General features: G+C 63.1%; 50 protein-coding genes (1 of these 50 only partly in view). 28 read left to right on the top strand and 22 right to left on the bottom strand.

The genetic code is table 11. The annotated features are described in order from the left end of the window. The 7 genes in view from AC1RQ9_RS02030 to uraH are tightly spaced (at most 18 nt apart) and all read left to right on the top strand, a layout consistent with a single transcriptional unit that may run on beyond the window. Window positions 1-66, top strand: partial view of an AtzE family amidohydrolase gene (locus tag AC1RQ9_RS02030; RefSeq protein ID WP_485985370.1) — the final stretch only. 1,308 nt of this gene lie to the left of the window's left edge; only the last 66 of its 1,374 coding nucleotides appear in the window; its start codon lies off the left edge, out of view; its stop codon occupies window positions 64-66. Next, the gene (locus AC1RQ9_RS02035; RefSeq protein WP_485985371.1) at window positions 66-1,658 is read left to right on the top strand and encodes a gamma-glutamyltransferase family protein; all 1,593 of its coding nucleotides are present in this window, start codon (window positions 66-68) and stop codon (window positions 1,656-1,658) included. Before AC1RQ9_RS02030 ends, AC1RQ9_RS02035 begins: the two co-directional genes overlap by 1 nt. Continuing rightward, a complete protein-coding gene (locus AC1RQ9_RS02040; protein ID WP_485985372.1) occupies window positions 1,652-2,923 on the top strand; it encodes an allantoate amidohydrolase in 1,272 nt (423 codons plus the stop codon). The genes AC1RQ9_RS02035 and AC1RQ9_RS02040 overlap by 7 nt, the downstream gene beginning before the upstream one ends. Then, window positions 2,920-4,149 carry a pyridoxal-phosphate-dependent aminotransferase family protein gene (locus AC1RQ9_RS02045; RefSeq protein ID WP_485985373.1) on the top strand — a complete coding sequence of 410 codons (1,230 nt, stop codon included), beginning with the start codon at window positions 2,920-2,922 and terminating at the stop codon, window positions 4,147-4,149. Before AC1RQ9_RS02040 ends, AC1RQ9_RS02045 begins: the two co-directional genes overlap by 4 nt. 18 nt (window positions 4,150-4,167) lie before the next feature. Next, on the top strand, window positions 4,168-5,079 hold the full coding sequence (gene puuE / locus AC1RQ9_RS02050; protein ID WP_485985374.1) for an allantoinase PuuE: 912 nt from the start codon (window positions 4,168-4,170) through the stop codon (window positions 5,077-5,079). Between the two features lie 8 nt (window positions 5,080-5,087). Continuing rightward, window positions 5,088-5,603, top strand: a complete 516-nt coding sequence (gene uraD, locus AC1RQ9_RS02055; RefSeq protein ID WP_485985413.1) for a 2-oxo-4-hydroxy-4-carboxy-5-ureidoimidazoline decarboxylase — start codon at window positions 5,088-5,090, stop codon at window positions 5,601-5,603. Further along, entirely contained in the window at window positions 5,600-5,956 is a 357-nt protein-coding gene (uraH, locus tag AC1RQ9_RS02060; protein ID WP_485985375.1) for a hydroxyisourate hydrolase, read from the top strand. Before uraD ends, uraH begins: the two co-directional genes overlap by 4 nt. Window positions 5,957-6,135: 179 nt before the next feature. On the opposite strand, the gene AC1RQ9_RS02065 is transcribed toward uraH, so the two are convergent. The 5 genes from AC1RQ9_RS02065 to AC1RQ9_RS02085 all read right to left on the bottom strand — a co-directional run bounded on the left by AC1RQ9_RS02065 (window position 6,136) and on the right by AC1RQ9_RS02085 (window position 12,759). Continuing rightward, window positions 6,136-7,164, bottom strand: a complete 1,029-nt coding sequence (locus AC1RQ9_RS02065; protein ID WP_010514358.1) for an isocitrate/isopropylmalate dehydrogenase family protein — start codon at window positions 7,162-7,164, stop codon at window positions 6,136-6,138. Window positions 7,165-7,336: 172 nt separating this feature from the next. Then, complete coding sequence (locus AC1RQ9_RS02070) at window positions 7,337-9,109, bottom strand: M24 family metallopeptidase (RefSeq protein WP_485985376.1); 1,773 nt, start codon at window positions 9,107-9,109, stop codon at window positions 7,337-7,339. A gap of 22 nt (window positions 9,110-9,131) precedes the next feature. Continuing rightward, window positions 9,132-9,650, bottom strand: coding sequence for a GNAT family N-acetyltransferase (locus AC1RQ9_RS02075; RefSeq protein WP_193733775.1), 519 nt, complete (start codon window positions 9,648-9,650; stop codon window positions 9,132-9,134). Then, entirely contained in the window at window positions 9,643-10,545 is a 903-nt protein-coding gene (locus AC1RQ9_RS02080) for a 50S ribosomal protein L11 methyltransferase (RefSeq protein WP_193733776.1), read from the bottom strand. The genes AC1RQ9_RS02075 and AC1RQ9_RS02080 overlap by 8 nt, the downstream gene beginning before the upstream one ends. Beyond that, window positions 10,546-12,759, bottom strand: coding sequence for an ATP-dependent helicase (locus tag AC1RQ9_RS02085; protein WP_485985377.1), 2,214 nt, complete (start codon window positions 12,757-12,759; stop codon window positions 10,546-10,548). It abuts the gene before it with no gap. A gap of 86 nt (window positions 12,760-12,845) precedes the next feature. Here AC1RQ9_RS02085 and AC1RQ9_RS02090 point away from each other — a divergent pair, with 86 nt between their 5' ends. After that, window positions 12,846-13,523, top strand: a complete 678-nt coding sequence (locus AC1RQ9_RS02090; RefSeq protein WP_485985378.1) for a JAB domain-containing protein — start codon at window positions 12,846-12,848, stop codon at window positions 13,521-13,523. Between the two features lie 6 nt (window positions 13,524-13,529). Here AC1RQ9_RS02090 and AC1RQ9_RS02095 read toward each other — a convergent pair whose 3' ends face one another. Continuing rightward, window positions 13,530-14,222, bottom strand: a complete 693-nt coding sequence (locus AC1RQ9_RS02095) for an HAD hydrolase-like protein (protein WP_485985379.1) — start codon at window positions 14,220-14,222, stop codon at window positions 13,530-13,532. A gap of 82 nt (window positions 14,223-14,304) precedes the next feature. On the opposite strand from AC1RQ9_RS02095, the gene AC1RQ9_RS02100 reads away from it, so the two are divergent. After that, the gene (locus AC1RQ9_RS02100; protein WP_193733779.1) at window positions 14,305-14,976 is read left to right on the top strand and encodes a JAB domain-containing protein; all 672 of its coding nucleotides are present in this window, start codon (window positions 14,305-14,307) and stop codon (window positions 14,974-14,976) included. On the opposite strand, the gene AC1RQ9_RS02105 is transcribed toward AC1RQ9_RS02100, so the two are convergent. The 3 genes from AC1RQ9_RS02105 to AC1RQ9_RS02115 are packed head-to-tail and all read right to left on the bottom strand — an operon-like array spanning window position 14,977 to window position 16,856. Beyond that, entirely contained in the window at window positions 14,977-16,119 is a 1,143-nt protein-coding gene (locus tag AC1RQ9_RS02105) for a 5-(carboxyamino)imidazole ribonucleotide synthase (RefSeq protein ID WP_485985380.1), read from the bottom strand. Next, on the bottom strand, window positions 16,116-16,631 hold the full coding sequence (gene purE, locus AC1RQ9_RS02110) for a 5-(carboxyamino)imidazole ribonucleotide mutase (protein ID WP_485985381.1): 516 nt from the start codon (window positions 16,629-16,631) through the stop codon (window positions 16,116-16,118). The genes AC1RQ9_RS02105 and purE overlap by 4 nt, the downstream gene beginning before the upstream one ends. A gap of 24 nt (window positions 16,632-16,655) precedes the next feature. Beyond that, complete coding sequence (locus AC1RQ9_RS02115; RefSeq protein ID WP_010507587.1) at window positions 16,656-16,856, bottom strand: YdcH family protein; 201 nt, start codon at window positions 16,854-16,856, stop codon at window positions 16,656-16,658. A 160-nt stretch (window positions 16,857-17,016) separates the two neighbouring features. On the opposite strand from AC1RQ9_RS02115, the gene AC1RQ9_RS02120 reads away from it, so the two are divergent. Continuing rightward, window positions 17,017-17,187: a YdcH family protein gene (locus AC1RQ9_RS02120; RefSeq protein ID WP_193733781.1), complete on the top strand. Its 171-nt coding sequence runs from the start codon at window positions 17,017-17,019 to the stop codon at window positions 17,185-17,187. A gap of 43 nt (window positions 17,188-17,230) precedes the next feature. Here AC1RQ9_RS02120 and AC1RQ9_RS02125 read toward each other — a convergent pair whose 3' ends face one another. From AC1RQ9_RS02125 to rpmE, 3 genes are all read right to left on the bottom strand, one after another. Beyond that, window positions 17,231-17,818 (bottom strand): DUF1013 domain-containing protein, encoded by a 588-nt coding sequence (locus AC1RQ9_RS02125; protein WP_141262305.1) that lies wholly within the window; start codon window positions 17,816-17,818, stop codon window positions 17,231-17,233. Between the two features lie 249 nt (window positions 17,819-18,067). Beyond that, complete coding sequence (locus AC1RQ9_RS02130; protein ID WP_485985382.1) at window positions 18,068-18,604, bottom strand: Hsp20 family protein; 537 nt, start codon at window positions 18,602-18,604, stop codon at window positions 18,068-18,070. A 186-nt stretch (window positions 18,605-18,790) separates the two neighbouring features. Continuing rightward, window positions 18,791-19,021: a 50S ribosomal protein L31 gene (rpmE, locus tag AC1RQ9_RS02135; RefSeq protein ID WP_010507580.1), complete on the bottom strand. Its 231-nt coding sequence runs from the start codon at window positions 19,019-19,021 to the stop codon at window positions 18,791-18,793. 250 nt (window positions 19,022-19,271) lie between these two features. Between rpmE and mscL the strand changes: the two genes are divergently transcribed. Both mscL and AC1RQ9_RS02145 read left to right on the top strand, forming a co-directional pair. Further along, window positions 19,272-19,787, top strand: coding sequence for a large conductance mechanosensitive channel protein MscL (gene mscL / locus AC1RQ9_RS02140; RefSeq protein ID WP_193733783.1), 516 nt, complete (start codon window positions 19,272-19,274; stop codon window positions 19,785-19,787). 156 nt (window positions 19,788-19,943) lie between these two features. Further along, on the top strand, window positions 19,944-20,372 hold the full coding sequence (locus AC1RQ9_RS02145; protein ID WP_485985383.1) for a hypothetical protein: 429 nt from the start codon (window positions 19,944-19,946) through the stop codon (window positions 20,370-20,372). Between the two features lie 108 nt (window positions 20,373-20,480). On the opposite strand, the gene secF is transcribed toward AC1RQ9_RS02145, so the two are convergent. Together secF and secD are read right to left on the bottom strand one after the other, a co-directional pair. Further along, window positions 20,481-21,431 (bottom strand): protein translocase subunit SecF, encoded by a 951-nt coding sequence (secF, locus tag AC1RQ9_RS02150; protein ID WP_193733810.1) that lies wholly within the window; start codon window positions 21,429-21,431, stop codon window positions 20,481-20,483. Window positions 21,432-21,444: 13 nt separating this feature from the next. Next, complete coding sequence (secD, locus tag AC1RQ9_RS02155) at window positions 21,445-22,995, bottom strand: protein translocase subunit SecD (protein ID WP_193733785.1); 1,551 nt, start codon at window positions 22,993-22,995, stop codon at window positions 21,445-21,447. Window positions 22,996-23,269: 274 nt separating this feature from the next. Here secD and AC1RQ9_RS02160 point away from each other — a divergent pair, with 274 nt between their 5' ends. Next, window positions 23,270-24,274, top strand: a complete 1,005-nt coding sequence (locus AC1RQ9_RS02160; RefSeq protein ID WP_485985384.1) for a Gfo/Idh/MocA family protein — start codon at window positions 23,270-23,272, stop codon at window positions 24,272-24,274. Here the strand turns inward: AC1RQ9_RS02160 and AC1RQ9_RS02165 are convergent. From AC1RQ9_RS02165 to AC1RQ9_RS02175, 3 genes are all read right to left on the bottom strand, one after another. Next, window positions 24,262-26,088: an ABC-F family ATP-binding cassette domain-containing protein gene (locus tag AC1RQ9_RS02165; RefSeq protein WP_485985385.1), complete on the bottom strand. Its 1,827-nt coding sequence runs from the start codon at window positions 26,086-26,088 to the stop codon at window positions 24,262-24,264. The genes AC1RQ9_RS02160 and AC1RQ9_RS02165 overlap by 13 nt on opposite strands. Before the next feature lie 50 nt (window positions 26,089-26,138). Beyond that, window positions 26,139-27,518 carry an alpha,alpha-trehalose-phosphate synthase (UDP-forming) gene (locus AC1RQ9_RS02170; protein WP_193733788.1) on the bottom strand — a complete coding sequence of 460 codons (1,380 nt, stop codon included), beginning with the start codon at window positions 27,516-27,518 and terminating at the stop codon, window positions 26,139-26,141. A 128-nt stretch (window positions 27,519-27,646) separates the two neighbouring features. Then, window positions 27,647-28,387 (bottom strand): response regulator, encoded by a 741-nt coding sequence (locus tag AC1RQ9_RS02175; RefSeq protein ID WP_193733789.1) that lies wholly within the window; start codon window positions 28,385-28,387, stop codon window positions 27,647-27,649. 127 nt (window positions 28,388-28,514) lie between these two features. Between AC1RQ9_RS02175 and AC1RQ9_RS02180 the strand changes: the two genes are divergently transcribed. The 11 genes from AC1RQ9_RS02180 (at window position 28,515) to thiL (ending at window position 39,908) form a co-directional block, all read left to right on the top strand. Continuing rightward, window positions 28,515-29,003: a sigma-70 family RNA polymerase sigma factor gene (locus AC1RQ9_RS02180; protein WP_485985386.1), complete on the top strand. Its 489-nt coding sequence runs from the start codon at window positions 28,515-28,517 to the stop codon at window positions 29,001-29,003. 106 nt (window positions 29,004-29,109) lie between these two features. Then, entirely contained in the window at window positions 29,110-29,673 is a 564-nt protein-coding gene (locus tag AC1RQ9_RS02185) for a sigma-70 family RNA polymerase sigma factor (protein ID WP_485985414.1), read from the top strand. A 145-nt stretch (window positions 29,674-29,818) separates the two neighbouring features. Next, window positions 29,819-30,001, top strand: a complete 183-nt coding sequence (locus AC1RQ9_RS02190) for a hypothetical protein (RefSeq protein WP_227672783.1) — start codon at window positions 29,819-29,821, stop codon at window positions 29,999-30,001. A gap of 3 nt (window positions 30,002-30,004) precedes the next feature. Continuing rightward, the gene (locus AC1RQ9_RS02195) at window positions 30,005-31,807 is read left to right on the top strand and encodes a sensor histidine kinase (RefSeq protein ID WP_193733791.1); all 1,803 of its coding nucleotides are present in this window, start codon (window positions 30,005-30,007) and stop codon (window positions 31,805-31,807) included. Between the two features lie 98 nt (window positions 31,808-31,905). Continuing rightward, window positions 31,906-33,618, top strand: coding sequence for a thiol reductant ABC exporter subunit CydD (cydD, locus tag AC1RQ9_RS02200; RefSeq protein ID WP_485985387.1), 1,713 nt, complete (start codon window positions 31,906-31,908; stop codon window positions 33,616-33,618). Beyond that, window positions 33,615-35,312: a thiol reductant ABC exporter subunit CydC gene (cydC, locus tag AC1RQ9_RS02205; RefSeq protein ID WP_485985388.1), complete on the top strand. Its 1,698-nt coding sequence runs from the start codon at window positions 33,615-33,617 to the stop codon at window positions 35,310-35,312. Before cydD ends, cydC begins: the two co-directional genes overlap by 4 nt. A gap of 134 nt (window positions 35,313-35,446) precedes the next feature. Beyond that, on the top strand, window positions 35,447-35,821 hold the full coding sequence (locus AC1RQ9_RS02210) for an OmpA family protein (RefSeq protein ID WP_193733794.1): 375 nt from the start codon (window positions 35,447-35,449) through the stop codon (window positions 35,819-35,821). A gap of 23 nt (window positions 35,822-35,844) precedes the next feature. After that, window positions 35,845-37,680, top strand: a complete 1,836-nt coding sequence (recQ, locus tag AC1RQ9_RS02215) for a DNA helicase RecQ (protein WP_485985389.1) — start codon at window positions 35,845-35,847, stop codon at window positions 37,678-37,680. A 62-nt stretch (window positions 37,681-37,742) separates the two neighbouring features. After that, on the top strand, window positions 37,743-38,249 hold the full coding sequence (gene nrdR / locus AC1RQ9_RS02220; RefSeq protein WP_193733796.1) for a transcriptional regulator NrdR: 507 nt from the start codon (window positions 37,743-37,745) through the stop codon (window positions 38,247-38,249). A gap of 72 nt (window positions 38,250-38,321) precedes the next feature. Then, the gene (gene nusB, locus AC1RQ9_RS02225) at window positions 38,322-38,900 is read left to right on the top strand and encodes a transcription antitermination factor NusB (protein ID WP_193733797.1); all 579 of its coding nucleotides are present in this window, start codon (window positions 38,322-38,324) and stop codon (window positions 38,898-38,900) included. Between the two features lie 15 nt (window positions 38,901-38,915). After that, complete coding sequence (gene thiL / locus AC1RQ9_RS02230) at window positions 38,916-39,908, top strand: thiamine-phosphate kinase (RefSeq protein WP_485985390.1); 993 nt, start codon at window positions 38,916-38,918, stop codon at window positions 39,906-39,908. An 11-nt stretch (window positions 39,909-39,919) separates the two neighbouring features. Here the strand turns inward: thiL and AC1RQ9_RS02235 are convergent, their stop codons facing one another. Further along, window positions 39,920-41,080 (bottom strand): hypothetical protein, encoded by a 1,161-nt coding sequence (locus tag AC1RQ9_RS02235; protein WP_485985391.1) that lies wholly within the window; start codon window positions 41,078-41,080, stop codon window positions 39,920-39,922. Between the two features lie 156 nt (window positions 41,081-41,236). Here AC1RQ9_RS02235 and AC1RQ9_RS02240 point away from each other — a divergent pair, with 156 nt between their 5' ends. Together AC1RQ9_RS02240 and glk are read left to right on the top strand one after the other, a co-directional pair. Beyond that, window positions 41,237-42,034, top strand: coding sequence for an SDR family NAD(P)-dependent oxidoreductase (locus AC1RQ9_RS02240; RefSeq protein WP_193733800.1), 798 nt, complete (start codon window positions 41,237-41,239; stop codon window positions 42,032-42,034). Between the two features lie 256 nt (window positions 42,035-42,290). After that, complete coding sequence (gene glk, locus AC1RQ9_RS02245) at window positions 42,291-43,259, top strand: glucokinase (protein ID WP_485985392.1); 969 nt, start codon at window positions 42,291-42,293, stop codon at window positions 43,257-43,259. A 77-nt stretch (window positions 43,260-43,336) separates the two neighbouring features. On the opposite strand, the gene AC1RQ9_RS02250 is transcribed toward glk, so the two are convergent. After that, window positions 43,337-43,807, bottom strand: coding sequence for a hypothetical protein (locus AC1RQ9_RS02250; protein WP_485985393.1), 471 nt, complete (start codon window positions 43,805-43,807; stop codon window positions 43,337-43,339). Window positions 43,808-44,155: 348 nt separating this feature from the next. On the opposite strand from AC1RQ9_RS02250, the gene AC1RQ9_RS02255 reads away from it, so the two are divergent. Then, window positions 44,156-45,856, top strand: coding sequence for a thiamine pyrophosphate-binding protein (locus tag AC1RQ9_RS02255; protein ID WP_485985415.1), 1,701 nt, complete (start codon window positions 44,156-44,158; stop codon window positions 45,854-45,856). Window positions 45,857-45,986: 130 nt separating this feature from the next. Here AC1RQ9_RS02255 and AC1RQ9_RS02260 read toward each other — a convergent pair whose 3' ends face one another. After that, window positions 45,987-46,484, bottom strand: coding sequence for a hypothetical protein (locus AC1RQ9_RS02260; protein ID WP_193733803.1), 498 nt, complete (start codon window positions 46,482-46,484; stop codon window positions 45,987-45,989). Window positions 46,485-46,659: 175 nt separating this feature from the next. Between AC1RQ9_RS02260 and thiM the strand changes: the two genes are divergently transcribed. Beyond that, complete coding sequence (gene thiM / locus AC1RQ9_RS02265; protein ID WP_485985394.1) at window positions 46,660-47,487, top strand: hydroxyethylthiazole kinase; 828 nt, start codon at window positions 46,660-46,662, stop codon at window positions 47,485-47,487. Here thiM and hpxZ read toward each other — a convergent pair whose 3' ends face one another. Then, window positions 47,488-47,877 (bottom strand): oxalurate catabolism protein HpxZ, encoded by a 390-nt coding sequence (gene hpxZ / locus AC1RQ9_RS02270; RefSeq protein WP_485985395.1) that lies wholly within the window; start codon window positions 47,875-47,877, stop codon window positions 47,488-47,490. A 29-nt stretch (window positions 47,878-47,906) separates the two neighbouring features. Continuing rightward, the gene (locus AC1RQ9_RS02275) at window positions 47,907-48,359 is read right to left on the bottom strand and encodes a hypothetical protein (RefSeq protein WP_485985396.1); all 453 of its coding nucleotides are present in this window, start codon (window positions 48,357-48,359) and stop codon (window positions 47,907-47,909) included. Between the last annotated feature and the right edge of the window lie 240 nt (window positions 48,360-48,599).

Here is a 48,599-nt window from a genome sequence, read left to right on the forward strand (position 1 = left end):
CTGCAGCGCGCGGGGCTTGCCGCCTGTCGCCCACTTGATGCGGGATATGCACGGAAGGACAGCTGATGCTGAACACGCCGCGTTCATGCCGGGGGATGGTGACATCCCCCCACCATCTGGCCAGCCAGGCCGGGCTTGATGTGCTCAAGGCCGGTGGGACGGCGCTGGAAGCCGCAGTCGCGACGGCAGCCGCGCTGGCCGTGGTCTATCCGCACATGACCGGTATCGGTGGTGACGCGTTCTGGCTGACCATGTGGCCCGATGGACGGGTGGAAACCATTGACGCCTGCGGGGCTGCGGCACAGAAGGCCGATGCCGGTTTTTACCATGCGGCAGGGCTGGATGCGATTCCGTGGCGTGGGCCGCTGGCGGCCAATACCGTGGCGGGCACCGTTTCGGGCTGGGATCTGGCACTGTCATGGAGCCACGCGATGGCGCCCGCCCTGCCACTGGGCCGCGTATTGCGTGATGCGATGTTCTATGCCGAACAGGGCGTGCCCGTTACCGACAGCGCAGCCGGGATCACGGCTGAAAAAGCTGGTGAACTGAAGGATGTTCCCGGTTTCGCGGACCTGTTCATGCCCGGCGGCAGACTGCCGCAGCCCGGCGACATCCTGCACAATCCGCGTCTGGCCAACACGTTGCGGCAACTGGCGGATGAAGGCCTGTCGAGCTTTTATCGCGGCAATGTCGCACGTGAACTGGCCGCCGACCTGCATGACCTTGGCAGCCCGCTGGCCCTTGCGGACCTGCAGGCACACAGGGCCACCCACCAGCCAGCCCTGCATGCCCGTATCAACGGGGCGGACCTGTATAACATGGCGCCCCCGACACAGGGCGTGGCATCGCTTCTGATCCTGGCGCTGTTCGACCGGCTGAAGGCGGCGAAGGCGGATGATTTCGATTACCTGCACGGGCTGGTCGAAGCGACAAAGCAGGCCTTCCGTTACCGCGATACCCATGTGGGCGATCCCGCCTACATGACCGTGCAGGCGCAGGACATCCTTGATGACCGCAAGGCACTGGACCACATGGCCGCCAGCATCGACCCCAACCGGGCCGCCCCGTGGCCATGGCCGTCACAGGCAGGCGATACGGTGTGGCTGGGCGTGATTGATTCCGACGGTCTGGCCGTCAGCATGATCCAGAGCCTGTATTTCGAATACGGATCGGGCATCGTGCTGCCGCGCACCGGCGTGGTCTGGCAGAACCGTGGCACCAGCTTCGGTCTTGACCCGCAGGGCTGGAATGGCCTGCGCCCCGGTCGCAAGCCGTTCCATACACTCAACCCCGCCGGTGCCCGTTTCGATGACGGGCGCACCATGGTCTATGGCACCATGGGGGGGGAAGGACAGCCGCAGACACAGGCCGCCATCTTCACCCGTTATGCGCGCTACGGCATGGAACTGCAGGAAGCGGTCACCGCGCCGCGCTGGCTGCTGGGGCGCACATGGGGCGAAAGCAGTGTCAGCCTGAAATACGAAGACCGCTTTGATCCCGAAGTGATTGCCCGGATGCAGGCTGCGGGCCACCAGATGGAACGCGTCGCACCGTTTTCTTCCAAGATGGGCCATGCGGGCGCGCTGGTGCGCCATGCCTCCGGCCTGCTGGAAGGGGCGACCGATCCGCGCAGCGACGGGTGTGTCGCGGCATGGTAACGCAGGCAGGCAACATGGATCATCCATCCGGCGCGCGTGCGGTCGCGCGCTGCACCGAACTGGGACGCGCGCCGTATTCGGAAATGGAAGGCGGGCTGTTCCGCCCCTATCTCGGCTCGTCCTACCGCGCCACCTGTGACCGGCTGGCGCAATGGATGTCTGATGCGGGCATGACCACGCGCATGGACGCGGCGGGCAACCTGATTGGCCGGTACGAAGGGCTTGTGCCTGACGCCCCGGTGGTGCTGCTGGGATCGCATATCGACAGCGTGCGCGATGGCGGGTTCTTTGACGGGATGCTGGGCGTAATCCTTGGTATCGAGACCGTGGCCCATTTCGCGCAATCGGGAAAACGCTTTCCCTTCGCGCTGGAAGTCGTGGGCTTTGGTGATGAGGAAGGATCGCGCTTTCCCTCCGGCATGCTGACCTCCCATGCCGTGGCGGGCGTGCTGGAAACACCGGACCCGAATATGCGTGACTGGGCCGAGACCGCGACGCTGGCCAGCGCGCTGGAAGGTTTCGGATTGGATGTGGGACGCATGCATACTGCGTCGCGCAAGGGCGATCCGATCGTGGCCTATGTCGAGGCGCATATCGAACAGGGGCCGGCGCTGGAAGCCGAAGGCCGCGCCCTTGGCGTGGTCAGCGCCATCGCGGCCCAGCACCGTTACCGCGTGACACTGCGCGGCATGGCGGGCCATGCGGGCACCGTGGCCATGAAGCTGCGGCGCGATGCGCTGGCGGGGGCTGCGGACATCATCCTTGCTGCTGAACGTGTGGGCCGCGCGGGTGCGGATGGGCTGGTGGCGACTGTCGGGTCGCTGGATGTCATGCCGGGGGCGGCGAATGTCGTGCCGGGTGAGGTGGTGTTCACCATTGATGTCCGTGCGGGGACAAATGCCACGCGCGACCGTGCGGCGCATGAAATTCTGGACATTGCCCGCGATGTTGCGGTCCGGCGCGGGCTGGAAATGGATGTGGCGCTGCAGCAGGATCTTGACGCTACGCCGTGTGATCCGGTGCTGACGGACCTTATGGAACAGGCTGTGCGCGACGTGACCCATGCACCGGCACCCGTGCTGGTCAGCGGGGCGGGACATGACGCCATGATCATGGCGCATCTGGCCCCGGTGTCCATGCTGTTCATCCGGTGCGCGGGCGGGATCAGCCATAACCCGGCGGAATCCGTAACCGATGCCGACACGGACGCCGCCCTGCGCGCGATGATTACCTTTATCGGACTTTTTGAGAGACGCTTCGGATGACCCAGACCTTTTTCGGCCAGATCAATCCTCCCGCCCGGCTGCTGATGGGGCCGGGGCCGGTCAATGCGCACCCGCGCGTGCTGCGGGCCATGGCGGCCGACATGCTGGGCCAGTTCGACCCGGAAATGACCGAATACATGAACCAGACGATGGAACTGTACCGTCAGGTGTTCATGACCAACAATCGCTGGACCTTTCTGGTTGATGGCACGGCGCGCGCGGGGATCGAGGCATCGCTGGTCTCGCTGGTGGAACCGGGGATGAAGCTGCTGATCGTGCGCGCGGGCCGGTTCGGGCTGCTTTTGTCCGAAATTGCCCAGCGCATTGGCGCCGAAATCGTGACGCTGGACATTCCGTGGGGCGAGGTTGCCACGCTGGAGCAGATTGAGGACGCGATCGTCACCCACCGCCCGCATGTGCTGGCGTGCATCCATGGCGATACCTCCACCACCATTGCCCAGCCGCTGGACGGGGTGGGCGCGCTGTGCCGCAAGTATGATGTGCTGTCCTATGTTGACACCACCGCGACGCTGGGCGGGATGGAGGTCGCGACCGACCGCTGGGGCGTGGACGTGGTCAGTGGCGGGCTGCAGAAATGCATGGGCGGTCCGCCGGGTTCGGCCCCCATCACCATTTCCGACCGCGCGGCGGAACACATTTTTGCCCGCCGCCATGTCGAGGCCGGGATCCGTGGCGCGGATACGCATGACGGTACGCGCGTGCGCATTCCGTCCAACTATTTCGACCTGGCCATGGTCATGGATTACTGGTCCGAAAAGCGCCTGAACCACCATACCGAGGCGACGACCATGCTGTATGGCGCGCGCGAAGCTGCCCGCGTGGTGCTGGAAGAAGGGCTGCAGGCCCGTTTTGCCCGCCATGGCCGTGCATCGCGCGCGGTCTGTGCCGGGCTGCGCGCCATCGGGCTGGAACTGTTTGGTGGCGACGAATACCGCATGACCAACGTCACGGGCGTGTACATTCCCAAGGGCGTGGATGGCGAAAAGGTGCGTGGCCGCATGCGCGAGGATTTCGAAATCGAGATCGGTTCCGCCTTCGGTCCGCTTCAAGGCAAGATCTGGCGCATCGGGGCCATGGGCTACAACGCGGAAAAGCACAAGGTGCTGCTGACCATCGGCGGGCTGGAAACCGTCCTGCGCCACGAAGGCCACGCTTTTGCCGCGGGCAGCGGCGTCGATGCTGCCCTTGCGGCCTATAATGCATAAGAACAGGGATACGGCGTAATGTCTGAAACAGGTGTCTATCCCCGCGATCTGGTCGGCTATGGCGGCAACCCGCCGGATGCGAAATGGCCGGGTGGCGCGCGGATCGCAGTGCAGTTCGTCATCAATTATGAAGAGGGGGCCGAGAATTCGGTCCTGCATGGTGATCGCGGGTCCGAAGCCTTCCTGTCGGAAATGATCGGGGCGCAGTCCATTCCGGGCGCGCGCGCGATTGCGATGGAAAGCCTGTATGAATACGGGTCGCGCGCCGGGTTCTGGCGGCTGCACCGTATCTTTACCCAGCGTAAGCAGCCATTGACGGTCTTTGGCGTGGCGGCCGCCATGGCGCGTAACCCGGCCGCCGTTGCGGCGATGAAGGAAGCGGGTTGGGAAATCGCATCCCACGGGCTGCGCTGGATTGATTACCAGCATGTGCCCGAAGCGGTGGAACGCGCACATATCCAGGAATGTATTGCGCTGCATGCCAAACTGACCGGATCACGCCCGCTGGGGTGGTACCAGGGGCGTACCAGCCCCCATACCGCCCGGCTGATCGCGGAAGAAGGCGGCTTTGTCTATGATGCGGATTCCTATGCCGACGACCTGCCGTATTATGACCGCAGCCATGGCCGTGCGCAGCTGATCGTGCCCTATACGCTGGATGTGAATGACATGCGTTTCGTGGCGATAAACGGTTTTACCGAAGGGGAGCAGTTCTTCAACTACCTGCGCGACACCTTCGACGAACTGTATGAGGAAGGGGCGGACAAACCGCGCATGATGTCGGTTGGCCTGCACTGCCGTGTGGCGGGCCGTCCGGGGCGGGCGCGGGCTGTGGCGCGTTTCCTTGACTATATCGCCACGCGGGAGAAGGTCTGGGTTGCGACCCGGCTGGATATTGCCCGGCACTGGCAGGCGGTGCATCCGGCATGAAAAACGTGATGGACCGCGTCAATGACGCTTCCGCCGTCAGGTTTGTGGAACTATTCGGACCGATATACGAACATTCCCCATGGATTGCCCAGCGTGCCCGCGCCCATGGCCCCTTTGCGGACATGGACGCCATGCTGGCGGCCATGCGCCATGAACTGGACCGGGCGACGGAGGCGGAAAAGATGGCGCTGATCCGCGCCCATCCCGAACTGGCGCAGCGCATGGGGGTAGATCCGACCCTGACCTCGGCTTCCGCGTCCGAGCAGGCATCCGCCGGGCTGGATCGCCTGACGCCGGAGGAATTTACGACTTTCCGCGCCCTGAATGATGCTTATGCCGCCAAATTCGGTATCCCGTTCATCATCTGTGTGCGGCGGTCGGACAAGGAAGGCATCCTGAACGGAATGCGCACCCGGCTGGAAAACACACCTGAGGCCGAACAGCAGGCCGCCCTGTGTGAAATCAACAAGATTGCCGCGCTGCGGCTGGCGGATGTGCTGGCGCGGCTGGAGCAGGAACCATGAGCACCCTTTCCACCCATGTTCTCGACCTTGTATCAGGCAAGCCCGCCGCGGGCATGGCGATCAGCCTGTGGGCGGGTCAGGACTGCCTGTTCCGTGGCGTGACCAATGCGGATGGCCGTTGCCCGGAACTGGGCCAGCAGACCGGGGACATGAAAGCTGGTGCCTATCGTCTGGAATTCAGTGTGGCGGCGTATTTCCGCAGCCGGGATGTCGCGCTGTCGGACCCGCCCTTCCTTGACGTGGTGCCCATCGCCTTTGGCATGGCGCAGGTGGCCAGGGGGGAAAAGGGGGGACATTACCATGTGCCGCTTCTGGTCTCGCCCTACGGGTTTTCGACCTATCGCGGTAGCTGAGCGGGCTAAGGGAACCATTTGAAAATAAAAAGTTTTTGGGCGCCGCTTTTTTAAAGGCGGCATTCTTTTGAAGCTTTTTGAAAAAAGCTTCACCAAAAAACTTCCTTAACAAAAAGGGGCCGTGGCATCTGATCTGCCACGGCCCCTTTTTTATTCCCCCATGATGAGGAAAAACCGTATCAGACCAGCGCCTGCTTCAGTGCTGCGGTCAGTTCGGTCGTGGTGGCCTTGCCGCCCAGATCGCCCGTGCGCACGGCACCCGAGGTGATGACCTTCTCGATGGCCTTGTCGATGCGGGTGGCCAGGTCCTGACGGCCCACATGCGCCAGCATCATGTTGGCAGCCAGCAGGAGCGAGGTCGGGTTGGCCTTGTTCTGGCCCGCAATGTCGGGTGCTGAACCATGGACGGCTTCAAACACGGCCGCCTTTTCACCAATGTTCGCACCCGGCGCCAGACCAAGCCCGCCCACCAGACCGGCGGTCAGGTCGGACAGGATATCACCGAACAGGTTGGTGGTGACGATGCAGTCATACTGCCACGGATCGGTCACAAGCTGCATGGCGCAGGCATCGACAATCCGCTCGTTCACTTCCACGCGGCCTTCATATTCCTTGGCGACCTTGCGGCCTTCTTCAAGGAACAGGCCGGTCAGCAGCTTCAGGATGTTGGCCTTGTGCACCAGGGTCACGCGCTTGCGGTTGTTCTTGACCGCGTATTCAAAGGCGTAGCGGACAATGCGGTTGCATTCCTTGCGCGTGGTGTAGCCTGCGCTGGTGGCGATGGCGTGCGGGTCATCACCATAGGGAATGTAGTTTTCCATCGCCGCGTAATACCCTTCGAGGTTTTCGCGGAAGATGACAAGGTTGATGTTCTCGAAACGGCCACCGGGCACGATCGTCTTGGTCGGACGGACATTCGCGAACAGGCCGAACTCCTGACGCAGTGTCACGTTGATGGACTTGAAGCCACCACCGACCGGGGTCGTCAGCGGGCCTTTCAGCGCAAGGCCGGTGCGGCGGATGCTTTCGATCGTTTCCTTGGGCAGCGGGCTGCCGGTGGCGTCAAGGGCTGCGACACCGCCAAGTGCCTTTTCCCATTTGAAAGGGGCGCCAACCGCATCAAGGATCTCGGTCACGGACTGGACGATTTCAGGCCCGATTCCGTCACCCGGAATCAGGGTGGCGGGAATTGTTTTTTCTGTAGACATTCTCGAACGTCTCCCTTTGTGCTTGCTACTGAAAAGCGTTTCAGCATGCGCACCGGCTTGGCGGACCCGGTTCGTTGCCGGGTGCCCCGTCGGAACTGGTTAAAAGTCCTAGGCCCCCCAGCCCCGCGTGACAATCGGGCCACCGGGCCATGACCGTGGTTTTGCAGTCACATTATCCGGCGTTCAGCGGTGCGCATGCAACGCCAAGCCATGTGCGTTCCTGACTTCCCAGATGTGGGGCGATCATTTCAAAAACCCGTGCATGATAGGCATCCAGCCAGGCAATTTCATTTTCCTGCAGGCTGGCCACATCAATCAGCCGCCGGTCGAACGGGGCCAGGGTCAGGACCTCGAATTCCAGAAAATCGCGTCCTGCCTCCGCCGTGGGGGACGGCTGGACCAGATGCAGGTTTTCCAGGCGGATGCCGAACGCACCGGGTCGGTAATAGCCCGGCTCATTCGACAGGATCATGCCCGCATGCAATTTCACGGGGCGGAAAACGGGGGAAATGGTTGCCGGTCCCTCATGCACCGACAGGTAGCTGCCAATGCCATGGCCGGTGCCATGGTCATAATCCAGCCCGCCTTCCCACAATGCATGGCGGGCAAGGGCATCCAGCGCGTGGCCGGTCACGCCGCGCGGGAAATGCGCGCGCGCCAGCGCGATATGCCCGCGCAGCACGCGGGTGAAGGCATCACGCACATCCGCCCCCGGCGCATCCGGCCCGGTCCAGACCGTGCGGGTGATATCGGTGGTGCCAAAGGGATACTGGCCGCCACTATCGATCAGGTAGACCTCGTTGGGTTGCAGCCTGCGATCGGTTTCGGGCGTGACACGGTAATGGATGATCGCGCCGTTCGGGCCGGAACCGGAAATGGCGGGGAAGCTTTCCTCCCGGTAGTCAGGGCAGGCGGCACGGAAGCGGTCCAGCTGTTCTGCCGCTGCCAGTTCCGCCGTGTCGGTTGCGTTTTCATCCAGCCAGTGCAGGAAACGGCAGATGGCGATTCCATCCAGCAGGTGGGCACGGCGGCTGCCTTCCTGTTCGGTCCGGTTCTTGATCGCCTTGGGCCACTGGCAGGGATCGCCCCTGCGGATGACCGTGGCCCCTGCATCTTCCAGTGTCTGGATGAACCATACGGCATTGCCGGCCGGATCCACCTGCACGCGTGTACCGGACAGGGCGCGCAGGCTTTCCGCCAGTGCTGCGGGCGGTGCGATCGTGACATCATCCCCCAGCCACTGCCGCGTCGTGTCGGACACCTTGGCCGGGTCGATCAGCAACGTGACGCGTCCGGTCTCATACACGATGGCGAAGGACAGGCTGAGTGGCGTGTAAGGCACGTCGCGGCCACGGATGTTCAGCAGCCATGCGATTGATGCCGGATCGCTCAGCACCACCGCCGCATCGCCCGCCTCGCGCAGGCCGCCCGCAATGGCCGCGCGCTTGTCCCGGCTGGACTGCCCGGCCCATTCCTCGGGCTGCGGGACGCAGGGCGTGCAGGGCGGGGCGGGGCGGTCGGCCCAGATCCGGTCAACCGGGTTTGCGGGCAGGGCGACCAGGTCCAGCCCCGCATCACTGAACGGGCGCAGCGCGCTTTCGCTGATCAGGCGCGGATCATAACCGATCCGGCAAGTCGCCCCGTGCCGCGCCAGCCATGTGGCGGGCGGGACGTCACGGATATGCAGCCGTTCCCATGCCTGCTTGTCCACCTGCTGGTCCATCTGGGTGATGTAGCGGCCATCGGAAAAGACGGCGGCGACATCCGGCAGCACCGCCGCCATCCCCGCGCTGCCGGTAAAGCCGGTCAGCCACGCCAGGCGTTCAGCACAGGGGGCGACGTATTCCCCCAAGTGTTCATCCCCACGGGGCAGGATAAATCCATCAACGCCCATCTGTTTCAGCACGGCGCGCAGCGCGTCGGGGCGGTTCGGGACGGTGGGCATGGGCATATCCTTCGGTAAGGGATCAGGAAACGGACATGATGCGGTACAGGAACAGAAGGTCCATCCACCGCCCGTATTTCGTGCCGCATTCAGGCAGCAGGCCTCCATGCTGGAAGCCGAAGCGTTCATGCAGCTTGCGCGACGCAATGTTGGTGGAGGTAATGCCCGCGATCATGACATGTACCTCCTCCGTCTTTGCCCGCTCACACAGGGCCTGCAGCAGGGCGCTGCCAATGCCACGGCGCTTGTAGGCCGGGGCGATGTACAGCGAATGTTCGACCGTATGCCGGTAGCCTGAAAAGGGCCGGAAGGTTTTCCAGCTACTGTAGCCCGCCACATGGCCATCGGGCGTTTCGGCCACCAGTACCGGAAACCCGCTGGCCTGACTGGTATGCAGCCAGTCCAGCCGGGCGGCGATGGTGGTTTCGTGGGTTTCCCACATGGATGTGCTATTGCGGATGGCGTGATTGACGATTTCGACTATGGCGGGAATATCCGCATCCGTCGCGTCACGGATCAGCAGGGACGCGGTATCAGCCATTGGGTTTGCGCAGGATCAGCGTGCCCCAGTCCCCTTCACGCAGGTGGCGTTCCAGCACCAGCCCGTGGCGGCGATGGGCAGCCAGCACCATGCGCACCTGTGTATTCAGCAGCCCCGCAAGGATGGCAGTGCCACCGGGCAGCAGGTTGCGCGCAAGGTCGGCCGCCATGCTGCATAGCGGGCGGGCAAGGATGTTGGCGAATACCAGATCATAGGGCGCATGGTGGCGGATGGCGGGCGTGGCCCAGCCATTGCCCAGATGGCAGTCCACCAGATTGGACAGCCCATTCATGGCCGCGTTACGGCGCGTCACGCGCACGGACCACGGGTCGATATCGGTCGCCAGCACGCGTTTGTGCAGCAGGGCGGCGGCCGCCATGGCAAGGATGCCCGACCCGCAGCCCAGGTCAAGGATACGCTGTGGCCTGCGATAGGCGACCATTTCCAGCGCGCGCAGGCAGCCACGGGTCGAGCCGTGTTCCCCCGACCCGAAGGCAACGCCCGCATCTAGCGTGATGGTGATGCGCTGGGGGCTGGTGGTGGGTTCAAGGTGCGTGCCGCGGATGGCGAAGCGCCTGCCCGCAAGCTGTTCGGGAAAGGATTCGTATGTGCGCGCCAGCCAGCCTTCGGATTCCGTGTGGCTGCGTTCCAGTTCGGCATCCACGCCACTGGTCAGGCCCGCCACGATCAGGGCGGCGCGCAGTTCGTCCTCGCCGCTGCCGGTATCCTTGACGCCTTCCACGCGCCACAGGGTCTGGCTGTCATCGACTTCAAAAATGCCGATGGTGGTGCAGACGGTGGACAGGGCGGATTCATAGGCTTCGACCGCATCAGGCGGGACCGTGACCGATATGGTTTCCAGTTCTGTGGCGTGACGCCGGGGGGAAAGGCTCATCTATACCTGCTCAACAAATGTATCGATCACCCGCTTGGGGCCTGCTTTTTCAAACGCGACTTCCAGCCGGTTTCCCTCGACCGAGGTAATGGTGCCGTAGCCGAATTTCTGGTGGAACACACGCACCCCCACCTTCATGCCCGACGTGGCGGTGGTGGACGGTGTCACGTCATGCACCCGCCGGGATGCCACCAGCGGGAAGGGCGTGCTGCCAAACACGGCGGGACGGCCAAGGAAACTGCGCCGGCTGTTGGCGGTGTCGCCGCGTGTCTCGATATGTTCCGCGGGCAGCTCCTCGACAAAGCGGCTGGGAATGGCGGACTGCCAGTTGCCGTATATGCGGCGATTGGCGGCATGGCTGATCATGGCCAGCTTGCGCGCGCGCGTAATGCCGACATAGGCCAGGCGGCGTTCCTCCTCCAGCCCCTTCAGGCCGCCTTCATCCAGCGTGCGCTGGGACGGAAAGACGCCTTCCTCCCATCCCGGCAGGAACACGGTATCGAATTCCAGCCCCTTGGCGCCATGCAGGGTCATGATACTCATGCTGTCCTCGCCCGATTTATCCTCGGTATCCATGACAAGGGCAACGTGTTCAAGGAATCCGCCAAGGTTTTCATAATCCGCCAGCGAGCGCACCAGCTCCTTCAGGTTTTCCAGCCGTCCCGGCGCATCGGGGGATTTGTCGGCCTTCCACATGTCGATATAGCCGCTGTCCTCCAGCAGGTGGTCAATGGCGACGACATGCCCCTCGCGCCCCAGCATGTCGCGCGTGGTGCCCAGCGTGCGCATGAGGGTGGCAAGCTGTTCCTTCGCCCGGCCCTTGATGTCGCCAGTGCCCAGCATCTCCAGCACGGCCGCGGTCAGCGGGATCTGGCGTTCGCGGGCGTGCATGTGCATTTTCTGCAGTCCCGTGGTCCCCACGCCCCGTCGCGGCACATTGATGATGCGTTCAAACGCAAGGTCGTCGGAAGGCTGGTTGACCACGCGCATGTAGGCGATGGCGTCGCGGATTTCGGCGCGTTCGTAAAAACGCAGGCCACCGACCACGCGGTAGGGCAGGCCAAGGGTAATCAGCCGTTCTTCAAACGCGCGGGTCTGGAAGCCCGCGCGGACAAGGATGGCGATTTCGCCCATCGGGTGGCCATCGGCGCGCAGGCGTTCGATCTCGGTGCCGACCATGCGGGCCTCATCATCCGAATCCTGCACGGAAATCACGCGCACCTTCTCGCCTTCCGCATCCTCGCGGCCGGGATGCAGGGTCTTGCCCAGACGTTCCTCGTTATGCGCGATCAGGCCCGACGCCGCGCCAAGGATCTGCCGGGTGGAACGGTAATTGCGTTCCAGCCGCACCACTTTCGCGCCTGGAAAATCGCGTTCGAAGCGCAGGATGTTTTCCACTTCCGCCCCGCGCCATGAATAGATCGACTGGTCATCATCACCCACGCAGCAGATGTTGGATGGCTGGTTGTCCCGATGGGCCAGCAGCCGCAGCCACAGGTACTGGATGGTGTTGGTGTCCTGATACTCATCCACCAGGATGTAGCGGAAGAAACGGTGATACTGTGCCAGCACATCGGGGTGTCTGCGCAGGATTTCCGTCATGTGCAGCATAAGGTCGCCAAAGTCGCAGGCGTTAAGCTGTTTCAGGCGCTGCTGGTAATCGGTATAGATCTCGGCGCAGCGTCCATTGGCGAAATCCGTGTCCTCGGCCGCCGTGATGGCGTCGGGCACCAGCCCGCGATCCTTCCACCGCTGGATCACGCCCATGATCGCCTGTGGCGGCCAGCGCTTGGTATCGATGCGGTAGGGTTCAAGCACCTGCTTGAGCAGACGCAGCTGGTCATCGGTATCAAGGATGGTGAAGCTGCTGGTCAGCCCGACATATTCCGCATGGCGGCGCAGCATGCGCGCGCACAGGGCATGGAACGTACCCAGCCACAGCCCTTCCGCCGGTTCACCCAGCAGGGCGCTGACGCGTTCGCGCATTTCACGCGCGGCCTTGTTGGTGAAGGTCACGGCCAGGATCTGGTTGGGCCGCGCGCGCCCCGACAGCAGGATATGCGCGAACCGCGTGGTCAGCACCCGTGTCTTTCCGGTGCCCGCGCCGGCAAGGACCAGCAGCGGGCCATCCGTCGTCTCGATCGCGGCCCGCTGTTCGGGATTGAGGCGGTTCAGGTAATCCGGCACACGGCCGGTGGGGATAAGGCTGTCCATGACATTATCTTCTATAGCAATCCCGCCGCCGGGTAACCAATGCTATCAATCATGGTCAGGGGAAATGCGCAGGGGGAAGCGATGGCATGAATACGCTCAGGGGAACGGGGCCGGGCGGTCACCGGGCGCGCATGCGCAGGCGTATTCGCACGGCAGGCGCGCATTCGCTGGCGGATTACGAATTGCTGGAGGTCCTGCTGTTCGCGGCCGTGCCCCGGCGCGATACCAAGCCGCAGGCGAAGGCGCTGCTGGCCCATTTCGGTGATCTTGAGGCCGTTCTGGATGCCAGCCCTTCCGCCCTGCGCGCGGCGGGACTTGGGCCACGTGGGGTGGCCGTGCTGGGGTGTCCGGTGCAGGTGGCGCGGCGCCTGGCGCATCCCGACCTGCGGGGGCAGGTGATTTTCACGGATATGGCGGCGGTAATGGCGTACTGCGACAGGCTGCCCGCGCATGATCCCGACGGGTGGCGGCTGTTCTACCTTGATTCCGCGCGGCATGTGCTGGCCGATGAAGCCGTCAGTATCGCCCCGCCCGCCGATATGTGCCGGACCGTGCTGGCGCGTGCGCTGGAACTGCATGCCGTCTCCCTGGTTGCGATCAGGGATATCGGCCAGCGCATGCCGCCAGCGGAGGGTCAGGATGCCGACCTGCGTTTCGGCCGCATGCTGGAAACCCATGCCCGCCTGCTGGGCCTGATCGTGCATGACTGCGTGGTGCGCGGCGGCGGGAAGGATGCAAGCCTGCGGACCATGATCGCGCGATAGGGCGTATCAGCCGTGCGGGTGGGCTTCGGCCGCTGCGAACTGCTGGCGGATGGCATCCAGCAGTTCGGATGGCTGGCTGACCAGCGCATCGGCACCGGCCTGCGTCAGTTCTTCCCGCGTGCCATAGCCCCACAATACCCCCAGCGCACGGACGTGGTTGGCGTGCGCGCCGCTTATGTCAAAGCGCCGGTCACCGATCATCAGCGCATCCTCGCGCCGGATGTCATGTTCACGCAGCACGGCTGCGATCAGTTCGGGCTTTTCCGCGCCGCTGTCATCGGCGCGCGCGCCCGACAGGCCATCGAAATACTGCACGAGGTTGCGCAGGTGCAGGATCTTGCGCGCAAGATGGCGTGGCTTGGATGTCGCGACAAACAGCCGCACCCCTTTAGCGGACAGGGTCTCGATCACGTTGCGCATGTGGTCGAAAACCGGGCTTTTGTGCATGCCTTCCGATTCGTAGTGCTTGCGGTAAAGCGCCATCGCTTCGTCCACCCGGTCATCGCCATAATGCGCGAGGATATGGGCGATCAGTTCTTCCAGCGGGGGGCCGACCACCCATGTCAGGTCAATCGACATGTCGGGTTCATGACCAAGGTCGCGCAGTACGGCGTAAATGGATTCCACAATGCCATCGCGGGAACGGACGATGGTTCCGTCCAGGTCGAAAAGTACGGTATGGTTTTCATGAAACGGCATGCAGGTTCATAACCTCCTTGTTCTGAGCGCATAATGCACCATCGGGACGGTATTTGTCCTGCAATTGTTGGGAAAACACCGTTTGCACGATCACACATCGCCCGAACCGGTCACACTTCCCCTTGGTGGCGGTATCAGCCGGGCGGATGACCATGCCTTCCTACAGCGCCTGATCCGCACGCTTGATCCAGCCCATCCCGCACCGGACCGGCTGGCGGCCAGCTTCCTGGCCCGTTTCGGTTCGGCGGGCATGGCGCTGTCGGCGCATGTGGGGGCGCTGGATGAAGTGGCGGGACGTGAAACCGTTCTGCCGCCCCTGCTGGCGGTGCTACGGGAGGTGGCGCTGCGCCTGTACCGCGCCCGTGTGCGGCGCACGGATCTTCTGGCGGGGCAGGCGGGACTGGAAGCCTACCTGCAGGCCTGCATGGGGCATGAAGTGATTGAACAGTTCCGCGTGCTGTTCCTTGATGAGGGCTTTCACCTGCTGGCCGATGAACTGATGGGCACCGGCACGGTCAACCATTCCCCGGTTTATCCGCGCGAAATCATGCGCCGCGCACTGAAACTGGGGGCAGGACGGCTGGTGCTGGCGCATAACCACCCCGCAGGCCAGCCGGAACCTTCATCCGCCGATATTGAAATGACCCTGCGCATCGCGCAGATCGGCAAGATCATGCAGGTTACGGTGCATGACCACATCATTGTGGGCAATGGCCGGACCCACAGCTTCCGTGCTGCGGGGCTGCTGGTCTAGTTACGCATCAGCCAACGGGCGCGCCAGCGGGCCAAGGGCGGCTTCCACCCCGAATTCCCCGGGCAGCGCGCCCTTGGGGAACAGCACGTTCACATGCCCCATCTTGCGCCCCGGGCGGGCTTCCGCCTTGCCATAATGATGCGCCAGCAGGCCGGGGGTCGTCATGATTTCAGGCCACAGGGCCATGTCATCGGGGCCGATCAGGTTTTTCATGACGGCGTCGCTGTGGCGGCCTGCGGGGGGCAGTGACAGGCCGGTCACTGCGCGCACATGCATCTCGAACTGGTCCACGGGGCAGGCATTCATGGTCCAGTGGCCCGAATTATGGGGCCGGGGCGCAATTTCGTTCACGCGCAGGCTGCCGTCGCGGTCCACGAACATCTCGACCCCCAGCAGGCCAATCAGGTCCAGCGCCGTGGCGATGCGGCGGGCAAGATCGCGGGCCTGCGCCGCAAGGTCGGGCGCGATTCGGGCCGGGGCCAGACTTATGTCCAGAATGCCGTTGCGGTGACGGTTTTCGGTTACGTCAAAGGTCACGATGTCACCGCATGCGTTACGCGCGACCATCACGCTGACCTCACAGGCGAAGCGTACCATGCCCTCAGCCACCAGCGGGTGGGGGCGCAGGCTGTCGAATGCGGTGTCCAGTTCCGACGCATCATGAATGCGGGCCTGTCCCTTGCCATCATACCCAAGGCGCGTGGTCTTGAGGATGAAGGGATAGCCCAGCGCTTCCGCCGCCCTATCCAGATCGGCGCGGTCATGCACGCCCCGCCAGGGGGCCACCGGAATGTCGTTTTCCGCCATGAAGGTTTTTTCGGCAATACGGTCCTGGCTTATGCGCAGGATACGACCGGCGGGGTGGACCGGGCGGATGCTGGACAGCAGGTCCAGACCGTCGGCGCTGATATTCTCGAATTCAAAGGTAATGACATCCACCGCATCGGCAAAGCGGCGCAGGGCGTCATGGTCGTCATACCGGCCAAGGGTAATGGCATGCGCCACCTGCGCAGCCGGGCCGTCGGCTTCCGTCGTCAGGATATGGGCGCGGTAGCCAAGGCGGGCGGCGGCAATGGCGGACATGCGGCCAAGCTGCCCGCCGCCGACAATGCCCAGCACCGAACCGGGGGCAAGCGGCGTCATCGCACCGGTTCCTGCGCCACGGCTTCCGTCTGTTTCGCCCGCCATGCAGCCAGTCGTGCGCCAAGGTCAGGGTCCGACAGGGCAAGGATGGACGCCGCCATCAGCGCCGCGTTGATCGCCCCCGCCTTGCCAATGGCCAGCGTGCCCACGGGAATGCCGCCGGGCATCTGCACGATGGACAGCAGGCTGTCCATGCCCTTGAGCGCATGCGATTCGACCGGTACCCCCAGCACCGGCAGCGCCGTCCATGCCGCACACATGCCCGGCAGGTGCGCAGCCCCCCCGGCGCCTGCGATAATGACCGACAGGCCACGCCCCTGCGCCGATTTCGCGTAGTCCGCCAGGCGGTCGGGCGTGCGGTGGGCAGAGACGATACGCACCTCATGCGCGATATCCAGCGCTTCCAGCACGGTGGTGGCATGACGCATGGTTTCCCAGTCGGACTGGCTGCCCATGATCAGCCCCACGCGCGGGAATTTCGTGCCGGAGGGTGGAAGGGGGGAAAGGCTCACGATTGCAATACTCTCGTCAGGGAATCAGGCGATACTGTCGGGGATCATGCGGCTTTCCAGCCATGTGATCTCGTCCTTCAGCAGCAGCTTGCGCTTTTTCAGCCGTTGCAGTTGCAACTGGTCCGTTACCTGCTGGGCCATGCGGCTAATGACCGTATCAAGGTCGCGATGTTCGCTGCGCAGTTCGTGCAGCTTGCGAAGAAGGGTGTCCCGATCTGTCAGCATGGCGGCTCATCTGTTAAGTGGGCATGGCGTATCCTAAGCATATCCGCCGCAAAAGGCGAAATGCCGGACATGATCCCCAGGGGCTGCAATTTTAGCATGGAAATTGCAGCATCGTCTGGTCTAGCCTGATCGGGTTGCAGTCAAGACGCTGGAGGGTTCCATGTCGTACGAAGCACGTATCAACAGCCTTAAATCCCGTCATGCGCGGCTTGATGCCCGCATTTTCGATGAAGACCGCAGGCCCATGCCCGATGAAGGCGCCCTGCGGCGGCTCAAGCTTGAGAAACTTCGTGTGAAGGAAGAGATCGAGCGCCTGGCCCGGCTGGGCTGACAACAGACCCGCCGCCCGGCCTGTCCGGGTGGCGGGATGTTGGTCAGATGCCGTGTTCGCTGTCGTCATCCAGTTCCAGCGGCGGTGGCACGGCCTGACCTTCACGCGCCAGCCGTTCATTGGCGGCGGCGACCATGGCGTTCAGGTCCGTCTGGCTGCACAGGCCCAGTGTGACCGGGTCACGCGGCTTGATGTTGGCGCTGTTCCAGTGCTGCTTGGTGCGCACCTTCTCGATGGTGTCCTTGGTGGTGCCCAGCAGCTTGCTGGTCTGCTGTTCCGACAGTTGCGGGAAATTGCGCAGGATGAAGGCAATCGCATCCGGACGGTCGTTACGCTTGGCCACCGGGGTATAGCGCGCGCCCTTGGACCGGCGGTTGATCGGGTTGGCGGGCGGCAGTCCCTTGAGGCGTTCCTCGGGGTCTTTTTCGCAACGGGTAATTTCCGCCTGGGTCAGCTGGTGGTGGGCAATCGGGTCATAGCCCCGGATTCCCTGTGCTACTTCCCCGTCCGCGATGGCCTGGACTTCAAGGGGATGCATTCCACAGTATGCGGCAATCTGGGTAAAAGTCAGCGCCGTCTTTTCAATAAGCCACACGGCGGTCGCCTTGGGCATTAAGGGCAGGGCAGTCATTCTCAGGTCCTACAGCGTGTGGCGCCACACGCAGGCACCTGAAAGGGTGTTTGAAACGGTCCCTGAAAAAGCGGGAACCGTGCGTACCTGCTGGCGCGCCAGAAACAGAAAACACTCGTGGAAGTGATATGACGGTTGCAGGCGGCAAAGGTCAAGACTTCAATCCACCCGTCCCGGATGTTTCCCATCAATAAAAACAGGGGCAGACCGGTGGCCTGCCCCTGCGGCAAATACACTATGATCGCCCGCTTATGCGGCACAGCCTGCGGGCTGTGGGGCTGCAGCGCCTGCCGTGCTTGTCCCGGCCATCCCGTCGATGGCGGGGTGAGGTGCTTCGGCCTGCGGGGTGGTATCGCCCGCCATGGCCTGGCCTGAGGAAATGGGGATACGGCGTGGCTTCAGCGCCTCGGGCACGATGTGGCGCACCGCGATGCGCAGCAGGCCGTTGGTCAGGTCCGCCTTTTCCACCACCACATGGTCAGCCAGCACAAAACGGCGTTCGAAGGCGCGCGTGGCGATGCCGCGGTGGAGCATTTCCCTGCCCTGCGTGCCGTCACTGACACGACCTGACACGATCAGGGTATTGTCCTGTACCGTCAGTTCAATGTCATCGGGGCCAAAGCCCGCGACCGCCATTGTCAGCGTGTACTGCGCATCGGACAGTTTTTCGATGTTGTAAGGGGGATAGGACGAACCGACCGGGTTCTGTGCCGCCGTATCGACAAGCTGGGCCAGACGGTCAAATCCTATGGCGCTGCGAAACAGCGGCGCGAAATCATAAGCCATGTGAAACCTCCATGAAGCAAGGTCTGGTGTCATGCGGCCCCCCGGTTGGGCGAACCGCGATTTTGGGTAATGCGCATGGACCCGCTATGGGCATCCGGCGCAGTCCAGACATGGGAATGCCCGGCCCCCTGTTCAAGGGACCGGGCATTGCCACGGACTTCAGACCTGATCGGGAGGGAGGGGGTATCAGCCCTTCTTGCGCTGGCCCAGTGCGCCGAACTTCTTGTTAAACTTGGCGACCTGGCCCCCGGTGTCCATCATGCGCTGCACGCCGGTCCATGCCGGGTGGGACTTCGGATCGATGTCCAGGCGCAGCGTATCGCCAGCCTTGCCGTAGCACGAACGGGTCGTGTATTCGGTGCCATCGGTCATGATGACATTGATTTCGTGGTAGTCGGGGTGGATGCCGGATTTCATTTCAAACACTTTCGCGCTGGGCCCACCGATGCCGACCGGGGGCGTTGTATCGGCAGGCGTATAGACGACAAGTGCCGGCAAGATCAACACCCGATGGCAAGAAAAGCCCGCCCTGCCGTCTTCAGGCCATGGTGTTACCCTGTTGCATCATGCGGGGGAATGGAAGGGCCACACGATAATATATGGTCGTCATGATGTCGCGATGTTGCTAGAGCTAGGGCGTATTCCATTAAACTAAGGATTGGCATTCATGGCGAAACTGCCGGACCACGTGCCCGAACTGCACGTCAAGGATCTTCATGTACCCGGTTGGCTGGGAGAATTCCGCTCATTTCTAATGCGCGGCAATGTGGTTGACCTTGCGGTCGGTGTGATCGTGGGCGCCGCGTTCACCGCCATCGTGAACAGCCTGGTGAAGGACGTGTTCACGCCAGTACTGGGCCTGCTGATCGGCGGTATCGACTTTACCAACCTGTTCATCACCCTGCGTGGCCCGCACATGGCGACACTGGCCGATGCGCAGAAGGCCGGGGCAGTTACGATCAATATCGGCCTGTTCCTGAACGCGGTGATCCAGTTCATCATCATCGGTTTCGTGATTTTCTGGGTGGTGAAGGCCATCAACCGCCTGACGGTGAAGAAAGAAGCCGAAAAGCCCGCGACGCCGCCCGCACCGCCGCGCAACGAAGTGCTGCTGCAGGACATCCTGGATGTGCTGAAGACGGAAGCGGCCCAGAAATCCGCTTCGACCGCGCCCAAGGCCTGATCCCACATATCAGGCTGCGGGAACGCAAAACGGGCACCCCGGTGGGTGCCCGTTTTTTTGGCGCATCCCTGACCGCCCTTGTGCCGGGGGACGGGACTGCCCAATATCCCCCGATATGGTGAAGGTGGCTGGCTTATGATTGATATGACACGATATATGCGCAGACGACTGCTGGCCCTGTCGGCAGTAGCGCTGCTGGCGGGCTGTCATTCGTCCAGCAGGGTGGACATGTCCCGCCTGCCAGCCCCGGCACAGGATTACCTGCTGATCACGTCCTATTTCATGGCCGAAGGCGGCATGGTCAGTCGCCTGCAGGATGGCGGCCTGTCGGGCCAGCAGGTGTATGACATGGCCACCTCGCTCAAATACGGCAAGAGCATGATCCTCGCTGCCCTGACCAGGCCATCACGCAAGGCGCGCCGTAATGGGCAGCAGGCAGTGGAACTGATGGTGGCGTGCACCAACCAGCCCGATCCATCCACACTGGGGGGACGGACACCGCCGAGCTGCCTGCCAAACGGTCCTGCCAGCCCTGATGCAAAAGGGCGGGGGAAGCCGCAATCGGCCACACCCGCCCATAAATAAGCGTATTGATAAATAAAGGTTTGTGGGCGCCGCCTTTTTCAAGAAGGCGGCGTCTTTATGTCAGGTCAGGTCACGCGCATCCGTTGCGTTGGCATCCCATGCCCGATTTCAGGTGCGCACGGGTGGCCGCGCGTCACGACGCAGGCGCTTTTCCCCCATCAGTAGCAGCAGCGGTGCCGCGATGAAGATGGAAGATGACGTGCCCACCACAATCCCGAACAGCATCACCCACGCAAATCCCGACAGGCTGGCCCCGCCAAACAGTGCCAGCGGCAATGCGGCAAGGAATACGGTCGATGACGTGCCCAGCGTACGGCTGAGCGTTTCGTTGATCGACAGGTCAATCAGTTCCGCCAGCGGCATGGTGCGGTATTTGCGCAGGTTTTCACGAACGCGGTCATAGACCACCACCTTGTCATTGGTGGAATAGCCAAGAATGGTCAGGATGGCGGCCACCATCACCAGATCGAATTCGAAATGCGTGATGACCAGGAAACCGATGGCCTTGGTCAGGTCCAGCACCAGCGTCACCACTGCGCTGACCGCGAACTCCCACTCAAAACGAAACCAGATATAGGCCAGGATCATCAGCAGGCTGATGCCAAGGGCCAGCATGCCGTTGCGGAACAGTTCCTTTGACACGGATGCGCCCACCGCATCCGCCCGCAGCACCTGCGCACCAGGCAGGGTGCCGATGGCATGGCGCACGGAATCGACCATGGCCTGCGTGCGGGCCTCATGATCGGGTTCGCTGTCGGGCGGCGTATCAAGGCGGATCAGCACGTCATCCGGCCCGCCAAAGGACTGCACGCCCGCGGCCGTCACGTGCTGGGCGGCAAGGGCCGCGCGGATGGCATTGAAATCCGCCGGTCCCTGCGTGCGCGCTTCCACCACGATGCCGCCCCGGAAATCCAGCCCCAGTGTCAGGCCGGGATGGAAGAACAGGATCAGCGAGGCAATGGACAGCACCGCCGATGTCGCAAGCCCGATGAAGCGGCCGCGCATGAAGTTGATTTTCGTACCACGCGGCACGAACCGGAGAAGGGGACGATCAAACATCATTCGGCGCGCCTCAGACCGGCAGGGTGCTGGGACGTGTGCGGGCGTACCAGCGCACCATCAGCATCCGGGATAGGAGAAGGGTGGTGAAAAGGGTGGTCACGATACCGATCGTGATCGTCAGCGCGAAGCCGCGGACCGGCCCGGTCCCGAAAACGAACAGCATGACATGCGCCAGCAGCGCCGTGGCGTTACTGTCCACGATCGTGCCGGTCGCGCGTTCGAAGCCTGCCTGCATGGCCTGCAGCGCGCTGCGGCCACGGGCCACTTCTTCGCGTATGCGTTCATTGATCAGGATGTTCGCATCCACCGCCATGCCCAGGGTCAGCAGCATGCCGGCCATGCCCGGCAGGGTCAGCGTCGCCTCGAACAGTGACAGGATGGCGGTCATCAGCACCAGGTTGGCCAGCAGGGCAATGTTCGCGTACCAGCCGAACCGGCCATAGAACAGCGCCATGAACGCGATCACCAGCACGAAACCGGCAGCAAGGCTGTAGCCACCCGCCCGGATCGAATCAGCGCCCAGCGACGGGCCGATGGAGCGCTGCTCGATCACGTTCAGCGGTGCGGGCAGTGCCCCCGCGCGCAGCAGCAGCGCCATGTCGGTGGCCTGCTGCGCGCTGAAGCCGCCAGTGATCTGCCCGCTGCCGCCGGTAATGGCAGTGCGGATGACCGGGGCCTCGATCACCTTGTTATCCAGCACAATGGCGAACCGCTTGCCCACATTGGCCCGCGTCACGTCACCGAATTCCTGCGCCCCGGTCGAATCGAAGGTGAAGTTCACCGCCCATTCGCCGCTCTGCTGGTCGATCGAGGCGCTGGCATTGGTCAGGTCCGCGCCATCCACATCCACATGCGAAAAGACCGGCAGCTTGGTCTGCCCGTCGGTCATGGGCAGCATTTCCACGCCCGGTGGCGGCACGGCGGAGCCGATGGCGGAATCGGCAACCAGATGGAACGTCATCTTGGCCGTGGTGCCCAGCAGGTTTTTGACCCGTTCGGGGTCACTGATACCGGGCAGTTCGACAATGATCCGGTCATCGCCCTGACGGGTGATCTCGGGGTCGATGGCGCCGGTCGCGTCAATGCGGCGGCGCACGATCTCGATCGACTGGGTCACGGCGTCATAGGCGCGCTGGCGCGCGGCCTCGGCTGACAGGGTGAGGGCGATCTGGCCGCCTTCCGCCTGTTCCACCTTGAATTCGCCCGGCACGTTCATCGGCATGGCGCGCAGCGCCTTCAGGTCGGGCTGCGCTTCTTCCGGCGTGCGGGGCGTGAATGTCACGCCATGCGCGGTGGTGGTCAGGTTGCGGTAACCCAGCGAATTCTTCAGCAGGGTCTGGCGCGTTTCATCCTGCAGCCCGCGCAGCCTGTCGGCTGTCACGCTGTTCATATCAACCTGCAGCAGCAGGTAGGACCCGCCCCGCAGGTCAAGGCCCAGATGGATCTGCCGCCATGGCAGGGACGCCATGGGCTGGCGGATGACATTGGGCAGGCACAGCGCCAGCCCGATCAGACATACGCCAATGACCGAAGCCATTCTGAGCCGACTGTAATACATCATGACTTGATGGAGTGCTCCCTACGCCCGGCTGGCCGGTTCCCTGTCCGGCACGGTCAGTGTATCGCGTGTGCGAAAAATCAGTGGCGGGAACATGCCGGTCCCTGCCTGATGATGCAACCGCTGATACGCCGGCAGGGCCGCCGCCGTTGCCGTTTTGCCGCAATTCTCCCGCCCTGTCATGCCGCCCGTGCGGCCAGCGGGGGTGTGCGCCTGCGTGGCGGGCTGCTAATCCGGAAAACAGCTACGGACACGAAACAGGCAGGAAGGGCAGGACATGACGCAGGCGGGAATGCGGTTGTTACGTGTCGGGATCGTGGGGGCGGGCCACTTTGGCCGTTTCCATGCGCTCAAGGTACAGGCCGCCACGCGGGAGGTCCTGACCGGCATCCATGACCCCGACACCACGCGCGCACGCAAGGTGGCGGCGGAAGCCGGGGGCGTGCCCGTCCTGTCATATCCCGACCTGCTGGCCTGTTCGGATGCGATTATTGTCGCAGCCCCTGCGGAACATCATTTCGAACCCGCCCGCGTCGCACTGGCGGCGGGAAAGCATGTGCTGGTGGAAAAGCCCATGGCGGCCACACTGGCGCAGGCCGATGAACTGGCGCATCTGGCGCAGGTGCATGGCGTCGTGCTGCAGGTCGGGCACCTGCTGCGCTATTCCGCCGAGCATCAGGCCATTACCGACCGGATTTCCCGTCCCCTCTATATCGAGGCCACGCGCCTTGCGCCCTACAAGCCGCGCGGGACGGATGTATCGGTGATCCTCGACCTCATGATCCATGACCTTGATCTGGTCCTGTCCATCGTGGACAGCCCGATCGAAAGTGTCGATGCGCTGGGGGCGGCGGTCAGTTCACCGTTCGAGGACATTGCCAACGCCCGCGTGCGCTTTGAAAACGGCTGTGTGGCCACCATCGCGGCCAGCCGCATTTCGCTCAAGACCGAGCGGCGGATGCGCGTCTTTTCACAGGAAGGCTACCTGTCGGCTGATTTCATGAAGCGTGAACTGACCATGATCGGGCGCACGCGCGGCCTGCCACTGCCGGGATCGGGCGGGTTCCGGCGCGAATCCGTAACGTGGCGCGACCATGATACGCTGGCGGCGGAACATGCCGCCTTTGCCGCGTCGTGCCTTGATGGTGCGAAAGTGCTGGTGGACGCCGTGGCGGGCCGCCGGGCGCTTGCGGCAGCACTGGCGGTGACGCAGGGAATCGCCGCCACCCGTGCACGGATGGAGGCGTCCGGCCTGATCATCCCCCCCGTTCAGGAAGACTGAAGCGTCTCGCGCAGCATTTCAAGTTCCAGCCACCGTTCCTCAGCCGCCGTCAGGTCGGCCTCCGCCTTTTCCAGCGCGGTGGTGGCCGTGGTGAAGGCGGCGGGATCGCGGGCATACAGCCCCCCATCGGACAGAATGGCGCGCAGGCGTGCGATTTCCGTCTCCAGCGCTGCCATCTGTCTGGGTAGCTGTTCCAGCGCGTGCTTGTCCTTGTACGACATCTTGCGCGCGGGTTGCCGGGGAGAAGTGGAAGGGGCCACATCGGTTTTGGCCGGTGTGCTCTCCGCGCGGTCCTGCCGGGGGCGGGCGGCCAGTGTGGCATCCTGCCGCTGGGCCAGCATATCGCTGTAGCCACCGGCATATTCCACCCATTTCCCGCCGCCTTCCGCCATCAGGATGGAGGATGCGACCCGGTCGAGGAAGTCACGGTCATGGCTGACCAGCAGCACCGTGCCGGAATAGCTGGCCAGCATGTCCTGCAGCAGGTCGAGCGTTTCAAGGTCAAGGTCGTTTGTCGGTTCATCCAGGACCAGCAGGTTGGACGGCCGCGCCAGTGCGCAGGCCAGCATGAGCCGCCCGCGCTCGCCCCCCGACAGTACGCCCACCGGGGTGCGCGCCTGTTCGGGGCGGAACAGGAAGTCCTTCATATAGCCGATGACATGGCGTTTTTCATCGCCGACCTGCACCATGTCGCCACCGCCCCCCGTCAGCGTATCCGCCAGCGTGGTGTCGGGATCAAGTGAACGGCGCTGCTGGTCCAGTGTGACGACATTGAGCGCGCTGCCGATGTTGATGGTGCCGGAATCCGGTTTGTCCAGCCCCGTCAGCAGGCGTAGCAGGGTACTCTTGCCCGCACCATTGGCCCCCACGATCCCCAGCCGGTCCCCGCGCAGGACACGCAGGTCCAGATGGCTGACGACCGGGTGGGCAGGGTCATATGCGCGTGACATGTCTTCCGCCACCGCGACCAGCTTGCCTGACAGGTCGCTTTCGCGGGCTTCCATCTTCAGGCCGCCGGGCTGCCTTATGGCGGTGCGACGGGTATTGCGCAGTTCGGCCAGTTCGGCCACGCGGCGGACATTGCGCTTGCGCCGCGCGGTCACGCCGTAACGCATCCAGTCTTCCTCGCGCGCGATCTGGCGGTCCAGCTTGTGGCTGTCGCGCTCTTCCTGCTCCAGCACTTCCTCGCGCCACGTCTCGAACCGGGCGAAGCCCTGATCCAGCCTGCGGGTGACACCACGGTCCAGCCACACGACCGAACGCGACAGCGTCTCGAGCAGCCTGCGGTCATGGCTTATGATGACCATGGCCGATGACAGTGACAGCAGTTCACGCTCCAGCCATTCAATGGTGGGCATGTCCAGATGGTTGGTGGGTTCGTCCAGCAAAAGCAGGTCGGGTTCGGGCGCAAGGGCACGGGCCAGTGCGCAGCGCCGTGCTTCCCCGCCCGACAGGGTGGCCGGGTTTTCCGTGCCGTTCAGCCCCAGTTCGTTCAGCAGCAGTTCGGCGCGGTATTCCGGGTCGCCCGGCCCCATGCCCGCGCGGACATAATCCAGCGTGGTGTCAAAGCCCGACAGGTCCGGTTCCTGCGGCAGGTAGCGCACGGTGGTGCCGGGCTGGACAAAAACGGTGCCGTCATCGGCCTGTATCTCACCCGCCGCGATGCGAAGCAGGGTGGACTTGCCACAGCCATTGCGCCCGACAAGGCAGACGCGCTCGCCGGGTCCGACGCCAAAGCCCGCGCCATTGAGCAGCGGCGCGCCGCCGAGGGTCAGGGTGATGTCCTGAAGGAGAAGAAGGGGAGGTGAGGCCATGCCCACTTATGTATTCTCAACCACTCCGTGCGCAAGGCTGGTGTGGGGGCTTAATGCCGCTTCGCGTTTTCAAGGACGTTCAGGAATGACAGCCCCCAGCCAAGGGCCGTGCGGTTGGCGATGCTGTCCCAGCATGCCTGCCAGCGCTCGCGCCGTTCCTCGGGCGACATGGCCAGCGCGCGTTCCAGCGCATCGGCCATGCCGTCATGATCCAGCGGGTTGACCAGCAGTGCGGCTTCAAGCTGCTTTGCCGCCCCGGCAAGGCGCGAGAGGATCAGCACGCCGGGATTTTCGGGGTCCTGGGCCGCGATGAATTCCTTGGCTACAAGGTTCATGCCATCGCGCAGCGGGGTGATGTAGCCAATATCCGCCAGCCGCATGTAACCGGCCACGGTGGGACGGGGGCTGCCGCGTGTCAGGAAACGCAGCGGGGTCCAGTCGGCCTGTCCCTTGTGGGCGTTCAGCTTGCCGATCTGGTGTTCCAGCTTGTTGCGCAGCGCCTGATAGGACGGCACGTCCGTCCGGCTTTCGGCCGCGATCTGCAGGAACGTCACCTGCCGTTCCCGCCTGGGATAGGTTTCCAGCAGGCGTTCATAACCCGCCAGCCGGTGGTCCAGTCCCTTGGTCGGGTCCATGCGGTCCACGCCAAAGACCAGCTTGCGTCCCGCCAGCGAACCCGACATGCGGCGCAGGTCCGCTGATCCGGCGGCGGTAACGGCGGTCTGCGCAAAGGTCTGGGGGTCGATTTCCACGGGGAAAGTGCCGACATGTACGCGGCGTCCCTCGAATGTCAGGGTGCTGTCATCTTCCGCAATGGCCCCGGCCTTGCGGGTGGCGGCAAAGATGAAATTGGCCGTGTCGTCCGCCGTCTGGAACCCCAGCAGGTCCGCCTTCATCAGGTCGCGCAGGAACGTGCCGCCATCAGGCGCCGTGGCCAGCATGTCAGGTGCGGGAAAGGGAGTATGGAGGAAAAAGCCGATGGGCTGGCGCACGCCATGGCGGCGCAGCAGGGCAGGCAGCGGCAGCAGGTGATAGTCGTGGATCCAGATGACATCTTCCGCACGCAGCAGCGGCAGCAGGTTTTCACAGAACCGTTCGTTGACCGACCAGTACGTGGCCAGTTCCCGTCGCTCGAAATGGATATGCTCGGGCAGGGAATGCATGAGCGGCCACAGCGTGGAATTGGAAAAGCCGGTATAGTAATTGCGATGTTCGGCCGGCGTCAGGCCGATGGTGGCGTATTCCACCCCTTCCGCCTGCTGGATCTCGGGCGGCAGGTGCGCCGCGTCGGGATGGCAGGTGCCGTTCCAGCCAAACCACATGCCCCCCTTGCGCGCCAGCAGGTCCTTCAGCACAACCGCGAGGCCACCGGGGCGCAGCCCCTCCTTGGGAACGGGAACGCGATTGGATACGATGACCAGCCGTTTCATTACTGCCCTCTCTGATAAGCTGCCGCGTGGCGGACCAGCCCCATCCGGCCGTGCGGCCAGGACAGGCACCATACACGCCGGGTCAGGCAGGGGGGATGGCGCAGGCGCGGGACTGGCATGCGGCGGTGTCAGTTCAGGGATACGCCACCCGAAACCGCCTGATAGGTGGAGACCGCCAGCGTAAGCGGTTCAAAGGGCTTGGTAATGACGAATGCCGGTTCGATCGTGTCCCCCGTCAGCAGGCGTTCGGGGTAGGCGGTCACGAAAATGATGGGAATGTCCTGATGCTGCAGGATGCTCGATACCGCCTTCATCCCGTCGCCACCGTCACCAAGGTTGATATCGGCCAGGATCAGGCCGGGCCGGGTTTCGCGCGCCAGCTTTATGGCCTCCGCCTCGCTGCTGGCGACGCCTGCGATGGTATGGCCGCACTGGCGCACCAGTTCCTCGATATCCATCGCGATGATCGGCTCGTCCTCGATGATCAGCACGCTGGTCTGCGCGCATGAACGCAGGCGGGCGTGGGCGTCCTCCAGTATGGTGGCGGCCTGTTCTGGGGACAGCGACAGGACGCGGGCGGCATCATTGACCGACAGTTCTTCAAGCGAGGTCAGCAGCAGCAGCTTGCGCCCCAGCGGCGGCATGCCGCCCGCGGCGTCCCCGCTGCTGCCATGTTCGGCGTGGTGGCGGGATATCCACTGGTAAAGGCGCAGCCTTGGTGGCAGGGATGGATCATCCACCGCCATGAGTTCGCGCAGGCTTTCGGCAACCAGCAGGTCGCCACTCGACTGGCTGCCACATAACGCCCGGGCGTAACGCCGGGCATAGGGCAGGGCGCGAAGCAGGTCTTGACGCCGTGATAGCGGCATGAGGCATTCATCTCCCCAGATAAACTGTTACACTCCGGATCATGACAGCGTTAGACTGTGCTGCAAGAGTTGAAGAGTAAACAAACTGGAATCCAGAATACCACTCGATCCGTCAGCGGTCACGCACTTGCGTGGGGAGATCCTGTCCCTTCTGCCGCAATTACGTGGTTTTGCCCGTTTTCTGACCGGGCAGTCCGCGCAGGCGGACGACCTTGTCCAGGAAACCGTGCTGCGGGCGCTGGCCGCCCTGGACCAGTTCACGCCGGGTACCAGCATGAAGGCGTGGCTGTACACGATCGCACGCAACCTTTTTTACGAACAGCGCCGCCATGGCCAGCGCGAACGTGATGTCCTGTCCGACTATGCCCACCGTCCCGACCAGCCCGAAAACGGCACGGGGGAAGGGGAGGCGGACGTGCTGCGTGACCTCAACGGCGCGATCTGGCAGCTGTCCCCCCGCCTGCGTGAGGCGCTGGTGCTGGTTGGCGTGCAGGAAATGACCTATGCGGAGGCGGCGCATGTCTGCGGGGTCACGGTCGGCACCATCAAGGCCCGCGTTTCCCGCGCACGCGCGCAGATCATGGAATACATGAACACCCGCCCCGATGGCGGCTGAGGGAACCATCGGTCGCCTGCTCGCGTTTTCGTTATATGGGTGGATGTAACCTTTTGCCCCTGCCGTTCATTGCACTGGCATGAACGACAACATAGGGGAGAAGAACATGACCAACAGCTTTCATGACGAGATGATTGCAATCCTGCCCCGTCTGCGCGTTCAGGCCCTGTCACTGACACGCAACCGTGCGGCGGCGGATGATCTGGTGCAGGACGCCGTGTGCAATGCACTGGCCGCCCAGCACAGCTTTACGCCGGGCACCAATTTTTCCGCGTGGATGCACCGCATCCTGCGCAACCGTTTCATCTCGGACCTGCGCAAGAAGCGTGAAACCGGGAATATCGAGGATGTGCCCGCATCAGCCATGGCTGGCAGCGGCGCGCATGACGAACGCCTGATGGTCAAGGAACTGGCCGAAGCCATGAACCGCCTGCCCAACGATCAGCGCGAGGCGCTGGTGTTGGTGGTGATGCAGGGCATGAGCTATGATGAACTGGCCGCGGCAACCGGCTGCGCCGTCGGTACCGCCAAGAGTCGTGTCTTCCGCGCCCGTCGCCAGCTGGCTGCATGGCTTTATGGTGAGGAACGCGATATTTCCACGGTCGAGCTGCGTGGCGCGGTGCAGCGCCTGCGCACACGGGTGCAGGCCCGTCCTGCGGCGTCGATCTGATCGGGTGGATTCCCACTTTGAATTACGGCACGAATATGGCACTGACAGTAATGTCTTCATCAGTATCTTGGAATCTGCAGGGTAAGATGCAGCCCTGACATAGACAGGGATTGTGTGAAGTGGGAATTTACTTCGGGATAATGCGATGGCTCTGAAGGACAAGTGTCCTCCCAGGCAACCAGGAAAGAAGTCCATAACCAGATCGGATGATGCGTTCGAGCTATGGCTGAAGCGTGGATTGCATCAGTTGTTTGATGATGTGACGAAAGAGCCCGTTCCCGAGGAACTCCTGCGTCTGATTGAGGAAGACCGGAAACGGACAAAATAACGCATGTCCGTATTCCCATCTTCCGGCCACGGCAGGCAGGTCCGTCATCGGAGCCTGTTCAGTCGTGTGGGCCGCGTATTCGATGCCGTGCGTGGCCGGATGATGGCGATCATTCTGCTGGCCGCCATGCCGATTGCCCTGATCGGGGCCGTGCAGGCATGGCATAGTTACCGTTTCACGCTTGAGGCGCCCGGTGACCGTACCGACCTCACGGTATCGCGCATCGACCTTGAGCTGCGTCATGAAGCCGAACATCTCAGCTCCCTACTTCAGGCGGTCTCACGCATGCGGCTGGATGATGCGGGCCTGCGCCATATGCTTGAACTGGTGCAGTCGCTGACCGGACGGCATTACAGCCAGATCGCGCTGGCGGATGACCGTGGCAACATCCTGACCGCTGTCGGGCAGCAGGGCGGGTCGGCCCCGCTGACCATGGACGCCATGCCCCGTTTCCAGGGGGATGTGGGGATTGTTGCGCTGAACGATCCGGTGACCCATGTGCCCGGTTATTTCCGTATTACGGTTTCCACCACCATTTATGATGATGCCGGCAGGCCAGCCCGCCCCGGCTATCTTACGGCCATCATGCCGCTGTCATGGCGCAGCGCCATACTGCAGGCCAGTGACCCGCGCCTGGACCTGGTGCAGCAGAACGGCCCGGTCGAGATATGGCTGCTGGACAGTCATGCCCGGGCGTCCGCCCCCCTTTGTTCGGATTGCAACTGGGCCACCCATCCGCCCGAACGTATCATGCAGTGGGCGCGTGGCACGCTGGCGATGGGGGAGGAACATGCCCACATCACCCTGCCCGACGGGTCGTTTTCGATCGGCCGCGTGCAGGATGGCGTCCATGTGCTGAGCATGACGCGCCGTAACGCGGGTGAACGGCACGCGGTGGTGATGTTCGCCATATCGCTGGTCAGCAGCGGACTGCTGCTGCTGATGGGGCTGCTGGGCGCATCCAAGAGTGCCGACGTGCTGGTGATCACGCCGTTGCGCCAGCTGACCACGTCGGTCAACCAGTGGCAGCTGGGCGGCATGTATGATGTGCGTTCCAACTGGGCCATGCCGCTGGAGGTCAGGCAGCTTGCCCATGCTTTCAGCAAGGCCACACGCAAGCTGGCGCGGCATGAAAAACGGCTGGAACGCGCGCAGGCCCGGCAGGAACTGCTGCTCAAGGAAATGCATCACCGCGTCAAGAACAACCTGCAGATCGTGGCGTCGCTGCTGAACCTGCAGGCAGGGCGCATCCGCCTGCCCGCCGCGCGTGAGGAATTCGCGCAGGCGCGTGACCGCGTGCGCGCGCTGGCCACCCTTCACCGTTATCTTTACGCCGATGGCGAACTGTACAGCCTGAACATGCAAAGCTTCGTGCGTGAACTGTGTGGCCAGATCATGCATGCCATTGGTGAATCCGATGAAAGCCGCATCACGCTGGATATCCGCGTCGATGACCTGCTGATGGTACCCGACCAGGCGGTGCCCCTTGCGCTGATCGTGACGGAAGCGGTCAGCAACACGATCAAATACGCCTTCCCCGATCGGCAGCATGGAACGCTGGAAGTCGGCCTGCGCGCGCTGTCCGGCGGTCGGGCATGCCTGTGGATCGCTGATAACGGTGTGGGCATGGCGGCGGTGCGCAACCAGCCCGGGACGGAGGAAGGGCGCAGCGGCATCGGCATGCAGCTGATCCGTGGCTTTGCCCGGCAACTGGGCGGTGAACTGCAGATGTTTGAGGAAAACGGGACACGATATGTCCTTGTTTTTCCACTAAAGCAGCCCGAACAGGATGAAACGGCAGGCTGAATCCATGCAAAAATGCATGGCAGAGTTATGGTCTGGACGGTTTTCTGCCGTGGATGATGGCTGTCCCTGTGTCGTGTCCTTCGGTATAGGGAGCGGTCATGAACGATGACAAGACAGTGATGAAGGCGTGGACGAAGGCACAGTCGCGTCTTGGGCGCCGGCAGGCCATGCCGGTTGTGTTGCTGGGACTGGCCCTGTCTGCGACCGCGGTGGGACAGGTCTGGTGCATTGCCAGCGTGCTGGCCAGCGTGCTGGTGCCTGGCGGGGAAGCAGCGGTGACGTGGCCGCTGGCGGGACTGGTGGTGCTGGCCATCGTGCGCGCTGTCTTGCAGATGGGGTCGGACATCCTTGCCGCCCGCGCGGGCATGAAGGCACGCGCGCGGCTGCGTGGCGGGGTGCTGGACGCCATCCTGCATGGCGGGCCGGGGCTGCTGCGCCGCCATCATACGGGGGAACTGACGGCACTGGCCGTTGACCGGATCGAGGCACTGGACGGTTTCTTCGCCCGCTGGCTGCCCGCTTCCGTGCTGTGGATCGCGGCCCCGCTTGTTATCGGTGTTCTTGCGGCATTCGTGCAGCCCGGTTCGGCGCTGATCATGGCGATATGCGGCATTGCCGTGCCGTTCGGACAGGCGCTGTTCGGGATCGGGGCGGCGGTTGCCTCACGCAATCAGTTCCTGGCCATGACCCGCCTGCAGGCCCGCTTCCTTGACCGCGTGCGCGGGATCGCCACCATTGTCCTGTCGGGCCGGACGGAAGATGAAACCCGCCGCCTTGCCGCCGCGGCGGAGGAGTTGCGCATACGCACCATGAAGGTGCTGCGGGTTGCGTTCCTGTCCTCGGCCTCCATTGACTGTGCGATGGTTGTGGCCCTTGTGCTGGTGGCGCTGCGCAATGGCGCGCAGCTTATGGCGCTGCATGATCAGGGCGTGCCTGCCGCCATCATGGCGGTCCATGTGGCGCGCGGGCTGTTTGTCGTGCTGCTGGTGCCGGAATTTTTCGCCCCCTTCCGCAGCCTTGCGCTGGCGTATCAGGACCGTGCCCATGCATCGGGTGCGGCTGCGGCCATGCGGATCCTGCCGGATGCCACGGCGGTGCGGGCGGCGGGTCAGGCCGTATGTGAAACCGGGCAGGGCATCAGTGTCGCGTTCGAGCATGTGGGCTTCACATGGGATCCCGCGCGTGGCGCGACACTCGATGATGTCTCGTTTATAGCACCTGCCGGGCAGACGGTGGTGCTGTGGGGGGCGTCGGGGTCGGGCAAGTCCACCATCATCGAAATGCTGCTGGGCTTCATTCAGCCCGAAAGCGGGCGCATCACCATCAACGGTGTCGACATGACCACCATTGACCCCACGGCACTGGTGGCCATGACATCATGGATCGGGCAGAAGCCGGTCCTGTTCGCGGGCACCCTGCGTGAAAATATCCTGTTCGCCCGTCCTGATGCGACGGACGCGCAGTTGCAGGCCGCCATCGGGGCAGCGGCGGCGGACGGGTTCATTGCCAACCTGCCGCACGGGCTTGAAACCCTGATTGGTGAAGGCGGGTTCGGCCTGTCGGGCGGGCAGGCGCAGCGTGTGGCGATCGCGCGCGCCTTCCTCAAGGACGCGCCGCTGCTCCTGCTGGATGAACCGACATCCCACCTTGACCCGCAGACCGAAGCCGACGTGTTCAGCAGCCTGCGTGCGCTTGCGGCCAATCGCACGGTTATCCTCGCCAGCCATTCCGTGGCAGCGGAAGGGTTCGGCGGGCACAGGGTGGACCTTGACCATGGCCGGATTGTCACCAGTGGGGAGAATGCATCGTGAAATCCTCGGAAAACCGGGAATTCGCACGGCAGGCACGGCGTGAAGGCGTGATGGGGCCGGTGCTGCAGATCCTGCATATATGGCAGCGTCGCGCCCCGCTGTTGACCGCGGGTGCGCTGTTGTCCCTGCTGGCCGTACTGATCGGTCTTGTGCTGATGCGCGAGGCGGGCATGCGGGTGGCCGCGATGACGCTGGGCATGATCGTGGTGACGACCGGGGCGCTGCGTATCTTCGGCGGTGCGCGGGTCATCCTGCGTTATACAGAACGTCTGGTCACGCATGACGCCATGTTCCGTGCGCTGGCGGATGTGCGGGTGTGGTTCTTTCGCAACCTGGCGCGTGGTGCGGCGGCGGGTCTTGGCTTTCGTCGCGCGGGTGACCTGCTGTCGCGGCTGGTATCCGATGTCGAGACGCTGGACGGGCTGTACCTGCGCATCATCATTCCGCTGCTGGGTGCGTGCCTGGTGCTGCCGTTCCTGTTCATCGCCATCAACATGGTCAGCACCGTGCTGGCGGTTGTCGTGGCGGGACTGTTTGCCTGCGGTGCGTTTGTCCTGCCCCTGATCGCCGCCATGATGGGACGGCGCGAGGGCGGGCTGGTCAACCATGCCAGCGCGCAGTTGCGTATCGGTGTGCTGGACATGGTGGGTGGCCTGCGCGAAATCGCGACCTTCGGGGCGGAAGGGCGCATGCTGGCCCATGTCCGTGACCGTGATGACGCCCTGTATTGCGCGCAGATGAAACAGGCCCGGATGCTGGCCATGGCGGGGGCTGCGTCCTATCTGTGCGGACAGGCGGCGGTGGTGGCGGTTCTGGCTGCCGCATTGGGGCTGGACCTGCCACGCATTGCCCCTCTGCCTGCGGCGGCGGTGCTGTTCCTGACGGTCGCGGCGTTTGAAACCGTGGGCGGCCTGACCCGCGCGGGCGCGCTGGCGGGCAGCATTACCCGGGCTGCGGCCCGGGTCGTGGCCGTGAGCGAAATGCCCGAACACGCGCCCCCCGAAGGCACGGAACCCGCGCCGACGGGCACTGACATCAGCTTCCGGCATGTATCCTTTCGCTGGAGTGCTGACCGTGCCCCGGTGCTGGATGACCTGGACCTGGACATCCCGGCGGGCCAGCGCATTGCGGTGCTGGGACCGTCGGGTGCGGGCAAGTCCACGCTGGCGGCGCTACTGCTGAAGGCGGTGGCACCTCAGGCCGGGTGCATCACGCTGGGTGGGCGGGATATCGCAACCATCCGCGACGATGACCTGCGGGGACGGATTGCATGGCTGTCGCAGGTCACGCACCTGTTTGCCGATACGATTCGCGCCAACCTGCTGCTTGGCCGCCCCGACGCGAGTGAGGCCGATCTGTGGACCGCGCTGGAACAGGCCCGGATTGCGGATGTGGTGCGTGAACTGCCTGATGGGCTGGATAGCTGGCTGGGTGAAGGCGGGGCGAGCCTGTCTGGCGGGCAGGGCAGGCGGCTGGCGCTGGCGCGCGTGCTGCTGTCACGCGCGCCGATCCTGATACTGGATGAACCGGCCACCGGGCTGGATGCACGCACCGAGCAGGAATTCCTCCAGACCCTGAATGACGTGACACGGGGCCGCACCGTCATCCTGATCGCGCATCGCCTGACAGGTGTCGAAAATCTGGATAAGATATGGCATATTTCTGGCGGGAAAGTGGTCAGTGCCCATTCATGACGGGGTGGCCATGCCGGTGGAAAGGATTGACGCGGCTAGTCCCACAGGGCACGAAGTAGCGGAAAACCGGATCGGGCATGCCAGAAGGGTGATAGCGATCCGTCTTGAATCCCTGAATCAGGAGTAAATCCATCATGCGTCGCCTGTCCCTTCTTCTTGGTCTCGGTCTGCTGACAGGATGTGCTGGTGGCCATCCGGGTAAATATGTCGTGTTCTTTACCCAGAACTCCACCCAGCTTGATACGCCGGCCCAGACGGTGATCACGCAGGCGGCCCAGCGTGCGGTATCGACCCATGCCAGGGTACGTGTCGAAGGCTATGCCGCCGCCAGCCATGACCTGTCGGCTGATGAACTGCTGGCGATCGACCGCGCCAAGATCGTGGCCCGCCAGCTGGCGGTTGATGGTGTGGATGCCAGCCGTATCAGCCAGCAGCCGCGTGGCCCGCTGAATAACGAAAACGGTTCCCTGGCGTCCCGCCGCGTCGAAATCGAGGTTGGTGGACGCTGAATAACGGCTTCTCCCCTGATGATATGATGGCTGGTGACGGCGCATCACGCAATCCGCGTGATGTGCTGGCGGAAGTCTTCGGCTTTCCCGATTTCCGTGGCCTGCAGCAGCAGGCCGTGGATGAGGTCATGGCAGGCCGGGACTGTCTTGTGCTCATGCCGACCGGTGGTGGCAAGAGCGTCTGCTATCAGGTGCCCGCCCTTGCGCGGCCCGGCACCGGCCTTGTCATTTCCCCCCTGATTGCGCTGATGGACGATCAGGTCGCGGCCCTGCGCCAGCTGGGGGTGAATGCGGGCGCGCTGCATTCCGAACAGGAAGCCGATGACGCCGCCCGTGTCCGTTCGGACCTTATGGCCGGACGGCTGGACATTCTTTATGTCTCGCCCGAACGATTGCTTTCCCCCGGCATGCTGGAACGGCTGGGGCGGCTGACGCTGTCGGTCATCGCGATTGACGAAGCGCACTGCATTTCCGCATGGGGCCATGAATTCCGGCCCGAATACCGCGAACTTGCGGCCCTGCCGCAGCATTTCCCCAATGTGCCCCGTATTGCCCTGACGGCGACGGCGGATGCGCGCACGCGTACCGATATCCTCGACGCGCTGGCCATGCCGGATGCTACGGTGCTGAAGGCCAGTTTCCATCGGCCCAACCTTGATATTGCCGTAAAGCCCAAGACGTCGGAACTGCGCCAGCTGACCGGCATACTGGACCGCCATCGCGGGGCGGCTTCCATTGTCTATTGCGGCAGCCGCAGCAAGACCGAGCGGATTGCCCGTTCGCTTGCGGGCAAGGGGTATGCGGCGCTGCCGTTCCATGCCGGCCTGTCGCCAGTGGAAAAGCGCGCCGCCCTCATGCGGTTCCGTTCGGGTGAGCCGGTGGTGATCGTCGCCACCATCGCCTTTGGCATGGGCATTGACCGGCCGGATGTCCGTGCCGTGGTGCATCTGGACATGCCGTCCTCACCCGAAGGGTATTACCAGCAGATCGGTCGCGCGGGCCGCGATGGCGAACAGGCCGAGACCGTCCTGCTGTATGGCGGCGATGACATGGCCCGTGCCCGGTACTGGCTGGAGCAGTCCAACGCGCCCGAGGCCCAGAAACGGATCATGAGTGCGCGGCTGGAAGCGATGATCGCCCTGACCGAAACCACGGGTTGCCGCACGCAGGCGCTGCTGTCGTGTTTTGGCGAGGAACTGTCCACCGCCTGTGGTCATTGTGACAACTGCCGCAATCCCGTCGCGACATTTGATGGCACGGTGGCGGCGCAGAAGGTCCTGTCGGCCATCTATCGCACCGGGCAGCGTTTTGGCGCGGTCCATGTGGCGGGCGTGCTGCGCGGCAAGGCGTCGGACATGGCGTCGCGGCATGGACATGAAAAGCTGAGCGTGTTCGGGATTGGCAAAGACCGGCCCGAACCCTTCTGGCGTGGCGTGATCCGCCAGCTGATCGCACGGGGCGCGATAAAGGTGACGGGGGAATATAACGCCCTTGCCCTTGAGGAAGGGCGTGCCCGGCCCATATTGCGTGGCGAGGAGCAGATCATGCTGCGCGAGGACGCGACCGAGGACCTGAAGACGGCAGGGCGCGTGTCAGGCAGCGGGCAACGTCCCCAGATGGCTGACCTGACGCCGGAAGCCGCGGCACGGTATGAAGCCCTGCGGCAGTGGCGGCTGGGTGAGGCACGGGAACAGGAAATTCCGCCCTATGTCATTTTCCATGATGCCGTGCTGCATGATATTGCCCTTGAACGCCCGACCACTCTGGATGAACTGGGCATGATCCGTGGGGTGGGTGGCTCCAAGCTGGCCCGCTATGGTGCGGCGGTGCTGGATGTACTGGCTGATGTCGGTGCCTAGCCTATCGCGCCCGGTTTACACGGGGTGTTCTGTTTCATCGCGTAATCAGGAAACGGTTTTGCATGCGTTGCCCTTTTTGTGGAAATGACGATACGCAGGTGAAGGACAGCCGCCCGCATGAAGATGGCGCGGCCATCCGGCGCAGGCGCATATGCGGGTCGTGCGGGCAGCGTTTCACCACCATCGAACGCGTGCAGTTGCGTGACCTTGTGGTAGTCAAGGCAGATGGCCGCCGCGTCCCGTTCGAGCGTGACAAGATGGCACGCTCGGTCCGTATTGCGCTGCGCAAGCGCCCGGTCGAGGCGGACCGGATCGAACGGATCGTCAATGGACTGGTCCGTCATCTGGAGGCCACGGGGGAGACGGATATCCCTTCACGCGATATCGGCCGGCTGATTATGGAAACGCTGCGTGAAATTGATTCCGTGGCCTATATCCGCTTCGCCAGCGTGCACTGGGATTTTCGGGAAACCAAGGATTTCGCGGATATTCTGGAGACGATTTCAGCCTCCGTCTCGGGCGATAAGGGCGAAGACCTGCCCCCATCTGGCTCCGGGGATAAAGATTGAACTGGACCCCGCCACGCAAAGAGGCGATGAAACGCAGAATTCGCAGCAATGCCACAGCAGGAGTAACGCGCCATGACACAGACAGACGGTGATCGGCAGCACAAGGTCCGTTCCCGCACCGCATCGCGTGTCGCGGCGGTGCAGGCCCTGTTCCAGATCGAACAGGGGAACGAAAGCCCGGAGCGCGTCATAAACCAGTTCATGCGCCACCGGCTGGGCACGTCCGCATCCGACCAGTGCGATTATGCCGAAGGGCATGTGCCCGACGCCGATGCACGGCTGTTCGGTATCGTGGTGCGTGGTGCCATGGCCCGGCAGGAACGCATTGACACGCTGCTGCATGAGATCCTGCCCGCGTCATGGCCGCTGGCCCGGCTGGACCCGGTACTGCGGGCGATCATGCATGCCGCAGGTGGCGAGATGACGGGGGCGGATCCCATACCGGCCCGTGTCATCATCAATGAATACATGGATATTGCCCATGGTTTCCTGGCCGGGGATGAGCCGCGCATGCTCAACGGCGTGCTCGACGCGTTGTCGCGGCGGATCAACGAACCGGAAGCACCGGTGACGGATACGGGCAGTGAAACGGTTGTCGTTGTGGACGATGCCCCGGTGGCCGATGCCGCCCCCGACAGCAAGCCCGCCTGAACCCGAAAGAAAGGCATGACGGCCATGGGACAGGACACGCTGTCGGATAATGGCCTGCCAGCGGAATTCGGCTTCATTGCCCGTATTTTCCGGCCGCTTGCGGGGGACGGGGCGCTTGATCTGCGCGATGATGCGGCGGTGTTTATGCCGCCGCCCGGGCGTGAACTGGTCATCGCAGCCGACGCCATGGTCGAAGGCGTGCATTTCCTGCCCGATGACCCATCCGATACCGTTGGCCGCAAGTTGCTGCGCTGCAACCTGTCGGACCTTGCCGCCATGGATGCGACCCCGCTGGGCTACCTCATGACGGTCTCCATGCCGCCCGCGCGCGATGAGGCATGGTTTGCAGGCTTTGCATCAGGCCTTGTGTGTGACCAGCGCCAGTTCGGCATTACGCTGCTGGGTGGGGATACGACATCCACGTCCGGGCCGCTGGTGCTGTCGCTGACCGTGCTGGGGCATGTGGCACCGGGACGGGCGTTACGGCGCAGTACCGCGTGCGTGGGCGACGGCATATGGGTCACGGGCACGATTGGTGATGGCGCGATGGGCCTGCTGGCACGACGCGGGCAGGTGGCCGATCCCGATGGCTTTCTGGCGGGCCGTTACCAGCTGCCACGTCCCCGGCTGGGGCTGGAATTGGGGAATGTCGCGTCCGCCGGGATGGATGTGTCCGACGGGCTGGTGCAGGATCTGGGGCACATGGCGCGTGAAAGCGGGGTGGGGATCGTGATTCACGCGGATCAGGTGCCGCTGTCCCCTGCCGTGCGCGCACTTGGTCCCCAATGGCTGCCAACCTGCCTGAGTGGCGGGGACGACTATGAACTGCTGCTTGCCGTGCCATCCATGCATGAGGCTGGTCTGCTGGATCATGCCGCGCGTGCGGGGGTGCCAGTGACCCGTATCGGGCAGGTTGTCGCGGGCAACGGCGTGCAGGTCATGGATGGGGCAGGCCACGAAATGGCATTTGCCCGCCGTGGCTGGAGCCACGTGGCGGATGCGGGCTGAGGGCCGTTCCCTCAGTCTTCCAGCGACAGGTCGTAAACCCGGTAGCGCTTGCACGGTTCGGGCGTGATACGTTCGATCAGGCGGCGCATGGGCAGGTTGTTTTCCAGAACCCAGCCCAGTTCGATCGTGCGGTAGGGCAGGCTGCGACCGCGTTTCATGAGTTCGGTAATGGCAAGGGCGGGCATGATTGCCCCAAGCGCCGTGCCGTCCAGCGCGGAACTGACGCCCAGCAGGATGACGCGGGCGGAATGGAATTCGTGTCGCAGCAGCCGTTTGCCCAGTTTCAGCCACCCCAGCGGCGACGGATCACCATTAAGGTCGGCGGAGATGTCGAACACATTGGGCACCACCAGCGCCACGCAGACCGGTTTGCCCGCCTGTTCGATCAGCACGAAATGCTCGGGCCGCAGGATGGGCTTCATCTCCACGATCATGGACTGCATGTCTTCGCGCGCCAGCGGAATCGATCCCCAGTTGTTGCGCCATGCGTCGTTGTACAGCGTGCGCAGGATCTCCCCGTCCTCATCGATGCGGTCCATGCGCAGGCCACGGGTGGTGACATTGCCCAGCCGCCCTTCGCCCAGCCGCAGGCTGGCGGGGACCAGGTGGGCTTCCTCCGCATCGGGGCCGGTCCGCATCTGGTAGGCGACAAGATCGCGCACCTTGGTGGCGCCACAGGCATCCATCATGCCCGGCAGCCATTGCGGGTGCCACGGCATGGCCACCATGGGCATGGCGTGGTGGCCTTCCAGCATCATCCCGAACTCACCATTGCTGTCCAGTGTCTGCGGACCACGCATGAGCTTCATGCCATACTGGCGCAGCCACGTGCCCGCCGCGTCCAGCAGGGCGGATACCACCTCCAGATCATCAATGGCGTCCAGCGCACCGAAAAAACCGACCGGTTCCCCATAATGCTCCATGGAAACCGGGTCGATCTGCGCGGATATGCGTCCCACCGCCCGGTTGCCCCGCATGGCCAGGAAATACTGCGCGCGTCCCTGGCGGAAAAAGGAATTCTTGCGCGGGGTCAGCAGGTCACGCTGGGTCAGGTCCAGGGGGGGGACATACCCCGGCAACCCGGCGTACAGGCGGCGGGGCAGCTGGATAAAGGTGGTCATCTGACGAAAGCCGGAAACGGGTATGATAGTAAGACGATCGGTTTCGTTCATGACCGGTTCGTTGCATCCTGAACATGACCCGCATCGACCTTCATTCCGTCACGGAACGGGGCAGGCTATGCAGGCAGGGGTTGAAAGAAATGATTCGGTGGTCCGTCCTGTTGTTGTGCTGATGGCACAGAAGGACCCTTAAAAGGAAGATAGACAATGACGGTTAGGTCCGGTTCACGCATGGATGAAGGTGCATATGTGCTGATTACGGGGGCATCCAGCGGGATCGGAGCGGAACTGGCGTTGCTGTACGCCGCCCGCGGGCGGCCGCTTGTCCTGTGGGGACGCAATGCCGAACGGCTGGAAAACGTGGCTGTACGCGCCCGCAGCCTTGGCGTCACGGTGCATACGCGCATCCTTGACCTGTCTGATGGCGCGGCTGCGATTGAAGCCCTGCGTCAGGATGATGACAGCCATCCGATCGATATCGCCATCCTTGCCGCGGGGCTTGGAGATATGCGCCGCGGAAGTGACGTGGTGGAACGGGCGGAGGATGTGCTGCATCTGGGACTGGTCAACTATGCCACGCCATCGGCCATGGCGGCGGCGGCGGCCGAACGCATGGCCACGCGCGGGCGGGGGCATATCGTGCTGATCAGTTCGGTCGCCGCCTTCCATGCCCTGCCGTTCGCTGCCGCCTATTCCGGGTCCAAGGCCGGGCTGAAACGCTTTGCCGAGGCACAGCAGATGGCGCTTGCCCCGCTGGGGATCGGGGTGACACTGGTCTCACCGGGGTTTGTGGATACCCCCATGAGCCGCCGCGTGGTGGGGGCGAAGCCATTTCTGCAGACCGCGCCCGCCGCTGCGCGCAGGATCGCCCGCGCCGTGGACCGTAACCGACCCCATCTGGTCTTCCCCTTCGTGTTTTCCGTGCTGCGGCTGGTGGATACGCTGATGCCGTGGCCGTTCAAGCGGCGGATCCTTTCGGCCATCAAGGCGGACCAGATGGACTGATTCCCCACCGGGGCAGGGTTTATGTAATATGTTTTAATGTTGACCGGAACGATTGTGGCCATTTCGTGACATTTATCAATGAAATCGCACGATAGCTGGTCTTGTTTTCTGGATAGATGTGTTAACCGATCTGTCTGCGGCACCTGAATTGCCTGTTCTGTTGCATAAAATGCATGGGAAAGGGCACAATCGCAGACTGTTTTTATTGTAATAGCGGGGCAAGGAGCTGCCGTATGGCCACGGAGCGCGACCGGACATGAAAGAGATCGTAGCAGTTGATATTGGTGGCACGCATGCGCGCTTCGCCATTGCCCAGGTTGATCAGGGGCGGGTTGTCACGCTGGGGGAAGCCACAACCCTGAAATGTGCCGACCACGCCAGCCTGCAGCTGGCATGGGAAGCCTTTGCCCGCGTGGTTGACCGTCCCCTGCCCAGGGCTGCGGGGATCGCGGTGGCCTGCCCGATCAAGGGGGATATCCTCAAGCTGACCAATAACCCGTGGGTCATCCAGCCTGCGTGGCTGCCGGTCAAGCTGGGGGTGGACGAACTGATCCTGGTCAATGACTTTGGCGCCGTAGCCCATGCCGTGGCGCAGGTGGGTGAAGACAGCCTGCAGCATATCTGCGGTCCCGACCAGCCACTGCCCGAACAGGGCGTGATTACCGTCGTGGGGCCGGGCACGGGTCTGGGGTCCGCCTATATCGTACGGCGCAAGAACGGTTATTTCGTATGCGAGACCGAGGGCGGGCATATCGACTTTTCCCCGCTGGACCAGCTGGAAGACCGGATCCTGAGCGTCCTGCGCCGTCGTTACCGCCGTGTATCGGTGGAACGCGTGGTGTCAGGGCCGGGGCTGCTCAACCTGTATGAGGCGATTGCCGAAATGGGGGAACTGTCGGTCAAGGCGCGTGATGACAAGGCGCTGTGGACCATGGCGCTGGAGGGTTCTGATCCGGTGGCCGCGGCCGCGCTGGAGCGTTTCTGCCTCAGCCTTGGCACGGTCGCGGGCGACCTTGCGCTGGCGCAGGGTGGTGGCGCCGTCGTGATTGCCGGCGGGCTTGGCCTGCGTCTGGCCCAGCACCTGCCCAGTTCCGGCTTTGCCGAACGGTTCGTGGCCAAGGGCCGGTTTGAGGGCATGATGGCGGAAATGCCCGTCAAGCTGATTACCTACCCGCAGCCAGGCCTGCTGGGTGCGGCGGCGGCCTTTGCCGAAGCCTATCGCTGACAGGACCTGAAGGGGCGTCCCGGTTTGTCCGGGGCGCCTTTTTTTATCTGTAGGCCACCCGTTGTCGGCGTGGTGGATCAGCCGCGCCACAGGTGGCCGGGCATGGCGTCATAATGCTGGGTCAGGAAATCCAGCAGAAGTGCCAGCACGCTGCCCATATGCCGGGGGTCGTAGTGGACATGGCTGGCTATTTCATCCAGCGGCTGGTTGTTGATCATGGCGGCGATCAGGATCCGCTCGTAGCGGTTGCCGATGATGTCGTGAATATACCTGTAACGGTTGATTGACCCCATGCGCCTGTTCAGCGGTCGCGCGGACAGACCCGGTGATGTCCGGTCCACCAGATACGGGTCTTCCTGTCCCATTACGCCAATCCGGTAATCCGTGGCCCAGAACCGGGCCGCCGCCACATGGTGTGCCATGAGGATGCCACTGTGCTGCAGCGCATCGATCAGGGCAGGTACGGGTGTCGCCCATTCACTGGTCCCGTCATGAACGGTTGTGGGAGCGGACAGGATAGCGGGACCGTCAGCGGGCAAAGGGCTCACTTTCATGGCTGGATGTTATGGCATCATCTTCACGTCCGGTACGTGGGTCAATTGAAAGTGTAAGATTATTGCCTGCCTGCCGTAAAAAAATATCTTCCTGCAGGGGCACGTGCCACTGGATAAAAAAACGGCATCACCCGGGTTGCGGGCGATGCCGTAAGGTTCCGTGGACAAGTTGGGAAATCGACGGTTGGGAATCTGTCGGGCGACCCACGGGTGTTATGGTTAATAATGATAATAATTATCATTATCAAGATAAAAATGGCATCCGTCCTGACCGTCCCATGGTGGACCCGATCCCGAAAACGTGGTGCGATGGCCGGACCGTCAATGCACGCAGAGGACAGCATGGCCATTACACCGCTTGAGGTCGCAGCACGGCGGGCAGGGGGACGGCGGGGTGCCGATATCCTGCTGGAAATTCTGGAAAGTGAGGGGGTTCGCTATATTTTCGGCAACCCCGGCACAACGGAACTGCCCCTGATCGATGCGCTTCAGCGCCGCCCGGACCTGAACTATATCCTCGCCCTGCAGGAAGCGAGCGTGGTGGCCATGGCTGATGGTTACGCACAGGCGGCCGGGCGTCCCGGCTTCCTCAACCTGCATACGGCAGGGGGGCTGGGGCACGGCATGGGAAACCTGCTGAACGCCAGCGTATCACAGACGCCACTGGTGGTGACGGCAGGACAGCAGGACTCGCGGCATACGATTTCCGACCCGCTGCTGTTTGGCGACCTGGTCAGTATCGCGACGCCTGCGGTCAAATGGGCGCAGGAAGTCCTGCATGCGGACCAGTTGCCGGTACTGGTGCGGCGTGCCTTCAACGATTCGATGGCGGCCCCGTCCGGGCCGGTTTTCCTGTCCCTGCCCATGGATGTGATGGAGGAACCCAGTGATGTCGATGTCGGTTCCCCATCCGTCATCAACCGTGAATCCATAGCGGGCGGCCTGCCGGAACTGGCGCGCGCGCTGGCTGGCATCACGCCGGGCAGGCTTGCGATCATCGCGGGCGATGAGGTGCATGGCGCAGATGCGGCGACGCAGGTGGCCGAAGTGGCCGGGATCCTTGGCGCGCCGGTTTATGGCGCGTCATGGCCATCGCGTATCCCGTTTGCAACGTCCTGCCCGTTATGGGCGGGCAACATGCCCACGCGCGCGACCGACATTGCGCGCAGGCTGGCGGATTATGATGCGATCTTCGCGCTGGGCGGCAAATCGCTGATTACCATCCTGTATTCCGAAGGCTCACCCGTGCCGCCGGGATGCGCGGTCTATCAGGTTTCGGCCGATGTACGTGACCTGGGCCGCACATTCCAGACACCGCTTTCGCTGGTGGGCAATATCCGCGCGTCGCTTGATGTGCTTATTCCGCTGCTGCAGCAGGCGACACAGCCCCGCCGGGCCGAATTCAATGCGGCCCGCGCACGTGTCACCGCCGCCCGGGCCAGCAGGCGCGCGGAGGCGGAAATGCTGGTTGCCCGACATCGTGATGATCCGATCATCGCCCCCTGCGTTGCCGCCCATGAAGCCGTGCGTGCCATTGGCCCGCGGGTCGCGATTGTGGATGAAGCGATTGCAACATCCTCCTACACACGCATGTTCCTTGATAGTGACTGGGCTGCGCAATATTCCTTCCTGCGCGGTGGCGCGCTGGGCTGGGGCATGCCTGCGGCGGTCGGGGCGTCGCTGGGTCTGGGACGTGAGCCTGTCGTCTGCCTGGTGGGGGACGGGGCGGCCCTGTATTCTCCACAGGCTTTATGGACGGCTGCGCATGAACGGCTGCCGGTTACCTTCGTGGTGATGAACAACCGCGAATATAATGTGCTGAAGGGGTTCATGCGCGGACAGACGCATTATGTTTCCGCGCGCGAGGGAAACTTCCTGGCAATGGACCTGTGCGATCCACCGGTCGACTATCAGGCCATGGCGACATCCTATGGTCTGGAATCGCGCCTGATTACCCGTGCGGGTGACATCGCCCCAGCTATCGAGGCCGCAATGGCGTCCGGTCGTCCCAACCTGGTGGAAATCGTAATCAGCACGATCTAGGGGAAACCGGCCCTGATTTTTGTAAACTCTTCAGGAAACACTAAAAGTTTCAGGATGCCGTCTTTTTTAAAAAAGCGGCATTTGGTGATGACTTTTGAAAAAAGCATCGTGATGCCGCCAAAACTGTCCTTTAATGGATGGGGAAGGAACAAGTGGTCGGAAGGGGATCAACCCGTTCCCGGCCCGGGTCCACACGCAGCGTCAGCCGCATCACGGCGGCGGCAAGGTGGGCGCCGCTGGTGTGCATGGTCGTCTTGATGTCCACGCCATGATTATTGTCCAGCACCGCGACATTGCGGCCACGGGCTATGGTCGCTTCTGCCCGTACGGACCAGTAGGTCCCATTGATATCCGACAGCCGGGCAAGGTTGTACACCGTCCCTTCACCCTTCAGCTTGCTGTAACCGATTCCAACCGCTCCACCGCCGGTAATCTTGACCGGATAGGAATGGTTGCCAAAGAACAGGCGTCCCTTGCCCCATGAATACCCGCCCGCAAGGGCGGCATCATGTAGGGTGAAACAGATTTTGGCGGTCGGTTGTCCCAGCGCATCCGCGGCCCATGCGGAATGGGTAGCCAGTAATCCTGCGGCAAGAATGACAGGGGCATAAAGGAAAGCTGGTCGCACGGCATGTTCCTGCTACGATATGGCGGCGGGTAAATCATATATGGAATTCAGGCGGTCCCCGGCATGATTGAACCGGATGCGTCCTTTGTTTTTCAGTCGATTACAACCAAAAGGCAACCCCCTGTCAGTGTCAGGCGACCCATTGTCTGGATATGTGCGAAAGGAGTGACCCCTGATGCATGCTGCAACCCTGTCCATGGATTACGACCATCCGGACTGCCCCCCTGTCCTGCGGCGGATCCGGGTGCAGGCCCCGTTTATCTATGGGCTGACCAATTATGTTGCGGCTGCCCTCAGTGCCAATGTGCTGCTGGCGGTGGGGGCGGCGCCAGCCATTGGGGCAGCGCCGGGCTGGCCGGTCGGTTTCGGGCGGCTGGCCGGGGCAATGTGGGTCAATGCGGCGGGGCTGATCAACTGCACGGCAGATGACATGTTCAACGCCGTGAATGCAGCGAATGCCAGTCATGTGCCATGGGTGCTGGATCCGGTGGCCATGGGGGCGGGCGTGGGAGAATACGACGCCATCATTCGCACCCTGACAGCCAAGGGGCCAGCCGTGGTGCGGGGGAATGCCAGTGAGATCATGGCACTGGCCGGTGGCGCCGCAACGGCACGGGGGGTGGAAACCACGGCTTCAATCGCGCAGGCAGTGCCAATGGGACAGGAACTTGCCCGCAGCCATCAGGTGATTGTGGCCATCAGCGGACCGGAAGATCATATCCTGGCCCCGGATGGCCGACATATTATCGTGCCCGGCGGTCATCGGCTGTTGACGCGTGTGACAGGCGCGGGCTGTGCATTGGGCGGGCTGGTCGCAGCCGTTCTGGCAACCGTTCCCATGGAATCGGACAGGCTGGTGGCGGTGGCAGCCGTTCATGCGTTGTATGCGCGGGCGGCGGAAATCGCGGCTCGCGATGCGTCCGGCCCGGCGTCCTTCGCCACCAGTTTTGTCGATGCCCTGTCGCGGTTACAGGATTCCCATACGTCAGGTACCCACGCCTGATCAGGAAATATCGGCCATTAGGGAAACATGGGCCGCGATGATCTTCCACCCGTCGGGGGTGCGGATCCATGTCTGGCTCTGCCGACCGATACGTTCACCACCATGGCGACGGAATTCCAGGTCAACCGTGCCGGTATCCGTGCCGATGGCCGTAATGTGCCGGCGCAGCATATCCCGCGGGGGGGAACCCCCTGCACGCCTGCGGCGGAATGCCGCAATTTCATCAAATCCGTACAGCGTTTCCCCGACACCATACCGCACGGTTTCAGGGCCATGGTAAAACAGGGCATCCAGTTCCGGGATGTCGTTTTCGCCCAGCGCCTTTTCATAGTGATCGGACATGGCGGTCAGTTCCGCGATGATTTCAGGGCGGTTCAGGTCAGGGGACATGGTGTTTCCGTAAAATGTAGTTGGTGGCTTTACCCCCTGGTGGGGACAACTGTTTCATGCGCTTCGTTTTCCGTCACATTGATAACAGCCTCATTGGAAAACGACACGACTTCCGATGGCCGCTGGCTGGTGGCTGCATTCGTTTTGCGGGCCAGGTCGTTTGTCACCGTTTTCAGTTCCGACACTTCGGAACGGACATCATTCAGGATTTCCATCAGGGCGGCATGATCTTCCGCCGCACGCTGGTCGGTGCCCCGGCTCAGCACCGCATTGCCTACCATAAGGGCAGGGAGCGCAACCAGCTGGATGCAGTTGCTTATATAGAGCAGCGTGTTCTGCCACGCGGGTGCTGCCAGCGGGATAAGCGAAAAGACCAGAAACGCATAAACGCACCAGATGCTCCCGAATATGATCGTCATGCGCACCGCGACATGATCGTTGACCTTACGGAGAAGGGTGGGGTTGGTCGGTGATTTCGGCATGAGACCCTGCTTGCGGCAATATGTTGTAATAATTCAGTGGGTATGTCTCAAAATCCGTCGCCATGCGTCTACCTTTAAATGGATAGGATTTATGCCGTCCGGGTAGGGGTAAAGATCGATTCTGTATGCCCGGCAAATTGACACCCGTTTGAATGACGCGCGAATTCGTTGGTTTTCCAAGGAATTTCGGATGCTGGTGCTGAAAGTTTCCATTTTTTTGTGATTTTATGATTGACGGTG

The organism is Komagataeibacter ossonobensis (genome assembly GCF_057359305.1).

Excerpts from the sequence above, each read along its gene's own strand:
- AC1RQ9_RS02035 (WP_485985371.1), top strand. The coding sequence starts at position 66 with ATGCTGAACACGCCGCGTTCATGCCGGGGGATGGTGACATCCCCCCAC.
- AC1RQ9_RS02040 (WP_485985372.1), top strand. The coding sequence starts at position 1,652 with ATGGTAACGCAGGCAGGCAACATGGATCATCCATCCGGCGCGCGTGCG.
- AC1RQ9_RS02045 (WP_485985373.1), top strand. The coding sequence starts at position 2,920 with ATGACCCAGACCTTTTTCGGCCAGATCAATCCTCCCGCCCGGCTGCTG.
- puuE (WP_485985374.1), top strand. The coding sequence starts at position 4,168 with ATGTCTGAAACAGGTGTCTATCCCCGCGATCTGGTCGGCTATGGCGGC.
- uraD (WP_485985413.1), top strand. The coding sequence starts at position 5,088 with ATGGACCGCGTCAATGACGCTTCCGCCGTCAGGTTTGTGGAACTATTC.
- uraH (WP_485985375.1), top strand. The coding sequence starts at position 5,600 with ATGAGCACCCTTTCCACCCATGTTCTCGACCTTGTATCAGGCAAGCCC.
- AC1RQ9_RS02065 (WP_010514358.1), bottom strand. The coding sequence starts at position 7,164 with ATGTCTACAGAAAAAACAATTCCCGCCACCCTGATTCCGGGTGACGGA.
- AC1RQ9_RS02070 (WP_485985376.1), bottom strand. The coding sequence starts at position 9,109 with ATGCCCACCGTCCCGAACCGCCCCGACGCGCTGCGCGCCGTGCTGAAA.
- AC1RQ9_RS02075 (WP_193733775.1), bottom strand. The coding sequence starts at position 9,650 with ATGGCTGATACCGCGTCCCTGCTGATCCGTGACGCGACGGATGCGGAT.
- AC1RQ9_RS02080 (WP_193733776.1), bottom strand. The coding sequence starts at position 10,545 with ATGAGCCTTTCCCCCCGGCGTCACGCCACAGAACTGGAAACCATATCG.
- AC1RQ9_RS02085 (WP_485985377.1), bottom strand. The coding sequence starts at position 12,759 with ATGGACAGCCTTATCCCCACCGGCCGTGTGCCGGATTACCTGAACCGC.
- AC1RQ9_RS02090 (WP_485985378.1), top strand. The coding sequence starts at position 12,846 with ATGAATACGCTCAGGGGAACGGGGCCGGGCGGTCACCGGGCGCGCATG.
- AC1RQ9_RS02095 (WP_485985379.1), bottom strand. The coding sequence starts at position 14,222 with ATGCCGTTTCATGAAAACCATACCGTACTTTTCGACCTGGACGGAACC.
- AC1RQ9_RS02105 (WP_485985380.1), bottom strand. The coding sequence starts at position 16,119 with ATGACGCCGCTTGCCCCCGGTTCGGTGCTGGGCATTGTCGGCGGCGGG.
- AC1RQ9_RS02115 (WP_010507587.1), bottom strand. The coding sequence starts at position 16,856 with ATGCTGACAGATCGGGACACCCTTCTTCGCAAGCTGCACGAACTGCGC.
- AC1RQ9_RS02120 (WP_193733781.1), top strand. The coding sequence starts at position 17,017 with ATGTCGTACGAAGCACGTATCAACAGCCTTAAATCCCGTCATGCGCGG.
- AC1RQ9_RS02125 (WP_141262305.1), bottom strand. The coding sequence starts at position 17,818 with ATGACTGCCCTGCCCTTAATGCCCAAGGCGACCGCCGTGTGGCTTATT.
- AC1RQ9_RS02130 (WP_485985382.1), bottom strand. The coding sequence starts at position 18,604 with ATGGCTTATGATTTCGCGCCGCTGTTTCGCAGCGCCATAGGATTTGAC.
- rpmE (WP_010507580.1), bottom strand. The coding sequence starts at position 19,021 with ATGAAATCCGGCATCCACCCCGACTACCACGAAATCAATGTCATCATG.
- mscL (WP_193733783.1), top strand. The coding sequence starts at position 19,272 with ATGGCGAAACTGCCGGACCACGTGCCCGAACTGCACGTCAAGGATCTT.
- AC1RQ9_RS02145 (WP_485985383.1), top strand. The coding sequence starts at position 19,944 with ATGCGCAGACGACTGCTGGCCCTGTCGGCAGTAGCGCTGCTGGCGGGC.
- secF (WP_193733810.1), bottom strand. The coding sequence starts at position 21,431 with ATGTTTGATCGTCCCCTTCTCCGGTTCGTGCCGCGTGGTACGAAAATC.
- secD (WP_193733785.1), bottom strand. The coding sequence starts at position 22,995 with ATGATGTATTACAGTCGGCTCAGAATGGCTTCGGTCATTGGCGTATGT.
- AC1RQ9_RS02160 (WP_485985384.1), top strand. The coding sequence starts at position 23,270 with ATGACGCAGGCGGGAATGCGGTTGTTACGTGTCGGGATCGTGGGGGCG.
- AC1RQ9_RS02165 (WP_485985385.1), bottom strand. The coding sequence starts at position 26,088 with ATGGCCTCACCTCCCCTTCTTCTCCTTCAGGACATCACCCTGACCCTC.
- AC1RQ9_RS02170 (WP_193733788.1), bottom strand. The coding sequence starts at position 27,518 with ATGAAACGGCTGGTCATCGTATCCAATCGCGTTCCCGTTCCCAAGGAG.
- AC1RQ9_RS02175 (WP_193733789.1), bottom strand. The coding sequence starts at position 28,387 with ATGCCGCTATCACGGCGTCAAGACCTGCTTCGCGCCCTGCCCTATGCC.
- AC1RQ9_RS02185 (WP_485985414.1), top strand. The coding sequence starts at position 29,110 with ATGACCAACAGCTTTCATGACGAGATGATTGCAATCCTGCCCCGTCTG.
- AC1RQ9_RS02190 (WP_227672783.1), top strand. The coding sequence starts at position 29,819 with ATGGCTCTGAAGGACAAGTGTCCTCCCAGGCAACCAGGAAAGAAGTCC.
- AC1RQ9_RS02195 (WP_193733791.1), top strand. The coding sequence starts at position 30,005 with ATGTCCGTATTCCCATCTTCCGGCCACGGCAGGCAGGTCCGTCATCGG.
- cydD (WP_485985387.1), top strand. The coding sequence starts at position 31,906 with ATGAACGATGACAAGACAGTGATGAAGGCGTGGACGAAGGCACAGTCG.
- AC1RQ9_RS02210 (WP_193733794.1), top strand. The coding sequence starts at position 35,447 with ATGCGTCGCCTGTCCCTTCTTCTTGGTCTCGGTCTGCTGACAGGATGT.
- recQ (WP_485985389.1), top strand. The coding sequence starts at position 35,845 with ATGATGGCTGGTGACGGCGCATCACGCAATCCGCGTGATGTGCTGGCG.
- nrdR (WP_193733796.1), top strand. The coding sequence starts at position 37,743 with ATGCGTTGCCCTTTTTGTGGAAATGACGATACGCAGGTGAAGGACAGC.
- nusB (WP_193733797.1), top strand. The coding sequence starts at position 38,322 with ATGACACAGACAGACGGTGATCGGCAGCACAAGGTCCGTTCCCGCACC.
- thiL (WP_485985390.1), top strand. The coding sequence starts at position 38,916 with ATGACGGCCATGGGACAGGACACGCTGTCGGATAATGGCCTGCCAGCG.
- AC1RQ9_RS02235 (WP_485985391.1), bottom strand. The coding sequence starts at position 41,080 with ATGAACGAAACCGATCGTCTTACTATCATACCCGTTTCCGGCTTTCGT.
- AC1RQ9_RS02240 (WP_193733800.1), top strand. The coding sequence starts at position 41,237 with ATGACGGTTAGGTCCGGTTCACGCATGGATGAAGGTGCATATGTGCTG.
- glk (WP_485985392.1), top strand. The coding sequence starts at position 42,291 with ATGAAAGAGATCGTAGCAGTTGATATTGGTGGCACGCATGCGCGCTTC.
- AC1RQ9_RS02255 (WP_485985415.1), top strand. The coding sequence starts at position 44,156 with ATGGCCATTACACCGCTTGAGGTCGCAGCACGGCGGGCAGGGGGACGG.
- thiM (WP_485985394.1), top strand. The coding sequence starts at position 46,660 with ATGCATGCTGCAACCCTGTCCATGGATTACGACCATCCGGACTGCCCC.
- hpxZ (WP_485985395.1), bottom strand. The coding sequence starts at position 47,877 with ATGTCCCCTGACCTGAACCGCCCTGAAATCATCGCGGAACTGACCGCC.
- AC1RQ9_RS02275 (WP_485985396.1), bottom strand. The coding sequence starts at position 48,359 with ATGCCGAAATCACCGACCAACCCCACCCTTCTCCGTAAGGTCAACGAT.